The sequence below is a fragment of the Eubacterium album genome (assembly GCF_025336545.1).
Lineage (GTDB): Bacteria > Bacillota > Clostridia > Lachnospirales > Lachnospiraceae > Eubacterium_U > Eubacterium_U album.
In genome coordinates this window covers 173015-229543 of record NZ_JAODBU010000006.1, presented here as the reverse complement: position 1 = coordinate 229543, position 56529 = coordinate 173015, and the positions used below count along the sequence as shown (strand labels likewise).

Sequence of the window (56529 nt, the reverse complement as noted above, 5' to 3'; positions counted from 1 at the left end):
CCAGATAAAAAAGCAGGTCATATTCATGTCTGGTAAGTTCCACAACCTTACCATCTTTGATTACGCTCCGCTGAAGCTGGTCTATTTCCAAACCTTGGAATGTCAACTTTTCAGAATTTGTAATCTCCATAACTTCTAACGTACTTTCGCAGGCTAGAACTGATTTAATTTTATTCAGGATTCCCTCTTCGGAATCAGAAATGGTAAGAATCATCACTTTCCCATAACATCACCTGCTTTTCTTAGCATTTAGCTTTCACTCCTCATTAACAATGTTTATCGATTGGTTACATAGATATATGCATCTTCCAAAGTTACGTCACAAGCTATACATCCACTTTCTGACGGCATATTCTCCCCTAACAGTCTTAATCTAATTCCTTCCTCCGTATACTGCTTACTGGAAATATGATATTTTCTTTCTAATTCTCTTGCAAGGCTTTCGTCCTCTGTACAGCATTCCCATACATGCCCTCTTGCCTTATTCAATAATTCCCTCATTGTTCCTGTATAAAGGAATCTACCTTTTTTCATAACCGCAAGCTGATTACAGGTTGCCATCAGATCCTCCACCACATGCGTTGAAAATAATACGGTGCGTTCTTCTGCAAAATCTACCAGTAAATTACGGATACGGATGCGTTCCTCCGGATCGAGCCCTGTTGTTGGTTCATCCACAATTAAAAAATCCGGCTCATGGAGTAATGCCTGCACTAATCCAACTCTTCGCTTCATTCCACCTGAAAGCTGCCGCATTTTCTTTTTCTGATGGTCTGCAAGACTGGTCTTCTCCAGATAGTAATCAATCCTTTTCTTGCTTTCTCTTTTCTCAATTCCAGCCAGATCTCCCATATACTCCAGACATTCTCGAACAGTCAAAGACGGATACAGATCAATTTCCTGTGGCAGATACCCAATCTTTTTCTGTATCTTTTCGTAATTTGCTTCGCAATATAGCGTACCATCTAACAGAACTTTTCCACTTGTGGGTGCAAGCACCGTTGTAAGCACCCGCATCAACGTTGTTTTTCCTGCACCATTTTCACCTAACAGACCAAATATCCCATGTGGGATTTCCAGATCCACATGATCTACCGCTGTCACTCCATTTTTAAATGTTACTGTTAAATCGTCTATTCTTATACTCATAATCTTACCCTCTCTTCTTTAATATCTTAGGAACAAATGCAAGCATCATCCCCGCAAATACCACGCACAGCACCTTCCCGCCAAGCCATCTCCACTCTGTCAGCTTACCGAAATCACAAGTTCCGTAGGAAAATGGTCCCCAGTTTTTCAAAAACTGAGTTGCCTTTCCGGAAATAGAGAAAAAACAGAAAAGCAGCACGACACCCATACCAATCCATCTGTTTCGAACCAGATTGCTGACAGTTACGGAAAGCACACTCCAAAACAAAACAGTTCCGGGAATCGCAATACAATAAATTCCAAACAAGGCACCGCCATCTAATTCTTCTGTCAGATTCACCGGTTTCTGCCAATAAAAGAGTCCATATGCCAACAAACTGATTCCAATCAGATAAGCTACCTGCACAAATAGTCTTTTATAAACTACCCCTGCCTGCTTTTTTAGATTATAAAGGCAGAATACTTCCGAGCGTTTGCTCTGCACTTCCACCAGATAAGTATCTGCACAGAAAACGACTGCCAGAAGCGAAACAGCTCTTTCCACTGCCCCTCCGATTTCGTTTGCGTATACAACAGGCTGGATTGCACTCAATATCACAACAAAAGCGATTGAATATGCAATTTTATAATATGGCATACATATTTTTACTTCTTTCTTCAATGTACTCTCCTCCTTTTCCACATCCACACCGCTATAAACATGAGCAGTATGGATGCTGCCACAAGAAGCAGTTGATTGAGATATACCCGATATGGCAATCCCGTTTCAAAAAAATTCCCCGGAAATCTAACCATAATAGAGAATGGTCTTGCATGACACTGTCCTTTGCTGTCCCATGTCAGCATATTAGAATAAATGATATAAAGAACCAGCGCCGGAACCGCTGGAAGCGGATTCTTAAACAGCAGCGCTGTAACCGCATACACACAGCAGATCATCAGGATGTTCGGCAGGACATACAGGATCGAATTCTGAACAAAATCCAGTATATTCATAGCAAATCCTGATTTTACTGCCGTGGCATAACACAAAATGATAAATACGATATTCATAATGACCAGTGCCGTCGTCATGATGAGAAATCCACTGCTTATTTTCCCGGCAATATATTGAAAAGCCGTCATCGGTTTGGTGTGCAGCAATTCATAAGTATTTTTCCTCATATCCTGGAAAAATAAAAACGCCAGCAGAACCGTTGCAAAGAATGCCATATGCAGGCTTGCAAAATCTGTAAATTTTCTTCCGAAATAATAGGAGAATGGATGTTTCTCAAGATTTTCTCTGATATACCGATTGACTTCCTCCGGGCTTCCCTGATACCATGAAACGTCCTCATACACATAATTGGCACCATTAAAGTGGTATTCCGTTTTCAGATACTGACACGCCTCCGTAATCTCCATCTGTTTCATCTCAGATATCACTGCCTCCGCCTCTGCTTCCGACATGCCAAACCCATTCTCTGTGTCTTGAAGTATCTTTACAATCTCTTTCTCCCACAGTTCTCTCTCCTTATCCGGTGTTGCCGGAATACATCCCTCCATAACATCCCCATCGGAAGCCATTTTTACCTTCCTGAAGGTTTCATCCGGCTTCACGTAATGAATGGACAGATAAGGTGCAAGTGTCTGGTACATACTGATTAAAACAACAATCAAACCGGTCCAAAATATCGGATTTTTAAGATAATTTTTCAGATTCCTTTTTATGATCGCTTTCATAAGTCATCCCGCCTTTCTTTTTTCTACAAACAGCATAGCCTACAAATCACAACAAAAAAACAACAGCCATTTAGGTGTGTCCAGTTAAGAAAACATTCTAAGGCGAGAGAGAAACGGTATAGCTTCGGCTATGCCGTTTCTTTCATTTTTGCCTGCTATCAAATACTTTGGACATTTCCAAAATCCCGATACCTTTGTAGTAGATATCTACCTCTTGTCTGCGGTTGATTTTGCTATGGGGATCGGTCGCTGCGTGAATGACGATCTTCTCAACGAACTCATGCAGGATACGAGGTGTCAGCTCCGGGATATCGGTGTACTGGCGGACAACGGACAGAAACCTGTCAACATTGGCACTTTTGCCTTCTACTTCTTCGATTTCCTCACGGAGTATTGCAGCCTGTGTCTGCAAACCAGCCTGTTCCGCTTCATAATCGGTGGACAGCTTGTGAAAACGCTCGTCTGTCAGCTTACCACTGATGTTGTCCTCATACAACCGCTTGAAGATCATATCCAGTTCTGTAATACGCTTCTCACCTTCCGACAGCAGCTTGCGCTTTTTGGCAAGACCTTTATTGCGTTCCTTTACATCCATATCCATGACCATTTGAACGAAGCGGTTTTCATAGCTTCTTGCGAAGGACACGATCTCCCGCAGATTTTGAAGGATCAGTTCCTCCAGGATAACCGTTCGGATAGAATGTGGTGTGCTGCACACCTGTTTTCCTTTGCGATACCCAGAGCAAATGTAGTATTCCTGATCCTTTCGGAAGCCGGTTGCCCTGCATTGATATAGGATCGAGCCACAATCAGCACAGTACATCATGCCGGAGAACATTCCCATTTCGCCCATCTTTGTCGGACGGCGCCGTGATTGCCGCGCCTGCTTTACCGCCTCGGCAATGGCTTCTGTCCAGATGGGTTCATGGGTATTCTCAAAGATGACCCATTCACTTTCGGGATTTTTGATTGTCTTTTTGCTCTTGTAGGACTTCTTTGTGGTCTTGAAATTCACCGTATGTCCCAGGTATTCACGCCAGCGATCCATAATTCCTGCTATCGTGGTATTGTCCCAATTATAAAGGTCGCCCTGATTTTTAACATTACAGGTGATACCCTTACTTTCATAGTAAGCTGAGGGCGTAAGAATTTTTCGTTCCCGCAGCTTTCGTGCTATCTGGGACGGTCCAAACCCATCCATAACATACAACCCAATCTCATATACCACATCGGCAGCCTCACGGTCGGGTATCCAACGCTTGCTGTCATCCGGATCCTTCATGTACCCATAGGGCGCATTGGTGGTCAAATGTTCCCCGGCGTTTCCCTTGACCTTCATAACAGCACGGATTTTTTTGCTGGTATCCTTCGCATACCACTCATTGATGATATTGCGGAAGGGAGTAAACTCATTGTCGCCTTGGGTGCTGTCCACCCCATCGTTTACGGCAATAAAGTGAACATCATGCTCCGGGAACATGATTTCGGTATACATACCCACCTGCAGGTAATCACGGCCGAAGCGAGACATATCCTTGATGATAACCCGTTTGACAATTCCCGCCTCCACATCTGCAATCATTTCCTGGAAACCAGGCCGATTGAAGGTCGTTCCTGAAATGCCATCGTCAATGTAAAAGCGGAAGTTTGTGTACCCGTGTTCAAGAGCATATTTTTGTAAAATTTTCTTTTGGTTGATGATACTGTTGCTGTCGCCCTGCAATTCATCGTCACGCGATAAACGGCAGTACAAAGCGGTAACAGCTTCTACGCTCATAGCGTTGTAAGGGAATTGAAGCGCGGCAGCGGTGTTTGACTGATGAAACATAATAACCTCCAATCTGGCAGTCAAACACGGTATGAAGTTCTATCTTCATTCTACCGCGCTTTGTTGGGTTTGTCTGCCTATGGAGGCTAAATTGCAGCGGCTTTTTTTCGGACATCATCCTTGATAAGCCGCTCTATCTTAGAAACTACACCGTCTTTTGTCTGTTCCAGGAAGAACGAATTGACGGTGAAAGTCGTATTTCCGATTTTCTTTTCGCTCCGCACTGGCGGGGCATATTTGTTTTCAAAGATTCTATCTTCTTGCATAGGTTAACCCCTTTCATTATTTGCAAGTTGATAAGCAATAAAAGAGGCAAAACGGACGGCTGCTGGCACAGCTCCACGGGAGTCTAACCCCGGCCCATGCTGATGGGTGCGGCGCACAATGCTTTGTGGGCGTTCAATGCGCGAGTATCTTTAACCCTGCCCGTGTGTCATCGCCCACAAGCTGCCACGCTCGCTTTGCGGTCTGGTGCTGTTCGCTCGCCCGTTACAGTGGTCCCGTCCTGCGGACTTGAAACGAGGTCATGGCGCACCGACCGTATGGCTCGGCACAAACAGGAATGTATCCGTTTGTCTTATGCTGCACCGCTGGCCTCCCAACGGGCTTTCTTTGTCAAGGTGCGGGGCACCGCGCGGAAAGGGGAACACGCAACGCCCCATTCCCGGATCAGTTCAGGTCAAAATCCAGGATGGCGATAATCAGCTTCGTTTCCAGCCTGCGGCGCAATTCTTCATCCACATAGGAATAAGGGCAGCCATGGACGTCATAGCTTGTCCTGGTGGAAAGCGCTGCTATGTAGCCGGAATAGTGGCGGATCACCGTGTTTACCGCGTCCGGCTCTCCCCGGACAGCGGCGGCGATGATAGGGTAAGGAAGCAGGGCCGCCCGTGTGCTTGCAGATTTAACCATCTACATCACCTCCCATCAGCTCCTTTAGCAGCCGATAGGCTTTCTGCCTGCGGGCGTTGACCGTCCGGCGTGCCATGTTCATACGCTCGGCGATCTCGCGGTCTGCCATGTCCAGGAAGAAGTACATCAGGAGGATGTCCCTTCCATCCTGGGGCAGCGCGTTCAGCGCCTCGGCCAGCCGGTCATCCTCGATCAGGATCACATCTCCCCCGACAGGGAAGAAAGTGTATTCCCAGGGATACCGGTCATAGGACGCAAGCTGCTCCATCGAATCCTCCGGCAGCTCGCTGAAAGCGACTTCGCGCGACTGCCTGCGGCTGATCTCCCGATAACCGTTGTAGGCCTCGCACTTCAACACTTTCTTGCAGAAGCTGTCAAAGGCGTGCTGCTTGTGTTCGTAGTGGCGGTCAGGTGTCATTGTCTCACCTCCCTTCTTGCCGGGAGGCAGGTCATTACTTCCCCTTTCGCCCACTACTCGTCTGCCGGAGGCACCTTTTGGCTGGTTCCCCTGGAAAAATTTCAAAAAAATATTTTTGCTGCTCATTGTATGTGCTCCTTTCGTTTCGTTCGGGTTGACAGGACCGGATCAAAACGGAAGGGGCGGGGAGCGGCACCGGGGTAACAAAAAAGCGCCCGGACAGCACAAAGCTATTCGAGCGCAAAAAGTACGATATTCAGTTAAAAAGCAACGATTTTCGCATCCATCGTTAGACTGTACCCACTGGACAGCCTGGATTTTTTTGACGGTTGCGAAAATACAGTCAGAATTTGTCGGCGGTCAGATCGCATCATGGCAGCTCCCTCCTGTAAGCCGCCGTATCTGCCAGCGCCAGCGCGTCATCTCTTTTGAGGGCAAAAAGAACGGCGGCCTTGAAATGTCCTTCAAAACCGCCGATGGGGAATCAAACCTTAAAATAGGCGCACGAAATTATCTGCCCCGGTCAACGGTTTTTTTCTTTCCCCGGACGGGGCAGATAACTTATTATGCAGAGCGGAGCCGGTGTGCGCTAATCGGTTTCCCGCATTTTTTCCTTTAACTTCTGAAAGGATGTATCACTGATTACATGTTCTATCCGGCAAGCGTCCTGCTCCGCCGTTTCTCTGTCTACGCCAGCAGCCACAAGCTGCTCCGTAAAGAATTGATGGCGTTCATAGATTTTCTCTGCCACCTCCCGGCCTATATCGGTCAGGTGGAGAAATCCATCCTCGTCCATTGTCAGAAAGCCGCCATCCCGCAGAACGCCCACCGCATGACTGATACTCGGCTTTGAAAAGCCCATGTGCCGGGCAAGATCAATGGAGCGGACCATGCCCTGCTTCTTTTGAAAAATCAGCACAGCCTCCAGATAATCCTCCCCGGACGCATGAATCTTCATATAGTACCTCTTTTCTGCTTATTGTTGAATCCTCCAGCCCTCAGCCTGTTCCCGAATCCTGATAAAGTCCTGATAAGTTCCCCTCTGTTTCAATAGTTCCTTATGGGTTCCTTTCTGTACGACGGTTCCGCCATCAATGACAAGAATCTGATCCGCATTTTCAATCGTCGCCAGTCTATGGGCAATCGTTATGATCGTTTTCCCATGTGTCAGCGCGGAAATAGCCTCTTGAATCAAATGCTCGTTCTCCGGGTCAATGCTGGCCGTGGCCTCGTCCAGAATCACAATCGGCGCGTCTTTCAGCATGGCTCTGGCAATCGAAATTCGCTGCTTTTCACCGCCGGAAAGAGAAGAGCCGCCCTCACCGATTACGGTATCATATCCATCTGGCAAGGCCATGATAAAATCGTGGCAGCGGGCTTTTTTCGCGGCGGCGATTATCTGTTCCTCCGAAGCATCCGGGCTACCGAATTTAATATTGTTGCGGATCGTATCCCGGAACAGATATACATTCTGGAATACCATACTGATATTTTTTAGTAAGCTGTCACAGGTAAATTCACGAATGTCTGTTCCTCCAAAAGTGATTTTTCCGGCGTCAACATCATAAAAGCGAGCAATCAGGCTGCACAGGGTAGATTTGCCGCTCCCGGAAGGACCTACAATCGCTGTTGTTGTATTCTGTGGGATTGTGAAATTCACATCATGCAACACAGTCCGTTTATCGTAACCAAAGGATACATCCTGGAAAGTAATATCATACGAGGCCGGTGTAATATCTTTTCCGTCCTGGTCGATATACTCCGCATTTTCCAAAGATTCCAGCTTATTCATAGCAGAATCTATAAGGCCCAGCATGTGCGCCGCGTCGTTGATGTTTTCCACACTTCCAAAGATTACGAAAGAAAACAGAACGAACATCAGAAAATAAGCAAGGCTCATTTGTCCGTTAAGTGTCTGCCATGCACAGATAAACACAATCCCCATAGATGCCAGTTTTAAGGAGAACAGGTGCAGGCAGTTAAATGGCGTATAGCCCTTTTCTACTTTGATATGAATATTTTTCAAATCTTTATTTGCCTTGCGAAAACTCTCGATAGAAGCCCCTTCCTGTCCAAACGACTTAACGATGGACAGCCCGCGGATATATTCAATCGCAGAGCCAGACATATCCTCCATGGCCTGGTGCGTAATAGCAGCGGTCTTTTCACTGTGCCTGCTGATACCATGTAAAGCTAATGCGGAAAAGGCAACACCGACAACAGAAACCACTGCCGCGGCTGGACTCAGGAAAAGGAAGCACAGGAGAATTGCAATAAACTTTGCATATCCGTTGATGATGATGTCAACCATCTTCATTCCCTGTAATTCGAGTGTGGATAGCTCTGTAGTAACACCTGTCAGAATATCGCCCACGCTGTTTTTGGAAAAATATCCCAGAGGAACCCTTTTTAGCACATCGCCCAAATGGATTCGCTGTCCTGCGGCCACTTCATAACCAATGCTTTCCTGCAATACCGCCCGCAGATAAGAGAGTAGAAAGTTAAGCGCAATCGAGCCAACAATAATCCAAAGTGTCTGCCAGATCAGGGCGGATTCTATTGTGCTGCCTGTCCAATAAGCCGCGATTGTTTTATCAAGAGCATAAGCAGCAGCCATTGTAGGGATCGCCGTAGACAGGCTGCTGAAAAAGGAAAAAACAGAGCCAAGGTAGAGGCGTCCCTTATATTTCCCCGCCCATTGAATGATCCGTTTCATAGACTTAAACATGAGCGGCCACCTCCTTCTTTTCACTCACAGACCAATTCTTCGCCCCGATGTGCGCTTTCCACATATCCGCATAAAGCGGACACCGCTTCAACAATTCTTCCTGCTTTCCGCAATCCACAATCCGGCCTTTTTTCAACACGACAATCTGATCTGCGTTCTGAATGGTGGAAAGGCGGTGGGCGATCACAAGAAGAGTTTTACCCTTTGATAACGCCATGATAGATTTCTGAATTTTATCTTCGTTCTGCGGGTCAGTAAATGCTGTCGCTTCATCCAAAATAACAATCGGGGCATTTTTTAGGATCGCCCTCGCAATCGCAATTCGCTGTTTTTCGCCGCCGGACAGCCTCTTTCCGGCATCACCGGCAGGGGTATCATATCCTTTGTCCAAACGCACAATAAATTCATCACAGCAGGCCGCTTTCGCCGCCGCATATACTTCTTCATCTGTGGCGTTTGGATTTCCAAGACGGATGTTTTCTTTCAGGGAGCAATTAAACAGGAAGTTATCCTGCGTCACAAAACTGACCAGTTCGGAAAGCTGGCGTATAGACAACTCTTTGATATTCTTCCCCCCAATGGTAATGCTGCCGCCTGTCACGTCCCAAAACCTTGCAATCAGACGGGCAATCGTTGATTTACCGCCGCCAGACGGTCCTACAAGTGCCGTAAAACTTCCCTCTGGCAATTCCAGGTTCACATCATGCAACACTTCATTTTGCTCGGAACCGTCATAGGAAAAGGTTACATGCTTCAACGCAATATCATTGTGAGGAATAGATACGATTTTCCCTGAATCCGGCAGTACAGGCAGGTTCAAAAGTTCATTTGCCGCCTCTACTGCATATTCCATAGACTTTGCTTCGTTAATGAAAGTGGTTGCTTTCATCAACGGTCCAACAATGCTGAGGGAAAGGATAATCCCCATTGCAAGCTCCGCAGGGGAGATACTTCCATTCTGCACCAGCAAAAGGCCGACAGGAAGAACCCCCAGGAGCGTTGTGGGCATAATCGCCATCATAAGGTTCATCGATTTCCATGTACTCTTAAACCATGCCAAGGTAAACTCTTTGAACGACTGGACAGCATTAACAAATTTTTCATAGGAGCTTGTGCTTTGGTTAAAGGCCTTTACAACCTCGATACCTTCCACATACTCGATAATAATACTGTTGACGTGGTTATTTGCCTCCATATAAGCGGCGTACTGGCTGTTATAGTTCCTCATAAGGAAAAACATAGGAATCATGGCCAGCACCGGAGCAATCAGAACCGCCAATCCCATGCGCCAGTCAATGACCATCATCCAGGTAAAAATTGCAACAGGGAGTAGGAGGTTAGAAGTCAATTCCGGGATCATGTGTGCCAAAGGCGGCTCTAAATCCTCCACCTTATCCATGATGATATTTTTCAGATAGCCGATTCGCCGCCCCATCACTTCGCCGAGAGGCGCTTTCATCAGCCGGTCTGCAATTTTAAGCCGGATTCCTTCCAAAATGGTATAGGCTGAAATATGCGCCAGGATCGTAGAGATTCCATGGCAGGCAACCCGCAGCAGGTAGCCCGCTGCTCCAACCAGACACCAAATCAGAATGCCATTCAGGGTCACATTCTGATTGATAAATGCCAGCAGGATTTCATATACAGCCCAAAAAGGAATAAACCCTCCTGCAACGCTCAGAATGGCGCAGAATACCGAAAGAGCCATTTTCCCCTTGCATGGTGCGGCGAAGGAAAACAGAATTTTCACCCAATTATCTTTTTGCTGCTTCATTACAATCACCTTCCTTCTTTTTAGTCAGCAAAGAAAAAAGGATGGGTAGTCTTTGCTAACCATCCTTATTGTAGCAGTATTCAATTCTTCTTTCCTCTCCAAAACGGCATTTATGCACCGTTTAGAAAAAAGATTTTCGATATTCCATCGGCGTCTGCCCTATCACCTGCCGGAAAGCTGTTGCAAATTTACTGGGGCTTTCATATCCCACAGCTCCGGCAATTTCCGCAATCCCTTTTTTGGAATCCTGCCGGAGCATTGTGGCAGCAACGTTCATCCGATAACGGCGAAGATAGGAATACATGGAATCTCCGTATATTTCCTTAAAGCAGGTTTTCATCCCCGTCAACGAAATCTGGAATCGTTCAGCTAATTCATCCATCGTGTAATGCTCCTGCAAATTTGCCGTAATAAGATCATGGATCGCTTTGATTTTTTCTACCTGACCTTTATAGAAATAAGGGCGATCTTCTTTGGAATCAGAAAACTGCAAAGCGTCCAGATATAAAAGCAGCTCCAGGGCTTTTACTTTATAGTAGTCACTTTTGATCTGCTGCGGGACAAAGTAAAGCTCTGAAAAAATATGTTCAATTCCTGGCTCATTATGAATCACAAACGGTTTCTTGTCATTGCAATACTTTTTTTGAAGCTCGTACAAATCAACAGAAAATCCGCCAAAAAAGTCTTTCAGCGCCGGCACAGCAATGTCCAGATCAAATCCCAGGGTCATCCCATGATAGTGGCAGAGTGGAAAGCAGAACCGTCCCGAATGGGAACGCCGGTCATCCACACGCATCTCATTCTCTTGCAAATAGCTATACGCATGATTGTCAATCTCGCTTTCGATCCGTCCCTCCCTGCAATGGTCTATATAGAGAAGCGAACTGTCCGTACTACTCTGAAAGTAGGAGGTACATTCTTTCAGGTGCATATCGCTATACATCACAAAAGCGCCATCAAAAATTTTGTGGGCTGTCATGGTTCCCTCGCCGCTCTCGTCAAAAAGCTGCAGGACAACGCAATCCTCAGTTTCAATGACATTTTTAACATTTGAGCCGCAGTTTATTTTACCATCAAACAGTTTGATTTCCGCCGCCTCCTTCCATCATAAAGAAATTAAATAACCGTTCCCGTCCTTCCGTATCCTGGAGGAAATAGCTTTCCTCCAATCTGCCGTTTTCCAGATGGATCACATAATTGCAGCACCTGAGTATAAATTCAGGATCATGGGTCACAATCACAATGGTTTTTCCTGAATCGGCAAGTCCTTTGACCGAATCGGCCACCTGCCTCATATGAAAGAGATCAAGGCCGCTGGTAGGTTCGTCAAATAGTATAACCGGACGTTCAGAGGCAATCGCAGAAGCAATCGCCACACGTTGTTTTTGCCCTCCCGAAAGCCCCATCGGATGGCAGGCTTTGTACGGGAGCAAATCCATTTCTGTCAAGATAGCCTCTGCCTTTGCCACATTTTCAGGCGATTCATCGGAATCTTTCCCCGGCATACTTAACAGGACTTCCTCTAAAACGCTCTCCGTAAAAAGCTGATGATTTACATCCTGCATGACCATATAGCATAGCTTCAGCCGCTGTTTGCTTGAATAGGAAGTACCATCTTTTTCGAGGATACCTTTACATCTTTTTTCCAATCCGCATAAGCAACGAGATAGTGTCGTTTTTCCGGCTCCATTGTGCCCGATGACCGCCGTTACATTTCCGGCAGGAAGCTCTATATTTTCCAGAGAAAGCGTTTCCGGCTGTTTCTTGTATGCGAAATGGAAGTGGTTCAGTTTCCATATCCCCTGCCCTGAATGTAGACTGGCAGGCTCAATGTCTGCAAACTCACCCAGGCCAAGAGGCCGTAATCCCATTTTAGCTTTTTCCGCCGCCGGAATCAACTGAAATTCCGGCAAAGTATAATCCCCTTGTATTTCCCCGTCGCTTAAATATATGATCCTGTCTGCCAGATCATAAAGATAGTAGAGCCGGTGCTCCGCAATAATAATTGTTTTGCCCTGTGACTTCAATATTTTTAACAGTTTCCGAAAATCAGCGATGGAATAGGCGTCAAGGTTGGAAGATGGCTCGTCCAAAACAAATACATCCGGTTCCACAGCGGCGGCAGATCCACAGGCGATTTTTTGCTTTTCCCCACCGGAAAGGGAGAAAACACTTCTGTCCAGCAGATTTGTAAGGTTCAACTGCTCTGAGACCAGCTTTACCCGCTTTCGGATTTCTGCTTCTTCCAATCCATGGTTTTCACATCCAAAGGCAATTTCGCTGGTCGTATCCACATTAAAAAATTGAGAACGTGGATTCTGAAAAACAGAACCCACTTTTTTTGATATATCAAACAGGGAAAGCCCGCTCATATCTTCTCCATCAAGCATGACAGTGCCTTCCAGCTTTCCATCGTAATAATGAGGAATCAGTCCGTTAAACAGCCGTGTCAGTGTGGTTTTACCGCAGCCCGATGTTCCGCAGAGCAGTACAAAATCCCCGTCGTTAATAGACAGGTCAATATTTCTTAATGTTCCGTGTCCTTTCCTGTCCCCAATGTCAGTTTCATTTGGAGGGTAGGAAAAAGAAACTTTTTTACATTCGATCATAGGCCTACCTCCCTGTAATCATCGTGACAATAGGAATTGCAAAAGCCACCACACATAGCAGCAGGAAAAAAACATCCTGCACATGAAAGCCGATTTCGCAGATGTTTGTCCTCTTGACCGGACCGCCCAATCCTCTTGTCAGGGCTGCCGCATTTAATTCTTCCCCGATCTTGACGGAACACATGATAACAGGGACAAGCCTGTATTCCAGCATTGCACTGGCTTTGCCCCCGCCAAAACGGATTCCTCTCATTTTCATAGCGTCCCCTATGGCATTATATTCTTCTACAACAGTAGGGAAAAATCGGAATATCACGGACATAGGAATGATGATCTGCTCCGGTAAATGCAGCTTCTTCATGGCGGCAACAAACTCGCTGACCGTCGTTGTCCTGACCGTGATGTATCCCATCATAATCCCCGGCACAAACCGCATAAAGAAACCGCAGATTGCAACAACAAGAAAGTTAGGAAGGCCGGACAGGTGGGGGAGCGCCCATAGTTGCAATATATAGCTGCCGCCATATAAAACAAAATAGATAACCGATCCCTTCCACGATTTTTCCGTGAGCAGCAGGATCAATGGAACAGCAGCCAAAATAGGAGCAAACTGTTTAGAAGCAGCCCCACCTCCGCCGCTCAAGACAAAGAGGGCAATCGTGATAAGCAATGCCAACTTTGTCCGAGGGTCTAACGACAGGCCGGTTTCCTTTTTTTTGCTTGCTAACAATTCACGGCGCATTATGCAATACCCGCACGCTTAAAGTGCTTTTTGAAAATTTTCTGGCCGATCACACCGCCGATCACGCCGCAAACGAATCCGGCAATCAAAAGAAGGGGGAGCGTATATGCCGAGATATAGCTCATAATGGAATCTGCATACTCTTGTCCATAACCGCTGATTAGCTGCTGATAGTAGCTGTCCCGTGTTGCAACAATGGGGATGTAGTTTCCGATGATCCACATAGAAAAAACACCATGCGATATGATTCCTTTTTTTGCACTCTTATAATCGCCGGATTTCAAAACAAGATCAGCCAGGACACCGAACACGGCACCGGTAATAATGCTCCAATACCCCATGCCGGTCAGCAACATTAAAATACCGCAGATCAGTCCTGTCAGCGATACCATTCCAAACTTCTGGACTTTAGAATAATACAGCATCATTACGATTCCGCCAATCAGCGGAACCAGCACGATCAGAAGCGGAAGAAAAATAGGGATAAATCCCAGCATGGCAATCGCCATCATCACCACAAAATAGATCGCAGTGAAGATTCCAACATTGATAAGGTCTTTTCCTTGTAGTTTATTCATTATTTGGTCCTCCTGTTTGCTTTTGTGTTAGCACCAACTAACCGCATTTCAGTATAGCAGATATGTCGGTATGTTTCTTCTCCAAAAAGGCATTTTCGCTCCAAATAGACAATTACTTTACTCTTGCTATCTTTGCGGGGAATGATTGTCTGCGTGTGAGCGTGAACATAGAACTATCCCACATTGAAAAGCGGCGGTTCTTGCATAATTTGAAATGGAAACAGCCAAAATCACCGCTTCAAATTGTAGTATTAGTAGAGGGAGAAATAGAAGGTAGGGTAACGATAGCAAGCACAGCAAGCGAGTACCCGCTTGCGAATTTTGAGATTTTCAGGTCCCTTACCCGAAAATTCAAAATTGCTTGTTGGGATAGTCCCAAACCCTTATGAGGAACGGAGGCGGCGCATGGCAAACCGAAAGCGAAATATTCAAATAAAATTCTATGTCACGGAGGACGAAAAACGGCTCATAGACGAAAAAATGAGCCAGTTACCCACACGCAGATATGGCGCTTACCTCCGCAAGATGGCGATTGACGGATATATCATCTATACGGACACCGCAGATATCAAGGCATTTACCAAAGAACTTTCCGCCATTGGTCGGAATATCAACCAGATTGCCAAGCGGATCAACGCCGGAGGTCCTGCGTATCAGGCCGACATGGACGAGATACGGGAAAGGCTGGATGAGATATGGCAGTTACAAAGACACATCCTATCAAGTCAACGCTGAAAGCCGCCATTGACTATATCTGTAACCCGGAAAAGACGGACGGAAAGCTGCTTGTTTCTTCCTATGGCTGTGCCGCCGAAACTGCGGATATCGAATTTTCCTGGACCCGCCGCCATGCCATCGACAAGGGAACGAACCTGGGCCGTCACCTGATCCAAGCCTTTCAGCCTGGGGAGGTTACGCCGGAACAGGCCCATGAGATCGGCATGGAGCTTGCAAAAGAAATCCTGGGCGGCAAGTATGAATTTGTACTTACCACCCATATAGACAAAGATCATGTTCATAACCACCTGATTTTCAATGCGGTCAGCTTTGCGGATCACAAGCACTATCATTCCAACAAGCGGAGTTATCACTATATCCGCCGCACTTCGGACCGGCTTTGCAAGGAACACGGTCTGTCTGTCATCATCCCCGGACAGGACAAGGGCAAGAGCTATATTGAACATCAGGCTGCGCAGAACGGCACCAGCTATAAGGCAAAGCTGAAAGCGGCCATCGACCGACTCCTGCCAGTCTGTTCCGATTTAGAAGAACTGGTTCATCGCCTGCAGAGAGAAGGCTATGAGATCAAGCGGGGCAAATATATCTCCGCCAGAGCGCCGGATCAGGAACGATTCACCCGTCTGAAAACCCTGGGTGTGGACTACACCGAAGAAGCCCTTGCCGCCCGGATTGCCGGACGTTCCAGACCTTCCCACCAGCCGAAACCGCAGAACGGAAAGATCAGCCTGCTCATTGATATTCAGAACAACATCAAGGCGCAGCAGAGCGCAGGCTTTACCCATTGGGCGAAGCTGAACAATCTGAAACAGGCCGCCAAGACCATGAATTTCCTGACCGAGCACAGGATAAGCAACTATGGAGAACTGGAAAGTAAACTGGCCGCATTATCCGCACGGAGAGATACCGCTCATGCAGAGATCAAGCGGGTAGAAAGCAGAAGCACCGAACTTGCCCTTGTGATGAAGCACGCCGGAACTTACCGTCAGCTAAAACCGCTCTATGACCGATACCGCAAATCAAATGACAAAGAAAAGTTTCTGCGGGGGCATGAGAGCGAGATCATCCTTTTTGAAGCAGCCGCCAGAGAATTGAAACGGCTGGGGGCTGTGCCGCTGCCGACAACGGAAAGCATGAAAACGGAGCTTGCTAATCTCAACGCAGAAAAGGAACGGCTCCTTACGGAGTACAAAACCGCAAGAACCGAAGCCCAGGAATACGATACCGTCAAGCAGAATGTGGATGCGCTGCTGGCCGTTCCAAAGGAACAGGAACAACAGCGGCGGCATGAGCTGGAATAATTTTCTCTGAAAGACACTGGGCGCAGCTCCCGGCATCCTGTATAATGGAACTGCGGAAGGAGGTTTTACCGATGACAAGAAGCGAAGCAATCAAAGCATTTTTCTTCAAAAGTGTACTGCCCGTAATCGTGGTGCTGATCCTGTATTGTATCTTCAAATCCGCCTGCATGAAGAACGGAGAGCTTGACTATGTATGGCTCTGGATACTCTGCGGGCTGCCGTTTGGTCTCCATCGGATATGCCTCTGGATCGTGCCGGGCGGCGGCTCCCTGGGTGGAGGGATCGCCTTGTTTGCATTGAACTTTATTATCGGTGGTGTGATCGGTGGTTTCGTTCTGGCATGGCGGTTGATTGTGGCGGTATGGTATGTGCCGCTGACGGTGTACCGGCTGATCGTTGGATGATTTTCTTGCGTCATGGAAATATGGAAAACTGCCGCTCGTGCTGATGGAAAAGCCATTCACAACCTGATGGAAAAAGACAAGCCTTTTCCCACAGGTCTGCAAACAGCTTTCCCACAGCCTCGCAATTCTGGCAGTTTACGCACATTCCCACAACGCCTACTACGGCGGCTATCCATCCTTTCCTATTCAATCCTAATGAGAAAATACAATGAAAATTCCTTTTCAACGGAGGTACAATTTGTACCCCTGTTCAAACAACAGAACCGTGTTAAAGTAATTTGATGATAGCAAAAAGAAAAAGCGGGAGTACAGCCAATCGGATGAACCGAAAAGCTGTGCTCCCGTTTTGTGTATCAGAAAGTGTTTGGAATCGAGCCATTTTCTCTATGTGCCAGCAAGCAGACCGACACATGAGAAATCATAAAGGCTCCCTTTGAAAATATGGATACAGGGAATTATTCTGCGTTTTTCGCCCCCTTATCCTCACAGATTTTAGACCGTTTGGAACTGTAATGCGGACAAGCGACCAGACATACCCGGAAACTCTGCTTGCAGCCATGAACACATTTTTTGCAGATATGGTTATACTGCCGCCTGCCGTTCTCGCCCAGGAAGAACGCCCATTCCAGCCGCCACTTCTTGCTTCGGCTCATAGGCAGTCATGCTCCGGCACATCACGACCGGGCTTCTTTCCCTCCGGGGGTTTGTGCTCGGCACACTCCCGTTTGGCGTCCTCCAACCGCTCACGGATGGAAGGCTTCTCCGGCGTTGTCCGCTCTGCATACTCCTGGGCTTTTTCCAATTCTTCGCCGCGTCTGCCGTTGTTGATAACGCCGTCGATCATGCCGTAGTCATCCTCCAGCGTCATTTCAGCGGTGCGGAGGGGATTGTCCTGCTCCGGCTGCTCCGCTGCCACGGCAAAGGCCCGCGTACCGTTGCCCATGATAAGGTATTTTCCATCGTCAGACTGATGGTGAAACCCATATCCTGCCGCCTCCATCTGCTCCCGGCTCATGGCCGTCACACAAAAGCTGCCTCTCGGCGTGCTGATCCGCTCCTGCGTTGCCATCTGATCCGGCGTGGGGATCGTGACCTCCGCTGCCCGTTCCGGCTGCAAAAATTCCGGCACCTGGGAGAAGCCGAAACGGTCACAGTAATGAGCGGTATCCTTCCCGTCCTGATGCAGCACCACAATATCGGACACAGACAGGGAGTGTCCCTTGAAGTCTGCCGGGTGGTCGATGTTAAAGCGGGTATAGATGCTTTCCAAACTGTCCTGCTCTGTCAGCGGGGCGGTATAGACCAGTTCATAGTTCTCCGGCTTTACGGAAAGCCCGTTGTTGCGGATGGCATCCAGCGGTTCAAAGCGGTAATCCCGTGTGGCGTCCCCCGGTTTCAGTTGGTAGATGGAAAAGGTATCTCTCGGAACGGCCTGCGCCTGCTCCGCAATGTCGGCGGGCGTCTGCACATAGGCGGCTATCTCCGCCGCATACTCCCGTTCTGCCTTTTCTGCAAAAGCCAGCATTTCGTCAATACGGGACTTGTCCGGATTCTCCAACGCTGCCTTGATCTCGGCGGGGTCAAAGTCCAAAAATTCCTCATAGCCCGTAGCATCCTTGAATTTTTCAATCTCCGAAGGAAGATAGTCCTCCTGCGTTTGCCCCAGCGCCGCCAGCTTTTCGTCCAGAGTGGAAATGCGTCCGGCCATCAGATTTTCATACAGTTCTTCCTTTGCGGCGTGTGCCTCCGGGTGCTCCGCCGCATACTGCGGATCGTTCTGACGGAAAAACTCGTCCATGTCAAAGGCGACATCCATAGCCCACTCGGATTTTTCTTCTTCGGGAAGGTCATCCTGGAAAGTCATTACCCGGTACTCGTCGGGGATACTGCCGCGCTCACCGTCGTAATACTCATGGAAACTGTCACCCGTATCACGCACATAACCCTGATCCGTGAAGGTGCCGTTTTCTTCCAACGCCACGTCCCGTCCGTAGGCTTCATAATCAATGTAGTTCTGCAGGTGGGCGGGAACCTGAGTGACTTCCAGTTCCTCAATGTAATAACGCCCCAGGTCGTCATAGTCCTCGATATTGGGGTAAATCTCATAACAATCCAGATTCTCGGTGAGGTTAATGATCTCTTGCAGGCTGCTGGTATAGTCACCGATTTCCATAGCTGCCTGGAACTTCGCATAGTCGCTCTGATCCATTTCATCCAACTTGGAGGCCAGATAGTTTAGCTCGTCCAGATTTTCGTATTCGCCCAGCTTACTGTAAAGACCGTCCACATAGCAGTCATAGTCCGTGATGAACCATTCCTCATAGGGCTGGCCGAAGTCATCCTTCTGGCCGATCCCGATCCGCTTAAACACTTCCTTCAATTCCTCGGCGGTGGTGGGAAACTTCACCCACTCGCCCACAAGTTCGCCCTCATTGTACTTCCCAAGATTGGTGATAAAGGCGGCAAAGGGATAATCCTTGTCGTGATCGTAATATGGCATATCAGCACCTCCTTACAGTTCCGGTGCAGACTTTTCCTTGTAAGGCTGCACCTTGCATTTCTCCGCACATTCCTTCTTGCCCTGTTCCAGCCGTTCCCGGATGGAAGGCTTTTTCTCCGGCTCCGCAGGGCGTTCATGCTCCCACTCGTCGCCGGAGAGAGAAATATATCCGTGTTCCGTAAAATGGCCCTGTTCCTCCTGCATGGCGTACTTGCCAAACGGAACAGGGTCGATTGCTTTCAGAAGTTCCGGGGGCAGCAGCATATCCATGTGCTGTGCCAGATACCGCCACCCCAGATCGTTCAGATCGTGGATATTGGGCTCAAATACGAAATAGTCGATGTTGGCCGCAAACTCCTTGAACTGCTCCGGCGCTGTCAGCTTGAAGGGCGAGGTCTGCACCGCCGCCAGCACCTCCCGGTCCTCCGGGGAGAGGGCAGCCACCGCCGCCCTCACTTCGGGTAAATGTTCCAAAATCTTATTTTCTGCCATCAGCACCAACCTTTCTTTTCGGAAATTCCAGCTTGAAATTGATGTACTTGCCGCCCGTGTCGTCCAGGATCACCGTGGCGTCATAAGTAGCCTGTTTCTTTTCAGACCACATTCCCTTGACATTGGCGCGGCCCTTTTTCAGAAGGTCCGTTGCCATCTTCTTTGTCAGTTCCTTCTTGCGGCTCGTCCAGAAGCGGTCATTTTTCCAAAGGACAAAACCGCAGGATCGATCCGAACATGCAAAGTTTTTCTTGCCCTCATAAACCGGCTGGCCACAGCGGGGACAGGTACCGATCACTTCCTTCTCCGGGGCAAACAGCTTTTTGCCATCCTCGGAAATGCAGGAATAGGTAGAAACGATCTCTTGAACCATCGTGCGGATACCGTCCATGAAAGCATCCGGGTCAGCATCACCCTTTGCGATCTCTGTCAATTTCTGTTCCCATTCCGCTGTCAGCATGGGAGAGGTCAGCGGCTCCGGCAGGACCGTGACAAGGTTGATACCGGCTTTTGTGGGGATCAGGCTCTTGCCCTTGCGTTCCACAAATCCGGATGCCACCAGCTTTTCGATGATTGCCGCCCTGGTCGCAGGCGTGCCAAGACCTTTTCGCTCCGCCTCATCGGGAATATGGCCCAGGCCACCATCTCTTGCCCCTTTGGGGCAATTCACCTTGTCATCCTTGCCTGCGTTCTCCATAGCGGACAGGAGGGTATCTTCTGTGTAGGGCTTCGGCGGCTGGGTAAAATGCTCGGTAACAGCAACCTCCGCACCGCCAAAAGTCTGCCCTTTGGTGAAGTCCGGGAGCGTGCCGCCGTCCCCATCCGCAGGCTTTTCTTTCTGGAAAGCACGGAAAATGCGGTCGATCTCCCGCCAGCCTTCGGAGAGGATGCGCTTGCCCTTTGCGGTGAAGGAATGGCCGCAGCAGTCAAATGTGGCCGTGACCGCCTCATATACATACGGCTCTGCCGATGCACACAGCAGCTTGCAGCAGACCAACAGCAGAAGGTTTCGTTCACCAACGGGGAGCAATTTCAAATCCGCTTTTTCAATCTCCATAGTCGGGATGATAGCATGGTGGTCAGATACCTCCTTGTCGGAGATCATGACCTCCACCAGCGGGAAGAAGTTGCTGATCCCGTCAAAGGGCGGCAGCTTTACCGCCAGATGGATGACGCAGGAGGCTGTTTCCGCCATGTCGGAGGTCAGATAGCGGCTGTCCGTGCGGGGATAGGTCAGCACCTTCTTTTCGTAGAGGCTCTGGGCGTAGTCAAGGGTCTGCTTCGCCGTATATCCAAACAGGCGGTTTGCCTCACGCTGCAAGGTGGTAAGGTCATAGAGCTTCGGCGGCTGCTCTATCTTCTGCTCACGGGTAACAGAGGTACAGGTGACGGCTGCGTCCTTGCACATTGCCGCCGCCTGCTCCGCCGCTGCCGAATCGGTGAACTTCTCCGATACTGCTTCGGCTCCGTCCAGCATCAGGCGCAGCAGATGATATTTCTCTTTGTGGAACAGCGTGATCTTCGCGTCACGCTCCGCCAGCATTGCCAGTGTGGGGGTCTGAACACGGCCTACATTCAGGGTGCGGTGATAGAGGACGGAGAAAAGGCGGGTGGCATTGATCCCCACCAGCCAATCCGCTTTCTGGCGGCAGAGGGCGGATTGATACAGGGCTTCATAATCGGCGCCGGGGCGCAGGTCAGAAAAGCCCTCTCGGATAGCGCTGTCCTCCATCGAGGAAATCCAAAGGCGAAGGACCGGCTTGCGGCATCCGGTCATTTCATACACCAGTCGGAAAATCAGTTCACCTTCACGCCCGGCGTCACAGGCATTGACGATGGTATCCACGTCGGAGCGGTCCATCAGGGTGCGGAGATTTTCAAAGGCGTCCTCTTTGCCGGGTGCCAGCACATAGCGGAACGGCTCCGGCAGAATGGGAAGATCGTCATAGCGCCATTTCTTGAAACGCTCGTCATAGCCGCCCGCATCCATCGGGGATACCAGGTGCCCAACGCACCAGGATACAAGAAGGCCGCTGCCCTCATAAAAGCCATCGGCCCTGGATGAAGCACCCAGGGCCGATGCGATAGATTTTGCCACACTCGGTTTTTCCGCAATAATCAGTTTACTCATTCTTTTCCTCCGTTTCCTCGTCCTCGGTCAGATATTCTTCTTCATCCTCCAGGTCGAAATCATCCAGATCAGCGGGAACTTTCTTGCCCTGCTTCGGTTTCAGCACCAGGAAATAGACTGCCGCGCCGCCTCCGGCTGCAAGGATCAGCAGCACCGCCAGGATCGCCCCGGTATTGCTTTTCTTTTCGGGTTCCGGATTCTCCGGCTCGGTGGGCTCCGCAGCTTTCTGTTCTGTGCCAACACATTCACTAAGGTTTTTTACGCAGACCGGGCAAGCGGTATTGACCGCTCCGGCCTGGCACTTCTCCGTACAGGTGCAGACAATAGGCGTTTCCGCCTTTTCTCCGTCCTCCGTGAGTGCCATGAGGTCGGCTTCATCCACCTGGTTCAGAAAATGCACGGTTTCCTCGCCCTCGGCGTCACGGTCGATAATGAGATAGAACACATTGCCGTTCTTCGTTTCCACTGTGATAAACTGTTTGCCACTGGTGGTAGGGCTGCCGATATCGTCGATCAGCGAAAGGTTCCCGTCCGGCGTCAGGGCGGCACCGCCATTCAGACCGCCGCCCAGCATCCCCAGCAGATTTTCCAGCGTTTCCGCGTCCAGAGAGAAAGAACCTTCCTCGGAACTATCTCCATCGTCACTTACCGTCATGTAGCCGGAATAGACATAACCGACTTTCTCCGGCAGGATGACCTTCAGCCAGTCGCCGTCCGTGCCGATCACCTTCACGGTCGTTCCGTTGGGAAGCTGGGTGAAGGCGGTGTAGTCCATTCCCGCGCCCGTGCGGACATTCAAATTGCCGCCGCCCGTGGTGACGGTGCCGGTCTGCCCGGAGTCATTTTCGCCGGAACTGAACTGGATACCATCCTCGGTGACGGATACCGTGACCTGGCTGCCTGCCAGAGCGGAAAGCAGATCAGAGACATCCCCAGCCGTTTCCTGTTCAGCCACGGACTCCGTGGTTTCCTCGCCGCCGCTGGCAAAGGCGGTGACAGAAAAAGCGGCAGTGCTGAGCACCACCGCCAAAAGAGCCGATACCATTTTTGTCATAAAGTTATGCTTCATCCTCGTATCCCTCCGTTTCCTCATTCTCGGTGTTGCCCTCCTGCAGCATACCTTCCGGCAGGGAGATCATACCGCTGGCATAGGCTTTCAGGAAGGCAGTCAGTTCCTTGTTGTCCATCTTCACGGCTTTCACCATGCGGACGATTTCCAGATTTTCTTCCTCCGCAAGCTGAGCCTCCAGCGCACGAAGGCGTTTCTGCTGCTCCGTGATCTTTTCTTTGGTTTTCGCAATGTCATTGCGGATCTTCTGTGTCGTTGCCATAAATCAAATTACCTCCATATCGTTTTTTAGTTGTAGGGCGGTCGCCCGAAAGCGTAAAAGTGGGATTGCCAGTAGCTTGTGTTGATATCTGCATATTGGATGGGGTCGCCGCAATGCAGCATTTTTCCACCGCCCACATAGATACCCACATGGGAAACGCCCGGTGTATCATAAGTACCGACGAAAAAGATCAGGTCGCCGGGTCTTGCGTTGGCAGAGGATACCGGGGTGGAAATGTTGTAGAGTCCTTGGGCTCCCAGCCTGCCCGTATTGCAGACGCCGCTTTGCGTCAGCACCCAGGACACGAAGCCGGAGCAATCAAAAGAAGTGTTTGGATTGCTGCCGCCCCAGACATAAGGATAGCCGATGTACTTCTCTGCCTCCGTAATAAGCGCCGCAAAAGTTTCATCTTCCAGTGCGGAAGGCGGAATATCATAGGTGGTGGGTGGTTTGGTGTACTTATCTACATAGCCGGAGCCAGGAAACAAATCTTCCCGGTTTCCCAGCGTTGCCATATAAACCGCATACAGGGAAAGTGTTTCTTCGTCCATGATGTAGACCGGCACATGGGAAAGGTCGAAGTTTTCCAGCTTCACATTGCAGATATAGTAGTTATATGGTACTTCCACGTCATAGTCGTTTCCTTCGCTGTCTGTCCGTGTCTCCGTCCGATAGCGTACCTCCACCTCCACGGTCTGCGTCAAAATGTACTGCTTTTCAAAGAGCATTTGCAGCTCCGCCTGAACCTCGTCGATGGTGAACACCCCTTCATGAAATGCCGTGAGAATGGAGATCAGCACATAAGGGTCATGCTCGATCTCGTCCAGGTCGAAACGGTATTCGTCATATCCTGGGTGCAGAGCTTCATAGTGATCCAGTTCATATTGAAGTTTCTGCTCCAGTTCGCAGTAGGCCGCCTCCGCAGCCAGCATATCCGCATCCTCGGAGAGATAAGAGGAAGTAAATACACCACCCACGCCAGAGCCCGCCATCATGGAACAGGAAGAAACTCCGCCAAACAGCAGAGCAACACAGGCGCCAATGCCGATCACCAGCAGCACCGTCCGGCTATGGTGCTTGATGTAGAGGAATGTTTCCTTGAAGGCGTCCTTTGCTTTCTGCGCCGCACTTTTCGCCGTGGCCGCTGTGTTCTTTGCGGTTTTCTCTGCCTGCCGCAGCTCCTTTGCGTAGTTCCGCTTGATCCGCTGTTTCTGCAGAAAACGAGATACCGGGTTAGAAGCTGCCAATGCAGGATCATCATGCAGTGCCTTTTGGTAAAGGTAGTCGGCGTTTGCCTTAAAAGAAGCCTGTTCTGCCTTCGCCGCGTCACGCCAGGGCTTTGTGCGGTGATGGTGGACGGCGGCACGGACTTTGCCTTTTCCGTAGGCAAGCCCGCGTTCCGTCAGCACCTCGCCCTTGTGTCCAGCCTCAACACCCACATTTTCCTGTTCCACCTCATGCACCTTCGCATGGGCGGCGTGGGCGATCTCATGGACCGGCCGGGAAAGCGGATTGTGCCGCAATCGTCCGTTGGGGCGTTTCTCCACTTCTTCAAAGTGAAGCTGCATTTTGCCTTTTCCGGCGGTCTCGTCAAAAACACGCTCGGTACGGAGAACTTTCTTTGTGGGGATAGCGGCCTTTGCCGCGTCCAGCCTATCCGCCGCACGGTCGGAACGGTCGATGTACTTTCCAAGTGCGGGATCGGCACGTTCTTCCTCGGTAAATTGCAGACGGGAGGACGGGCGCTGCCTTGCGGCAGAACCATCCCGCACCGCCTGGGTGTTAGCTTTTTCCGCCTTTCGTGCGCTTTTCTTCTCATGGTGCTCCGCCGCACGCAGGGCAAGGTCGGCCGCAGCACCAGCGGATTCTTCCGAAGAAGCGGACAGTTCCGTTTCCGGCTCCCGGCTGCTGATATGTTCCACCTCGCCCGTGGCAAGGTTTTCCGATACCGCGCCGTCGCGGGTCATTTTCTGCGTGATCTTATCGGTCGCTTTCAGTTCCCTCATAGGCAGTCACCTTCCTTTCCATAGGGGCAGAGATCGCCGCAGGTACCGTTCTCGATCATGGCGATATAGCGGAAAATGGGATACGCCTGGGGCGGGCAGACCGCATTTCCCAAAGTTTTCAGCCTCAGTGCCCGGTCATCCATGCGCTCAGTCATGCGGGGGACTCCTTCCGGCTCGGCGGCCCAAAGGATACGTCCGTCCATCCTTTCGGGAAGCCCATGAGCCATTCCACCCAATCCGGGTTCAGCGCCGCCGTTTCGGACACCGGCTGTTCCTGGGAGATGATCTGTGCCGACAGGTTCCCATCCTTCTTCGCCGGATCGAAGGCCGACGGCTTCAAGGTCGAGCGGAAACCGTCCGACGCCACCGGAGTCAGATAGAATACTGCTGCCGACAGGCTGAGGCTCCAGATCGCCCCGTTTCGGTTCCTCTTGCGAAATATTCCATTGTCCGACAGGAACACATCCAGGCTTGCCGCGTCCCTGGCGGTGTTGTTGTCGGAGGCAAGGGGTGTGGGAAACATCAGCCGCGACGATAAAAGTTCGCTGGCGCTCATGCCATGCGCCGACACCGCAAGCCGGAAATACGAATGGGAGAACAGCGTATCCCGCTTTTGCCAGGTCAAAGATCGTTTTGTCGAGCCCCATATTGATGAAGCCAGCAACATTTTCCCCAAGCACCCAACGGGGCCGCAGCTCGGTAATAACGCGGCACATTTCCGGCCACAGGTAGCGTTCATCCGCAAAGCCCTTCCGTTTTCCGGCGGTGGAGAAGGGCTGACAAGGAAAGCCGCCTGAGATAACGGTAACTGTTTCAAGTCCTGTTTTTTCAAAAAACGCCTCCTTCGTAAAAGTAGTGATATCCCGGAACCTGGGAACATCCGGCCATCGTGCGGAGAGGACGGAGTGCGGAAAATCCGCCCACTCACACTGGCAGACGGTTTCAAACCCGGCAGCCTCCGCCGCCAGGTCCAGACCGCCAATGCCGGAAAACAAGCTCACATGGGTCAGTTTATTCATGGAGCATCCGCTCCCGGATGGATTTCTCCATTGTATCGTAGGCCCAGGGCGTATCATCCGTGGGTAGCCCCCAGCGCCTGCAAAGGCGTTTCATCCTGCGCTCATAGCCGGACACGCTTTTCTGGATTTTCAAAAGTGCCTTTTCGTCCGCAGCCTCCGCCAGTCTGCGGGTCAAACTGAAATGATAACAATAGAGATCATACAAATCACCGATCAGAAGCCGAAAACTTCCGCTGCCGATCACATATTTTTCATCATTCATGCACCGTGCCTCCTTTCCCGGTTTCACCAAGTTTTGTCGTCATAATGCTGTAAAGCTCATTATCCTGCGGAAAGTGGTCCACAAATGGCAAAATCACATTGCCGAAGAAGATCAGCCCCTCGCCGGGGCCTGCGTTACTGATATGCGCCGCCTGCTGGGTGGAGATATTCAGCCGCTCACAGAGGATTTTCCGATCCCCGCTGGCCTGATTGAGAAGATAGATGAAGTCGCTGTTTTCAAAAATGTTCTCGATCTCCGGGGAGGCAAGCAGGTCCTTGATGTTCTGGGTGATTCCCGTTGGGATGCCGCCCCATTTGCGAAAGCGTTTCCAAATCTCCACACTCCAGGCGCCAACCTCGCCGCGCAGCAGAAGGGGGAACTCGTCCACATAGTACCGGGTGGACTTGCCCTCGCTTCGATTCACCGTGACGCGGTTCCATACCTGATCCTGAATGACCAGCATCCCAAGATTTTTGAGTTGCTTGCCAAGCTCCTTAATGTCAAAGCAGACAAGGCGGTTGTTGATATCCACATTGGTTCGGTGGTTAAAAACATTCAGACTGCCATGCACATACAGCTCTAATGCCGCCGCGATCCGCTGTGCTTCCGGCTCTGGCTGCCGCCTGATCTCGTCATAGAGGTCGCCAAGGACAGGCACATTTTCCGGCTTCGGGTCGGCAAGATAGGGGCGGTACACCACGCGCACAGCCCGGTCAATGACCGTTTTCTCCACCGGCTCCAAGCCGTTGCGTCCGCCTGCTGCCAGTTCGCAGAATGAGAGAATGAAGTCGCTCTTTAGGGCAAGTGGGTTATCGTCCTCGGAGTAGTTCAGGCTCATATCCATGGGGTTCACATACTGGCTGCTTGTGGGAGAAATCTTGATGACCTGCCCGCCCAGGCGGTGGACCAGCGGAAAGTATTCCGCCTCCGGGTCGCAAATGATGATATCGTCCTTTGTCACCAAAAACACATTGAGGATTTCACGCTTTGCCGAGAAGGACTTGCCGCTGCCCGGCGTACCAAGAATCAAACCGTTGGGCGTTTTGAGCTGCTTGCGGTCTGCAAGGATCATGTTGCCGGAAGTAGCGTTCAGACCGTAATACAGCGCCTCGCCGCTCTGGAAAAGTTCCTGAGAGATAAAAGGAACAAAAATTGCCACGGCAGAAGTGGTCAGACCGCGTTCGATCCTGATTTGGTTGACGCCCAGCGGCAGCGCCGACACAAGCCCCTGCTCCTGCTGAAAGTCCAGCCGCACCAGATGACAGTTGTGCTTCTGCGCCACAGAGGAAGCCCGGAAGATATCGTTCTCCAGCTTTTGCTTTGTGTCCGCCACATTGACTACCAGGAAGGTCATCAGGAACATTCGCTCATTCCGGCTTTGCAGATCACGGAGGATGTTCTTTGCTTCACCTGCATAGGTGGCAATGTCGGTGGGGATGATGTCCATATCGAACCCTTCCCGCGCCGCCCGCTTCTGAGCGTCGATCTTCATACTGTCCAGATCGGTGATCTTGCGCTTGACAGTTTTGATGGCTTCATTCTGATCCATGCTGCGGATATGGACGCTGACAAAAATGCTGCTGTCCGTGTCAAGCAGATCGGCAAGCACCCGGTCATTGAGTTCCGGGGCTGTGATTTGCAAAAAGCTGACCGCGCCGACTTTGCTGCCCATCTGAAACCGCCGTGCTTCGCCAAACCGAAAAGAGGACGGCGCAATGAAATCCTTGACCGACAGGCCGGAGGGCGCCAGCCACTCCCACGCAAAGGAAAACGGGTCTCCGTCTGGGTGAAGGACACCGTGCAGCACCGCCAGCCACTCCTTGCCATCCAGCACCTTTGCCAGTGCGCCCATGGCCTTAAAGTAATTCAGGGCATCCAGCATGATCCGGGAAAAACGGGCTTTTGCCTCCTTGCTGTTCTTTGCTTCAATGGTCAGCACCAGGAATTTTGTCTTGACCATGCCGTTGTTGCGGTGTTCCAACTGCCCGCGGAGCATATCCGTGTAGAGGGCGCGTACCGTGTCGAACTTGTCCTCCTGCGCCGCGATCTCAATTCGTTTGCGAAAATCCGCTTTGTTCACCTTGCGGCAAACAAGGGATAATTCCATGCCGATAGAAGCGTCATGGGCGTTATACATATCGCAGAGGGCTTCAAAAATCGCCGTCTGGTCATCTGGCTTTGCAAGCTGGTAATTCACATCCTCAAATTCCAGGCAACGGCTCCATGTTGTATCATCCAACCGGCACAAGCCGTCCGGGTACATCTGACGGAAGGGAATGGTGTCCTGCGCCGAGTGAGGTTTCCCATCACCTCTGGCGGTTTCCAGGATACGGCTGATCTCACGCTTTTCCGCGGCGGTGAGCTTTACCGTAGGTTTTGCCGTCTGCCGTGCCTGCGGCTCTGGCTTTCGCTTTCTGAACAATGGCTTTCACCTCCTTTTCCGCCTGGGCCTGCCGCTCCAGGGCTGCGTAGAAATTGTTTGTCTGGTAAGGCCGCTCCTTCGTCCGCAGGAACATACAGCGGATGACCTGTCCGGCCACCACCTCCAGGGGTTGACCATGCCGCTCATACATGGCAAGCAGAAAGAACGGGAGCATGACGATAATCATGCAGAACGCGGCGGCACTGTTGCTGGCCGTGCGTCTGAGCAAAAAGAAAAGCGGTACTCCGATGAGTGCCGCCGATCCGAAACATATAAGCTGCCGTTTGGTAAGCCCAAACAGCACTTTGGATTTTACTTTCGTCAAATCCTTTGGAATGGTTACATACGCCAATTTATCAAGCCTCCTTAATGCGCTCCGAACAGGCTCTTAGAGAGGCTGCCGGTCTTGAACAGGGCGAAGCACAGCAGGACCGTGTAGCCCATGCAGGCCCATATCGCGCCTGAGATATTTCCGTCCGTGGCGATACTCTGTACCAAAACAGAGTAGATTCCCACGCACACCATGATAAGAAATGCCTGGAATGCCAATGCAAACAGGGATTTCAAATAGTTCTGTCCTGTATGGCTCCAATCCCGGTTCGTCATGGTGGCAAGTGGAATTGGTCCAACGGAAGTCGTCAAATACACCTCGATCATGCGGCCGTAGATGACAAGCATGATACAGATGGAAAGGGCGTTCATGGTAAGCCCCACGAAAAGGGACTGAAACCACAGCCCGAACAGTTCTCCTGTGCCCAGGGCTTCAAGCTGCGCCTCCATATCCGTGATAACGCTGCTGATATCAATAGAGGTATTTCCGATGATGACGCCTGCGCTGCTGTTCACAACGCTTTGCCCTACATCGAAGATACCCATGACGATATTCCATGTGTTCGTCACAATGAGAACGGCACAGAAGGTCTTGAAAATCCACTTGAAGAACATCCAGGTATCTACATCGTGCAGATTGTTTTTCTCTGTCACAAGCTGGATCAGCTCATAACACATTACGAATGTCAGGATAACCCCGGCGATTGGAACGATCACCGTTTCAGAGAGGTTTCGGATTATAGAAAAGACGCCGCTGTTCCATGCCAGCGGCGTCTGGCCCACTTCACCGGCGATCTCGCCTACTTTGGTATTGACCGTATCGAACATGCCCGACAGGTTTCCCGTGATTCCCTCGATGAGCAGCCCTCGGAGCCATTCATCGAGTTTGTCGAGTATGCCGCCCATAAGCGATCACCGCCGGACGATCAACCGAACAGGCCGGAGAGCAGAGGTACAAGAGTGATGCCGATGAGGGCGACACCGCCGCCAGCCATCAACTGTTTCATACCCTGGCTTTTGGAAGCAGGGTTGTCCTGGCCGTAACCTTCCAGAAGGTTGATAACGCCCCAGATACCAAGACCTGCGCCCAGGGCCACTACGAGAGTCTGCAAAACACCAACTGCACTGTTGAAAAATGCCATAAAATAATCCTCCTAAAAAATGTTTTTGATTTGGGTTTAAGTAGTTGCGTCAATCTCGTACACATCGAAGGTATCCGTGGGCTTTACCACGGCACGCTGCTTCTTCATGTACCGTTCCATGTCAAAGACATTTTTAGGGTCGGCGTCGGCCGTGTATCTGTAATTCGGGTGCCGGGTGAGGTCGTACTTGTCCGAAAGGAACGGGCGCACGCCCCGCAGCATGAAGATACACTTGCCGCCGTCCATCACTGCCAATTCGTCCTGGGTCATCAACTCCTTTCCTAATTTCTGATAACTGAGGCCGTGGGAAACCTGGCTGCCCCGGTTTTCGGACTGGTTATAGAGATCAATGGTCTCTTTCCCCAGCAGTTCCGAAATTTCCTTGAGCGTGGATTTCTCCTTGCCTCCCAAAAACAAGGTGCTGTCACAGTTACCGACGATGGTATCCGCCGCATCCTTGTAGATGGTCTTTAGCTGACTCTGCGACTGCAAAATAATAGAAGCCGATATTTCACGGCTTCGGATGGTGGCAATCAGCTTATCGAAGTTCGGTATCTGGCCGATGTTGGCAAACTCGTCCAGGATCAGACGGACATGGACGGGCAGCCGCCCGCCGTAGAAGTCATCCGCCTTGTCGCAGAGCAGATTGAAAAGCTGACTATACATGAGGGCGGCCACAAAATTGAAGGTGCTGTCCGTATCGGAGAGGATCACAAACAGCGCCGTCTTTTGGTCACCCAGGGTATCCAGTTCCAGTTCGTCATATTCCATCAGGTCCCGCAGCTCCTTGATATCAAAGGGAGCAAGCCGGGCACCGCAGGAAATGAGGATGGATTTTAAGGTCTTGCCCGCCGCCATCTTGAATTTGCGGTACTGCTTGACGGCAAAGTGGTCCGGCTCCCGTTCCTCCAACTGAGAAAAGAGCAGGTCCACCGGGCTTTGATAAGTTTCGTCATCCTCTCTGGCTTCACTGGCATTGATAAGGTCCAGAAGTGTGATGAAGTTCTTTTCTTCCTCCGTGGCCTCATACCAGATGTAGCCGATCAGCGCGGAATAATAGAGGCGTTCTGCTTTGACCCAGAAATCTTCCGAAGATTTTTCGCCTTCGCCCTTCGTGTTCATAATCAGGGCGTTCACCAGCTTTAAGATATCTTTCTCTGATCGGATATAAGCCAGCGGATTGTATTTCATGGATTTTCGGAAGTTTATCAGGTTGAGGCACTTGATACGGTATTTCTTCCGTTCCAGGAAAGCGCCGATCTCCGGCAGCAAGGTTCCTTTCGGATCAGTGCAGACATAGGACGAATGAGCTTGCAGCAGCGACGGCTTACAGAAGAACCGCGTCTTGCCGCTGCCGGAACCGCCGATCGCCAGAATGTTTTTATTTCTGGCATACTTCGGCTGCTTTGGACGGCTCGCCATCGTAATCCTTTCTGTCTGCGTCATGGGGATGTTTTGGAAAAAGTCCTTGTCCATGTAGGGGGCGATATCCGCCGCCGTACCCCAGCGGGCAGAACCATACTCGATTCCGTGGCGGTATTTCTTGGCGTTTTTGCCTTTCAGGTAGACCGCCATGCGAAGGACCACCGCACCGGCTATACCGATCAGAAGGTCCGTTGGCTGGAAACTGAGCCACGGGGAGGAAAGCGCTGCCGTGAAGCCGTCCCCGATAGAAAGCAGCTTGCCGGAGAGGTCAGCACCGGGCGCAAGCCGGAAAGCCTGTGCCAGCTTATCGAAGGGATACACGAACAGGAGATACGGAAGGTTCAGCAAAAACATTTTTTTCATGTTCATCTCTGCACGCTCCGATCTTTGACCTTTACTTTCTCCCGGTCAATGGTGCGGTGTTCCGCTTTCTCCGCCGCTTGTTCCTTCGCCTGGGTCAGCCGTTCCCGGATGGAGGGCTTTTCCTCACGGCTCATTTTCCGGCTGGCAAACTCCTGAAACGCCGCTGTGATGGCATCCGCGTCCCTGCTTTTGAAAAAGACCAGGTAACGGGGCTGTTCTGCGGCGGTGTCCTTCTTCAATGCAAAATCCACATGGTATTTCTTCGCCACACGGGAGAAAGCCTTGATATTCTTGTCGCTGATCTCGATATTAGCAAGACCGGCGTTCTGACCGGCAAGCTGTTTGAGGGTCTGCTTTCCACGGTAGATTTTCGGCTTCTGGCTTTTCTGGATTTCTTCCAGAAACTTTTTGACCGCCTTTTCAAAGACCTGCTCACTTAGCTTGGCTCCGTCAACAATGAGTGTCACGGCACCCCGCGTTACTTCCTCCTGCATTTAGCCTCGCCCCCTTTGCCCGTCCCCGTACATATCGTGCTGCACCAGGGAAGAATAATAGCTGTTGATGGTGGTCGGGGCGTTATACAGCGCCGCCAGAAGGTATTTCTTGATATTGCGGACATAGGTGGTGTTGTCCTTCATGCAGTCCATGACATACTGAACATGGGAACTGTCCAGCTTCATAAACCGGGACTTTACCACCTCCGCCGGATAATCGTCTCCGGCAATGCGAATGACTTTGCGGGCAGAACACACGGTATCCACGATCAGGTCAACAATCTCGTCAAGCTGCTCACGGTCGATGTGGCTGTCCTGCACCAGATAGCTGTACTCGATGTTATCCAAAATCACTTCACGATAACATTCTCTGGCTCCCATCCGATCCGTTCCCATCCTTGCCTCTGCGGGGGTAGGGGGATTTGATTGGATAGGATTTGATATCTCCGTACTTGATAAATCAGTCTTTGTTTGATTAGTATTTAATTGTGCGGGGTTTTCCGTACACGGTTCCGCCGTATCCGGGATACCCATATCCGGGTTTTCCGTATATGGCTTTGCCGTACCCGGTAAAGGCGTACCTGGGCTTGACGGCGGCTCGCACTGAGGCATTTCGTAAATCACATACTCGGTATCCGTGATCTTGCCTTTTTCATCCCGAAGCTGTGTGCGCCGGATATACCCGTGGGTTTCCAGCTCCTTCAATGCCGCACCGATGCTGTCCACACCTTCCCGGCAGATCGCCGCAAGACCTCTGGTGGTGTAATTCCACTCGTCAGGGAGCGACAACATCATGGACAGCAGCCCTTTGGATTTCAGGGTCAGCGTTCGATCTTTCAAGTGATGGTTCGACATGACCGTATAATCACGGGTCTTTTCAATACGAAAAACAGCCATCTTCGCACCTCCTTCCTGTGAAAATAAAAAGTGTTGATTTTGAGCGGTTTACCCGTCTGTATGCCTCCATAGCCTCCTGCATGGGAAAACATCCACGCCCCATTCAGAACGCAAGCCACAGAGGAAGAAACAGAAGATATCCCACTGATTTTGATACAGTTTTCAGTCGGCTACCTCTCACGGTCTTTATGGTCATAGTGGAGATCGCCGGAAAGTACCTTCGCATGGCTGCGGATTTTGATGTGCCCCTTTTCCTGATTTTCCAAAGCCTTGCTGTATCCGGCGTCGGTCAGGAACAGACGCATTTTCTCACCCTTCCAGCCAACAGGCGAGTCATGGGTAAGAACATCAAAGACAATCATGTGTCTGGTCGCCGGGTCGAAACGCTCCAAAGCCATAATGTCATGGCCGGATAACTTCTGCGCCCCGGATCGTTGCCTGGCTTCTGCCAGCATTTCCCCGATGGTGCGGACTTTCTCCGGCAGACGGTATTCGGCCTGCACCTTGCGGATCAAATCCATGCACTCCTGATCCGACAGTGGGCGGAGCTTGTCCAGAAGGCCTTCCGCCGTTTCTTTCGTTGCCGGGTTCGGCGCATAGCGCCATGTCATGTAAATCTCATTCAGGGCGGCGTTCTGATTGGTACTTTCAATCTGAAACACCATCCTCATTTCTGCTTCTGTCAGTTTCATTGCCAGCCTCCTTCAAAAATGGGTATAAAAAAAAGCCATAGGTTTTCAATGCCTATGGCTTGTGGGTATAGGAAAAGGGCGCTGATACTTGCATATCAACGCCCTTTGAGCCTGTCAGTATTTGATTGTTTCGACTTCGCACCGTGTTTGCACCATAAAAAACATTGATTTTACTGACTTTTTCAATGTTTTCTTATCTGGTGCTACCATTATTTCTGCTGTTGTTTTTCTGATACATAATTTTTAAACACTGCCTCAATTTCCGCACCACCATCTGCTGCATTTTTTATCAGCAGTTTCCCGCCATGCCGTTCGCAGTAGATACGGCTGATATACATACCCATTCCAAAATGCTTTAAATCATCCTGCGAATTTTCATGATAAAACGCCTGTGTCACCGTATCGATATTTTCCTGAAATCCCGTTCCGTCATCACCGATACTCATTTTCAGATCCTGCGCCGTCACTGTCAGCTTCAGCCCGACTTTCTGACTGGCATAGCGGAATGCATTGGACAACAGATTATCCGCTACTTCCATGATGATTTCCGCATCTGCGACCAGAGTTTCCGACTCTCCCACTGCCGTTACCGTGAAGTCCTTTTCTGATTTTTCTTCCATGACTTCTGCCAGCGTTTTTATCTGGCTGATCAACTGCCGGATATCCACCACGGAACAGTTTAATTCCCGTTCTTCCAGTTTCGTCATCTTCCGCATACCATCAATAAAATGGTTCATCCGTTCAATCTGAAGCATACCGCCCCTTAACATCTCCATCATTTTCTCTTGATCAAGCATATCTTCCGGAACAAATTCCAAAAGCATTTCCTGATATCCCCGCATGATTGCAAGCGGCGAGCGGATATCATGGGCAATCGCTGCACGCAGTACCCGCTCATCTTCGATCATCTGCCAAAGTCTACGGTTATTTTCTTCCAACTGCCCACGCATCCTTTCAAATTCCCTGCACAGCATCCCCATCTCGTCCTCGTTCTCATAAGCCATATGAAAATCCAGATCTTCCTCCGCAATCATCTGTGATGCCATCTTCAGTTCCTGAATCGGTCTCTTTAATTTATTTTTGTAAAACAGGCTGACCGCAATTCCACATCCGGCAAAAGAAAAAAGCAATACTCCGTACGTCTGAAGGAAATCACAGGTTTCTGAAATATGCCAGTCCATTCTGCTCATTTTACTCTGATTCGGTCTCGGTACCACTACCTCAAAATTTTCATTGCGGTCATTCATTGCCTGATAATACTCGTCCTGATCCACGTACTTCCACCAGACCTCCTCCTGTATCTGCCCGGCAATCTCAATAATTGACACAGAAAGAAAAAAAGTGACAATCAAGCTGAGTATCGTATATAAAACCATTGTCTTTTTCAAGGATAAATTTCTTATCTTTTCCATCGATACCCCATCCCCCATACTGTCTCAATGTATTCTGTCTGCGTATATTCCGCCAGTTTCTTTCTCACTCTCCGGATCAGTTCCGTAACAACACGGCTGTCACCTTCCGCATCATAACCACACACCTTTTCGTATATCCGCTCCCTGTCAAAAACCTGTCCTGGATTCATGGACAAAAACTCAATGATTGCATATTCCAGCTTCGTAAGCTCCAAATCATTTTCACCGATCTGAACCCTCTTTGCTCCATAATCAATACTGAGGTCTCCGTGGAATCTGTATTCAGACTTCCCTTTATGACGCTCCTCACGCTTCAAATGTGCAATAATACGAGCATCCAGTTCTTTCAGACTAAACGGCTTCAGTATATAGTCATCCCCACCGGATAAAAGCCCGTTTACCCTGTCCTGCTCCTCCACTTTTGCCGTCAGGAAGATAATGGGACAAGTTACTTTGCCCCGGATACGTCTGCATACTTCTAATCCGTCTATTTTAGGCATATTGATGTCCAGCAAGATAATATCCGGTTTCTTATGGATTTTTTCCAAAGCATCTGTGCCATCTTCTGCCATCATTACATCATATCGTTTGATTTCAAAATAGTTCTTTAACATCTTTAATAATTCGATGTCATCATCCACGATCAAAATTCTATATGCCACTTTTATCACCTCGTTTTATCAGTATACAACGAAAAAAACAATAAATAAACAACAAGAGAAACACTTCGAGCCGCCCATTGCCGGACGGCTCCTTTTATGCCCGAAAGCGATATCCAACACCACGTATCGTTTCTATGTAGTGCGGTGTTTCCGGATTTTCTTCTATTTTCTTTCTCAAGTTCTTAATCAGACCGTAAATTCGGTTATTCACTTCTGACTCCGCTTCCTCATAGATATGCTGATAGATCTGTTCTTTCGTGAATACCCGATTAGGAGATAACGCAAGATATAGAAGCAGATCATATTCATGTCGGGTAAGCCCCACTGTCTTATCTTCTCTGATTACACAACGCTGAAGCTGGTCTATTTCCAGACTTGGGAATCTCAACTTTTGAATGTTTACATTATCCATAAACTCTACTGTGTTTTCACAGACTAGAACCGATTTAATCTTATTCAGAATTTCTTCCTCGGAATCAGAAAACGTAAGAATCATTACTTTCCCATGGTATCACCTGCTTTTCAACCCTTCCTGATCTTTTTCAAATATCCGGAAATAGTTTATAAACATATCCCGAACGAGTTCACGTGATGTCATTTAATTTCTCTTTTATATAAAGAGGCACAATTACGCAATTTATCAGTAGCCCTCTTTTTTATCCGGATCATAAAATTTCTGCAGTAACAGCCGAAAGTTTCAATAGCTTTATCAGACGTTCGTAATACTATTTCTTCTTTAACCCATATCGACTATAACCTATATATATTAAAGGCAACAGTACAATAAATAATAAGATGTACAGAAACATCAATAACGAAATCTGACGAAATACAAACGAACCAATCTGAAAAAGAATCGGCGTCCTCACTGCATTAAAAATATTAGTCAATACAGTTGGCAGCAAATTGAAAAAAGCATCAAATGCCGGTAATACTCTTGCGATAAACGGCATCATACAAAGCAGGAAAAACGGGATACAAATCGCCAGATTCGGTGTATGCATCTTAACTGTCACCAGCATAGTCAACGCAGCACAAAACATTGTCACGATATACCCGCCCACAAGTATCAGCAAATAATATTCTCCATATGTCATAACATAAATACTGTATGGATCATCAATCTGATACGGCGTGAAAAATCCGCTTGTTCCCATTACTGCAAATGAGATAAGAGACAATACCCCCACTCCGATCCAATAGGTAACCGTTGACACAAGTATTCCCGCAAAAATCTTGCTTTTTATTGCCTTCGTTCTTCCATATTTAGTGGCAAAAAAAACATCCTCTGTTCCCGGGCGGAACTCTCCGGAAAATATACCAGCTACCAAAAAACCTATGATCACTGCCATTAACAGTACATAAGTTTGTGCGTACATTGTCATCGTAGTCCAGGAATCTTTTGCTTCGAACATAAAAGGTATTTCTATCTTTTTATAAACGCTTTCCAGATAACTTCTCTTTTCAGGTGTAGTACCATACTCTTCCACTATTTTCTTCATATTGTCCTGATAGATTGTATAGATATTCTGTAGCTGTTCATCTGAAAGCTGATATACTACACTTTCATTCCATTCTGAATCTGGAGTCATTATGCCAATTACAAAACTATAAATATCATAATATGACTGTACTGTTTTTCCATATTCTGTATTTGGTATTTCATCCGGATATTTGGCAGATATCGTCTTGTAATCATTTATTACTTCGGAAATTTTCTCCGCTGTAAGTTCCCCTTTCCATTGATTGATATTTTCAGCCAGAAGCCGTCCCGATTCAATCCCAGTGTGATTTTGCCCCTCTTCATCCACATAGCGCATACTTCCGATTGCCATACCGGAATAAATAATCGTCACCACAAGCACTGCCGCAAGCAAAACCTGATTAACCCGCTTAGAAAAAATCTTTTTCAACTCATATTTGAACATCATCTTTATCACCTGCCTTTTCTCCAAAATACAGAAGAAATGCATCCTCCAGTGTTGTCTCCACCTGTACTGCATTCCTTGCCGGCGGCGTCTTTGAAAGGACTCTTAGTTCCACTCCGTCGGCAACTGTCCTTACATTTCCAGTCAGATATTTCTTCATATAATTATTCAGTTCCCTTTTAGGAACAGTACAATTCCATACTGACATATCCATAGACAAAATAATCTCATCCGATGTTCCTGTATAGAAAAATTTTCCTTCTTTCATCAATATGATTTCATTTGCCACGTATTCGACATCTGACACAATGTGGGTAGACAGCAGGACAAGGCGGTCTTCCGACAATTCACTGACCAGATTTCGGAACCGGATTCTCTCATTCGGATCAAGACCGGCGGTTGGCTCATCCAATACTAATATCCGCGGATCATTCAACATCGCCTGAGCAATTCCGACTCTCCGGATCATTCCCCCTGATAAAGTGCGCATCTTTTTTTTTCGCTTTTCAGCCATCCCGACCTGCTCTAGCAGTTTTAAAGCCCTTTTCTTTGCCACGATGGGACGGAGTCCTTTGATGGATGCAATATACATCATGTAGTCATACACTGAAAGATCCGGATAAAACCCGTAATTCTGCGGCAGATAACCGAGTATCCCTCTATAAGATGCTCCCAAACTGAAGATATCCTTTCCATTCCACAAGATTTCTCCGCTTGTCGGATTTATCGCTGTACACAGCATCCGCATCAAAGTGGTTTTCCCCGCTCCGTTTACTCCCAATAACCCATATACACCTTTCTCCATAGAATGTGTTACGTGATCTACTGCATGTACATCTCCATAAGCTTTTGTTACATTTTTAAATTGCAGTTCCACTCGACTTCACCTCCCAGTTTATTTCGCAGTTACATTGCGATTTGTGAACACAAAAGATCAGATAACCAAACGATATGATCAGCAAGCCAACCCAGATCGGTACCGAAATTTTCTGATAAATAGAATCTGTGGACACAATCAGCGTCCAAATCAGTATGCAGGATATACTTAGAAAAACAGCAATATGCTCCATATCATTCCATTTGCTATACAATAGTCGGAAACAGATACAACAGGAAACATTAAGCGGCACTAGAAAATCTATGATGATCCGGTATGCCGAAATCTGTAGTGTATAAACTGAAATACTGAAAAAAGCTGTAATCATAACCAGATCCACTGCTGCAAATAGCAATGTCCTTGCAGCACAGATCTGGCGCAGTGAATAGAATGCCGTTTTTTCGATCTCGACTGCAGAAAATCTCCGGTTCTTCCAGATTTCAGGTACGATCATCACAGAAAACATCACCGACATAGCCCCCAGTGTCCGCTCTGTATTTGCTCCTCCATCTGAGTCCGCTAGCAGAATCCAAAGCAGAAACAGGATTCCTCCCTGCAGGGCCCACCATCTTTTCTTGATAAATTTGAACTGCTCAAATAAAAATTCGAAATATGACGCCCGTCTGTTATCCTGACGGCTCACAATGTCTGAACACCGTTCCATTACTGTGCAAACTGCCGTTTCCTGTATATATTCCTTCTGTATCAAGGATTTATACTCCTTGATTTTTCTCTGATACTGCTTCAATCTCTTCCCTCCTCCAACTGTTTTGACAGTAATTCTTTTGCTTTCGAAACACGATATTTTACAAGTGATAATTTTATATGTAATAAATCAGAAATTTCTTTTTGTTTTAACCCCTGAAAGAAAAACAAGATTGCCGTCTCTTTTATTTCTTCCGGAAGCAGATCCAACGCCCGTTCTACATCAAGCCGGATTTCTATTTCTGTCAGATTATCCTTTTCTATATCCGGCAACTGATCCAATAATATTTCCTTCTTTTTTTTATAGTAGTTTTTAATGATATTTCCCGCTATGCTGTATAGATAGCTCTTCGCCTTTCCTATTTCAGCTCCGCTCATCAGCGCTCCGAAAAACCTCACAAAAGTTTCTTGTACCATATCTTCTGCACATTCTTGATTGTGGATGTGCAGAAAGCAATATTGATAGATAAAAGAATAATATTTTTCAACAAACTGATTACCTGCATGGTTGTTGCCGTTTCTGATTTTCTGTAGTAATAAGAAGTCAGAAGTCATCTCATTCCTCCTTCCTCATTTGCCCCCTATATTTTACCCTCCTATATACTAAGACACCTAACAAGCATAAAAAGTTAGTTAAAGATAAATTATTTTTTAATTTTTATTTTAGAGTCTCGATATACTCCTCCAGACACAATCCTTTTTTCTGCATTTCCATGGCATCATCCACCCCTACATACCTATAATGCCAGGGTTCATTGTTCACTCCTGTAATTTCTATCTTATTATCAGGATACCTTTTAATAAAACCATATTTATATGCATTATTGGCAAGCCATGTATAAACAGCATCCGAAGAACACTTGGACGTATCCGCATTGATATCAACGGCTATCCCAAGTTCATGCTCACTTGTTCCAGGTTCGGCAACATATTCTTTCGCAAGTTTTTTTGCCTCCCCACGTGAATAGCCTTCATCCTGATACTGCTGAATTCTCTCATTCATAATATCTTTCTGATCCTGAGTTGTCCTGTACCCTTCCCTTACAAATAATTCAAGTCCCTCAGCTCTGGCATCATCAAACATCTGCTGAAGCTGAGGATAGATTCTCGAATCCACTTTTTCTCCGTTTGATAATTCTGTGAGTTCTACCTCATAATTACGGGGAACACAATAATCGTCATTTACAAGAATCAAGTTCCATCCAAAAGAAGTATCAGCTTCCCTTCTAAATAGATTGAAACTGTTAATCATCGGAATTTCACCCTGAATCGCCATATACGAAACAGCCCGCAAAAGCACAAATCCCAATATAAACACTAAAGCAACCACAGCGATTTGCTTCAAAAGTCTCTTTCGCCTGGTATACCGTTTATAACTTCTCATGTTTATCACCTTCAATCTGCTTTCAAATTTAATAATCTATATTTTATGACAATTCAGCATATAGAAAAGTTAGTTATTCGTGAAAATTATTTTTAAATTTAGAACTTGCATAACCACTACGATGTAAAAACAGTTTAGAGGCATTTATGACAGAGATTGATTTTATCTGGTTTTCGACTTTCTCCACGAAAGTGGCAAAAAATACCTGGCTACGAATTCCTTCGCTTAGGGCAAATCTGAAATCCTGAACGCTTTTATTCCTGTAGCCGACAAATTTGTCATCAACATAAGGCAAAAGCTTCATTGAGGAATCTATTTCATTTGACATATACTACATCTAGTGTTATACTGTTCTTATATCAATTATTTGTGTCAATCCGGAAAGGATTTATCACACGCAGTTTAGGTTTGAAACGTAGTCAGGAGTTTTCCTATGCCCAACAAGCAGCAGGGACTTCTGGCTTTTTTTATTTTGCAGGAAACTGCATCTATTTTGAGAATGAACATAAGCGTCATTCTCTTTTTTTATGCCTGAACGCAGGGAAAGGAGGATTACGGAAACAAATGATTCCGGAACTGGCACGCCACAAAAGAAAGGAGACTCTATGTCAGTCAAAAGAATTAAGAATCTTGTAAAACAACTCAATGAATACCGTCATGCCTACTACAATCAGGATGCCCCTCTGGTATCTGATGCCGAGTATGACCGACTCTTTGACGAACTGAAGGAACTGGAGGAACAGACTGGTTTCATCCTGTCAAATTCTCCGACACAGACGGTTGGATATTATCCGGTCAGTGAACTTGCCAAAGTCACCCATCCGATTCCACTGCTCTCGCTTGAGAAAACAAAACTGATTTCAGAGCTTTTAGATTTCATGAAAGGACAGGAAGTTCTCTTTATGCTGAAACTGGACGGTTTGACTACCAAACTCATTTACGAAGATGGCAGACTGATTCAGGCTTCTACCCGTGGAGATGGTGAAGTGGGGGAAGATATTACACACAATATCCCGGCATTTTTAAATGTACCGCTTACCATTCCACACAAAGAACGTCTGGTCATTACCGGTGAGTCTTTTATACCAACCAATGATTTTGAACGTCTGAAAGATACTCTGCGTGATGGAAATGGAAAACCTTATAAAAACGGACGTAATTTTGCTTCCGGATCAGTACGAAGTCTTGATCCGAAGAACTGTATCGGACGTTGTGTTCGCTTTCTTCCGTTCAATGTATTAGAAGGAATGGAGGATGTTCCCTTCCCGGACAGCAGAGCCTGCAAATTAGAAGGTTTAACACACCTGGGCTTTGGTTACTGCCCGTTTTTCTCAATTTCAGGAACCGGACTTTCAAAAGAATATGCGGAGAAATTCATTCAGGAATTGGTATCCACAGCAGCAAATTTACATCTTCCTATCGATGGCATTGTCATGATTTTTGACAGTCTCAGCTACTCCAAAAGCTGCGGAAAAACCGGACACCACTATAAGGACGGCCTCGCCTATAAGTTTGAGGATGATACCTACGAAACTTTCTTGCGTGAAATTGAATGGACACCGACCAGATTCGGAGAGATTGCTCCGGTCGGCATCTTCGATACCGTGGAGATTGACGGCTGTGATGTTTCCAGAGCTTCCCTTCATAATCTGACCTTTATCAAAAATCTGGAGCTTGTACCCGGATGCCGGATTCTTGTTTCCAAACGAAACATGATCATCCCACATATAGAGGATAATCTGGATCGTGGAAGGTATACCGACATCACGCCTCCGGTCTGCCCTTGCTGTGGTTCCAAAACCAGAACCTACAGCCGTAAGACCAGCGACGGTCGCACCGTAGAAACTCTGCATTGTGATAATCCGCAGTGCGACAGCCAGATCACAAGAAGGTTTGTCCATTTTGCCAGCAAGAAGGCAATGAACATCGAAGGACTGTCAGAAGCCACTTTAGAAAAATTCCTGAATCTGGGCTATCTGCACTCTTTTCAGGACATCTATCATCTGGAGGAACACCGGGAAGATATTGTGGCACTGGACGGATATGGTGAGAAATCTTTCGACCGCTTGTGGGAATCCATCAACGCCAGCCGGAGGACCAGCTTTGTCCGCTATCTGGTTTCCATGGATATTCCTATGATCGGCAGAACCAAAAGCCGGATTCTGGACACCGTATTTTCCGGAAATTTAACTGCATTTGAACAGGCGGCTGTCGGAGATTACGACTTCACTCAGTTAGAGGATTTTGGCGAAATCTTAAATCACAACATCCATTCCTGGTTTGCAGATGAAGCAAATCTTGATTTATGGAAAAACTTACAGAACGAATTCACATTTGAACAAAGAAAGGAAGAGACCATTATGACAAAAGAAAACAAATTTACAGGATGTACCATCGTAGCAACAGGGAAACTGGAGCATTTTACCAGAGACGGTATCAACGATAAGATTCTGGAGCTTGGTGCCAAACCTGGCAGCTCTGTAACAAAGAAAACCGATTACCTGATCTGCGGGGAAAAAGCCGGCAGCAAACTGGCAAAAGCCCAGAGCCTTGGTATTCCAATTCTTACAGAAGCTGAATTTTTGGAGATGATTGCATAACCATCTCTGCAATAGATGAGAATTATTTTGAGGTGTGGCTGAAAGGCCGCACCTCTTTTACAAAGGAGGAATTTATAATGAATCAAACAAATACAAGCAAGCGCATACCTACACAGATCAATGAATTTCGGGGAGATTATGCTTTTCTAAGCAATTTCTATCCGGCACCGGTCTCTTACATGGGACAAACCTATGCAAATAATGAAGCTGCTTTTCAAGCGCAGAAAACACTCTCTGCGAGAGAGCAACGCAAATTCTGTATTTTTCGGATGCATAATCCTTCTGATGCAAAGAAACTCGGCAGAGATCTTACATTACGCCCGGACTGGGAAAAAGTGAAAGTCCGGCTCATGTATGAAATCTGCATGTGCAAATTCATGCAGAACCCGGAACTCCGGGATAAACTTCTTGCAACCGGAGAGTCCACACTTATTGAAGGAAACAACTGGGGTGACTATTTCTGGGGCAAAGTCAATAACTGCGGAGAAAACCAGTTAGGAATCATCCTGATGGATGTACGTGCGAAGCTGCAGTGGAATGCAGAAACAGCGCCCAATAATATACCTCAATGTCTGCAATAAAGGAAAGGATGGTCTAATAGAATGAATGAAAATGCAAAAACAAAATTAGTGCTTGAGTATACTGGCATGGATGATTTTTCCTGTCCGGTATATAAGGACCAATTCGGAAAGTTGTGGAAGGATATTGACCTTGGCAAAGAGCCTGAACCGAATCTTTATTCTTTATCTTTTAACCATATTGATGGAGAACCTTCCCATCCCATACAGCAGGAGTACACATTTCATCCGGCTCCGTATCAAAGAAGTTCCTATGAATTCGAGTACCGGATGTTAAGTAAATTACAGTCTGACTGTGAATACTATCTGGGCTACGGAAATCGCAGTCCGTCTATCCTATGCAATCATAGCGTTCAAAACCATATTGCCCGTATGAAAGAATTATGGAATGGTTTTCCCACAGATCAGAAACCGGAATGGCTGACCTGGGAACAGCTTCTTCAGTACGAAAAAGTAATGACAGAAACCGGAATACCCGTGAAGAACTGCTCAGACTAGACAATTCATCATTTATCAGAAATTACCCTCTATATTATCCATTCATATTTTGATATAATAGGAACAGTTGAAAGAAAGGAGCATTTCCCATGTATCTGAAAAGAAAAGTTTACGATCAGCTTCTGGATTGGAAAAACGATACCGTCCACAGCACCTTGGAAGTGAATGGTGCCAGACAGGTCGGAAAAACATATATTATCAATAAATTTGCGGATGAGAACTTCAGGCACAAGATCTACATTAACCTGTTTGATTTGTCCGGCAAACAATTTATGGAATGTTACAAAAAAGCCACAGACTGGACTCCCGGTACAAAACGACCGGAGCAGCCGCTTCACGATGCTTTTAAACTCTTCGATCCGGATTTTGAAGATACCAACGATACAGTCATCATTATTGATGAAATTCAGGAATCCTCAGAGATATTCAACCGTATCCGAGAATTTACCCGCTATTTTCAAGCGCATTTCATTGTAACTGGAAGTTATCTGGGACGTGTACTGGAACCGGAATTCAAATTCTCCAGTGGAGATATTACCAGTATCCGTATTTATACCCTTTCCTTTAAAGAGTTTTTGGAAGCATTGGATGACCAGCTTTTTCAGAAATATCTATCACTTCCACTGGATCATGCAGATGACACCGTACCGGAACTATATGACGAATTAAAGAATGTTTACGACATCTATAGACAGATTGGCGGCTATCCAAAGGTTGTGGAAACATACCTTAACACAAAAGACGTGGAAGCAGCTCAAAAAGAGCTTGTTAGAATCATCCGCATTTTCTTAAACGAATCTATGCGGTACTTTGATGACATCACAGATATTAGTGTTTTTACCAACATCTTTTTAAGCATCTGCCGTATTCTGCTTCGTGAAAAGAAAGGATTAGATGAGGACAGTATAAGTGAAGAACTGCAAAAGCTCGTTACAAAGAATTACTCCAGTAATCTTTCTAAAGCAACCTGCTATCGTGCTATCAACTGGCTTTATCATTCTGGAATCATCGGTTTCTGTGGCAAAATCACAGAACTGGACATCCTGAATTTCAAACCGGGAAGCCGCTGCTTCTTCATGGATCTTGGAGTTGCATATTATTATCTCTCCAGAACTGGTGCTACTGTATCAACTATGGATGGCTCATTGAACGAAAACTATGTTTACATTAACTTGTCCAAACGCCAGGAATTCCCGGAAGAAATTATCTTTGAGACACCGGCTTTTGCTACTTATAAAGGTGGTGAAATTGATTTTGTAGCTCAGACATTGAAAACTCACATCCGCTATCTGATTGAAGTTAAAGCCGGTAAGGGAACTGCATCTACTGCCTTGAAGGCATTGGAACAGGGGAAGGCCCACAAACTATTGTATTTAAAAGGTGATACCAAAGGCGGAACCGCTGGGAATGTACAAACACTTCCCCTATACCTGCTGGAGCAATATCATTTTTAATCTATAAAAGACTTCGAGCCGCCCATCCGGACGGCTCTTTTCATCTATATTCTTGTATATTTATTTTACTAACAGCGCATCATTCTTTGAAAGAAGATATATACAGTATTGATTCATACTGATGCCTTCTTTTTTTGAGTGTTCCGCCAGATCCCGGTGTAAGCTGCGTGGCATCCTTATTTTAAACTGTCCCGAATACTCTTCCAGGCTTCCCGGTTCGTGAATCTCAATCCCTTCTTCCAGTGCAGCTTCTAACCATGCTTTTTTTGCATCCGCTGCATTTTCAACTGCCCTTTCTATCGTCTCTCCACAGGTGATGCATCCCGGCAGTTCCGGATAAGAAACCACAAATCCACCTTCATCCTTATCTTCCACAATTTCCATGCGATAGGACATTGCCAAATAATCATTCAGTGTCTTCATCGTTTTTCGCCTCACTTTCTACAATCTGCTTTACCATTTCAACATAAATTTTCTTGATTGGTTCGTGTTTCGGTATTGTTATCGGCTGGCATCCCGCTTTACGGAATGTATAATGGCTGCTCCCACTTCTCGGAGCATTTATCTCATATCCATAACTTTCTAATACTTTTCTTAGTTCATCAAAACGAAGGTCTTTCGATAATGAGCAAATTCTTGTCAATAGTTTATCCCATTTCGACATCTTTAATGCCTCCTATCTATAGTATATGTGGTGTCATATGTGGTGTCAATCTGTTTTTCATCTTTCTTGGTCAAATAAGGCTGCAGCTCTTTCTTAGCAGCCGTCACAAATTCTTCTTTTCTCGAACTTACCATATAAATCTTCCAGAGCATCAGATTCAGCTTTTCCGCATCCACTGCTTTGCATTTCTTTTTAATCATGCGGATAAACGGATAGATTACCGTATCCGATAACTTGTTCCCAGCAATCAACATCGTTCCATCCGTTCCATATACCTCATACAGACATTCCAAAATACTCCCCAAATCTGTCACCAATCGGAATGCCGGCTTTTCATATTTCTTTTTAGCTTCCATCATATGCTCCTCCTACATTCGAACCGTCAGTCCACTGAGACTCGTCTTAGGAAGCCCTACCAGATACCAGTCTTCATCCATTTCAATCCGAACCGGAATCCATGCATCCTTTACCTTCACATCAAAACATTCTCCGCAATGAAGACCTCCATAATAAGATTCAATCCCAAACCGGATATCAAATCTTCCCATTGATGGATCATAAATTAAAGTACCTATTCTCTTTTCACTCATATTTCTTTCCTCCTGAAATTCTTTGGTCTATATAAGTAATAGGACTTTAATTTGCAGAATTTGAAAGTTCCGGGTATTTTTCATAAAAAGTTTTTCGATAGCGATAAAAAGTTGAGTGCGTCATTCCCAAATTTTTACGAAGCTGTGTAGGTGTCGTTTCTCCAGAAACTACGCTTTGAAAGTTCTCATCAAAAGTTTCCTGCTTCATCACACTTGGTCTTCCATAATCATCCCATTCGCCCCGCAATTTCTTCGCTTCTATCCCTTCCCGCTGTCGCTTCTCCTTTTTCTCCAGCTCTGCCTGCGCCATAGAAGCATAAAGCTCCAGCATCATGTTATTGATTGTTTCCAGCATCATCCTTGCCATCGCATTATCCATCACAGATAAATCCATAAGCGTAGTCGGCAGTTCCAGAACCATAAGCCGCACTCCCATGTTCTTAATCCGCTGGATCTGTTGCATGGTGTCATACTTGTTTCTTCCCAGTCTGTCCAATTCTGTAACAATCAAAATATCTCCCGGCCGCAGGACATCCTCCACTAAAACGGTATATCTCGGACGATTAAAATTCTTCCCTGTCTCCTGATCCGTAAAAATATTCGTAAGTGCCATCTCATGCTCGTTACAGTACCGCTCAATTTCCTGTATGCCACGGTCAAGATGCTGCTCCTTTGTACTGGTACGGTGATATCCATATATCTGCATCCACATTTCTCCTTTCCATGTCCCAAAATATCCACACTTTTATTGGTATATTTCAAAACTGTGTGTGTAACCTTTTTGAAATATAATCCCTCTTTCCGGAACGTACTTCTAAAATGTATACATTTTGGGATATGTTTCTTTTCTATTTCTGTACGTACCAGAGCCGAAAAGTGCAACAAATATGACAAAAAACTCCCAGAGGATGTTACTCCCCTGAGAGTGGTTGAAACTTATAGCCCACACCTCGGACGGTGCGGATGTAATTCCAGTTCCGTGAATCTACTTTTAACTTTTTACGAAGCTGGCTAATGCAGCACATAACCGCATTAGCACAGTCAATCGGTTCTTCCTTCCAGACATTACGATAAATCTCCTCGTGAGAGAATACCCAGCCAGGATGTTCTGTTAGATATTTTAGTACCGTAAATTCTTTCAGACTCAATTCAATCTTTTGATCATTCATAAAAACAGTATGACAGCGAATATCTATCTGTAGGTTTTTGTCTTTGTAATGCAATTTACTTTCCTCCTAATCTGTTTCACCTTATCACAGCTAATCTAAAATGCTATTATTAGACTGCCAAAACTCAAATTCAAAACCAGAGCAATGCTTTACCTGCAAATAGTCTGGTAATAGACCAGTAGAATCGCAATAGCTGCAAGAGCCAGAAACGGCAAACACATAATTACCGGGGCAGAGTGAAGTGATAAATAAGAACCACTGATTTTTTAGCATTTCAGCCGGATATACAAGCCATCCCCATAGATTGGTGACCGTTACTGTTAAAATTACAGCACTGCCTATATATGTGGCAGCTCCTTTCCGGGTAAAGTTAAAGTCGCAGACCTTTACGACCTACGGCTTAATAGTACGAAAAGACATTAACTTTTCTGTAAAAGAATTTGATGTACTTTATATGCTATATTCTAATCCAGGGATGGCTTTTACTAAACAACAGATTTATGAAGCAGTTTGGCATGAAAAAGCAAATGGTTATTTCCACGCCGTGGAAAACACTATTTTTCAAATACGCAAGAAGATAAAAAAGTATTCCAGCGACAAGAATTACATAAAAACAGTAGTTGGATATGGGTATAAATTTGAAGTTTAATCTGCAGGATATAAGGAGCACCGGGTTTGAGGGAGATTCCCCACTAAGAAAATTTCTATGTTCTGGCTACAAAGCCGGAACATAGGTCGGCATCCATCCCTGTTTCTTCCCAATCCTGCAGACCTAATAAGAAATCAGCTAGTGACTTCTTCATCAAAAGTCTTTTTTTAGAGAAATAATCCATTTTTCAATAGCATCCGCCAAAACTATCTGCTGTTGCAATACTGCCATACCAGTCTTAGGGATTTCCGGATCATTCTCTTTCTCTCGAAGATTTTCCTCCAGATAAGTTTTTAATATTTCAATATTTTCCTCAATACTGGCAATACATGATTGTTGACTTTCAGGCGGTAACTTATCCAAATTTACAATTACTGCATTAAAATCTAAAAAAAAGTGAATGGGTTTAGAGGCTGTTTCCATCATAAGCTTTACAAATTCTTTTTCGCCTTCATCTGTTAATGAATAAACTGCTTTTTCAGGCATCTTACCTTCTTTCACAATTTCTCCTTTAATGAAGCCTTTTTCCTCCAACTGAATTGCTTTTTTGTAAATGGATGGTGTACTGATTTTTACCCATTTTGATATATTACGATATTCCACTAATTTTTGAATATCATAGGCTCCCATCGGTTCCTTTTTCAATATTCCTAACACAATTAAATCTATTGTAGCCATAGTTCACCCACTTTCTATATCCACGAAAGCTATAAAATACTTACGGTTATATATACTGTAATTTATAGTATTTGATTTTATACCTCTTGTCAAGGAAATTGCAGGATACACGCTTGACAACTACTATAAATTATAGTAGTATTCTCTCACGTAGTATACTATAATTTATACTACTATAATTTATATTCTTAATTGAAAGGAGTATTTGAAATGAACAAGAATAACAACAAAATGGATTTATTAGGAAATGCACCTGTTCCCCAAGCACTAATGGCTCTTGGTATACCGATAATGATTGGTATGCTTATTAACGCTCTCTACAATTTGGTGGATGCTTATTTCATAGGAGGACTTGGCGAGAGTCAAATGGGTGCAATTTCCATTGCGTTTCCTTTAGGACAAGTAGTTGTTGGTTTAGGTCTGATGTTTGGCAATGGTGCCGCCTCCTACTTATCAAGACTTTTAGGGCGAGGAGATAGGGAAGCTGCAAGTAAAGTCGCCAGTACTGCATTATACAGCAGTGTTTGTATTGGCGCAGTTATTATTATCGGAACTGCAATTTTTTTGAAACCTATTTTAACCATGTTAGGTGCAACAGACACGATTATGCCATACGCCCTTTCTTATGGAAGAATCTATGTTATTTCATGTATTTTCAATGTATTTAATGTAACGATGAACAATATCGTTGCAAGTGAAGGCGCCGCAAAAACAACTATGTGTGCATTATTATTAGGAGCTGTATTGAATATTGGTTTAGATCCTATTTTCATCTATACTCTCGACATGGGGGTTGCTGGTGCGGCAATCGCTACAGCAATTTCTCAAATGGCTTCTACTCTTGTATATTTAATTTATGCATTACAGAAAAAAAGCGCTTTTACATTTTCCATTAAGGAATTTTGTCCTTCTAAGCAGATCATAACTGAAATTCTGAAAATCGGTATACCCACATTGACTTTCCAGCTTCTTACAAGCCTTTCTATCGCATTCATAAACCGGGAAGCTAATATCTATGGAGATGCTGTTATCGCCGGAATGGGCGCTGTTACAAGAATCACTTCAATGGGAACTCTGGTTGTGTTCGGCTTCTTAAAAGGTTTCCAACCAATTGCCGGCTTTAGCTATGGTGCCAAAAAGTTTGATCGGCTCAGGGAAGCAATTAAAACTTCTATCTTATGGTCAACAATATTTTGTGTAGTTGTGGGATTGACAATAGCCCTATTTTCCACACAGATTATTTCGCAATTTACAGAAGGCAATACAGAGATGATTTCTGTAGGTCAAAAATCGCTAATGGCAAATGGATTTTCCTTCTTCGTATTTGGATTTTACACAGTGTATTCTTCTCTGTTTCTTGCACTTGGAAAAGGCACCGCCGGATTCGTTCTTGGGGCTTGCCGACAAGGTATTTGCTTTGTTCCGATCATTCTGTTGCTCCCATCATTCTGGGGCATAAATGGAATACTATATGCACAACCGATTGCCGATGTAATTTCTGCTATTGTTACTGTGTTTATGGCTCTACATCTTCATAAAGAACTGGCAACAACAAAAGAGCATTAAAGCATCAGGCAACATAATAGATCAACACCGTCTGCCGCTTCGAACTGAGGCAATATCACCCTTCAAAAAACAATCACTCCCAGAGGATGTTACTCCCCTGAGAGTGATTGCAGCCTTTGTTTAAGATAACTTACTCAATTATCTGGAATCTCTGGATACACTGAAGCAATGTACTTACCAGTTCCTGATACAGATCTTCATCAAATCTGCCATTCACAATCGCATTCTTAATTAAAAGCGGCTTATATATCTCTAAAATCTTCAGTACCGCATCTGCATTTCCTTCTTTTGCCTTTAAAAGTAATCGTTCAAAATTCATTAGTTTTCACCTCCCATCACCTTGCGGATCTTCCGGATTGCATAATAATAAATACCCTTGCATCGCTCCTCTGATAACCCGTTTAGCCTGCTCATTTCCTCAAAAGTACGTTCTTCAAACACATGCTGGTAAATCAGCTTCCGTTCTTCATCCCGCAGCGTATGAAGCGCTTTCATCAGTCTTTCATCTGACATCTTATTCCATTCTGGATATTTCCCCTGTGCCTCCTGCAATAAAAGCTGCTCCCTCGTTTGGTTCTCCAGCAATTCTTCGATTACAATTCTTGCCTCCATCTGTCCAATATCCTCCAACAGTTCTTCTGCATCAGCCATCTGGATTTTCTTCTCCAGATAATCATGTCGTTTTCCACGGACAAACTGTATCAGATATGCTGTAAAGTGATTTTGTATCTTTGATCCTGTATATGTTTTTTTGTTCATTTGTTTTATCCTCCGAAATTTTTTATCACGTTCCAAAAAATTCCGAGGATGGCGGTGAGCGGCAACAAAACGTGACACTGCCTTCATTTTTTCGAAAAAAAGAAAGGCTGGACCACTCTATTCGTAGTCCAGCCGATACTTCTCTTTCTATGTAATTGTGTAGGATATGCGATGATAGTATCTCATATACTGCATATTCTAACTTCTCTCCGACACATTGTATGGATAAGATTTTTTTAACAGATTCAGTTCCTCTTTGGCTTTTATCTTATGCTGTCCATTCATGTCTGTCGTACTTACTTCCATGTTTCTCTATTTGTGCATGTGTTATCCTGCTTATCATAACGCACTTTAACGCATTTCGTATAGTGTTAATCTACGATAAAATATATGCATTAAGTGAGGTGATATAGATGGTGAAAAAATTATTGGGAGATGCAGTCAGGGAAGAACGTCTCCGCCGCAATCTTTCGCAAAACAGCCTTGCGGAACAGGCAAAGATTTCTTTACGGACTGTCTCTGATATTGAAAACTATATTGGCAATCCACAGTTGGAAACACTTTATGCCTTGGCAACTTACTTACATATTTCCATAGATGCTATATTTTCTAACCAGAAAACGAACCCGGATTCTACCATGCAGCAAATCATGGCAGAACTAAATTCCTGCCCGGAGGAGCAGAAACAGCTTGCCCTTTCTACACTGCGTGGACTTCTGGATGGATTCAAGAACCTAAGTTAAGGCTCTCCCGTATCCTTCATCATCTACACATTATACAAAGACAATCTGTGAGTAATCTGTGAATAGTCTGTGAGTTTTCTGTCTATTCCCATTCTGATACAAAGAACAGGAGAGTACACTGCCATAAGCATGTGTATCTCTCCTGCTTTTTTATGCCCTGCGAAATGCACTGATAGCATCCACTACATTCTGTCTCATAGTCTGATCCATCCGCAGCGGTTCTTCTTCCATCAAATCAACTTCTGTGGGCATTTCTCTATTTATCTTAGAAACGTCCTGCCCTTCCAATACCTTTCTTACTTCTTCCCGGATGATTTGCTGCATCATTGGCCGGAGCATATCCGGTTCCATGCTTATACTGCCATTACCTGTCTCATCCGTTCTTCCCGTATATGCCAGAATTGCCGCAACGATCAGTTTTGCTTTTTTCTCTGTCGTATTCAGAAGTTCTGTCACATACACGTGATCTGGATCCGACTTATCAAAACCAATAGTGAATACAAACGGATTTTTCTTTCCCATAAAATCACACTCCAGCCTGTGTCATGCGATACAAAAGATCATATCCATCGGCATTTGCTTTCATATCCCGGATAAAGGTATGTTTTCCCAACCGGTCTGCCTGCTCCAGAAATCGTTCCAGAAGCACTGCTCCGCCGCCGATAAACACCGTATAAGTAGATTTTGTATCAATGCCCCGCTCTCGGATGCTGTTCAGAAGATCGGTAACAAAATTCTGAACCATGGTTTCTACTGCCTGTACAACAGCTTCCTCATAATACTGCGTTTTTCCCTTGATGATACTGTCGATATCTGCCTCCTCCAGAAGCATGTCATATTCACTGCTAATACTGGAAATGATATCGTTATACATGGTAATCACACCTTTTTCCAGAGAATCACAATAATCCATATCCGGTCTGCCACTTCTCATCAGAAGATAATCAGAAGTAAATCCGCCAATATCAATCCCTACGACTTTCGGAATCTCACGGATTTCCATCATCCTCGTCATCATGGCTGCATAATCCTGCGGAAACGCCATTACATTCTGTATACAGAGGTGATAGACTTTATCGTTGAAGCACAGTTCCTGCACCTTCCCGTCCCCTTTGAAATAGCGTTCATATCTCTCACAAAGCTCTGCAAAATGCTTCGGCGGAAGCCCAATCGGAAGTTCCACCTGAATGACATCCTCCGGCTGGATCTGGCTTTTCTGCTCCAGCTCCATTGCAATGGCAAATAAGGTCAGAATCCAGAATCGGTTCCGGCTGTCCTGCGTCTTGTCCCTCTGGTACGGAATCCGCTTCTCACTAAGGGTATAATACTTTCCCTGATATTTCAGATACTTCTCTCCCCTGGCAGGCTTTTTATCCTGTTCCGTCAGTCCTGTGGTAAAGATAAAATGACAGGTTTTCATGTTCCGGTTCCCGTGATCCACGGCTACTCTTAATTTTTTAATCATAATGATTTCACTCCTTTGTATTTGATACTTATTCTGTACGTAGGAGGTACCTAGAGTGCAACTCTTTATAATCCATTTTCTTATTTTACCAATCAAAAAATTCAAAAAACAAAGGGACTGTGAAAAAAGAATAGTCCCCCAAAAAAGAAAGACCAAGAGTTTATAATGAACTCAAGGTCTTTCTTTCTGTTATAATTAACTTGCAATGAAAATTAATAACATAATCTATTCTAACCCAAAACAGGCAGTTTTGCCAATGCTAATTCAAGATTATTTGGACATCTGTGATCCAGTGCTGACTTTTGATAGATTTATGGGAGAAATCGAACTGGAGAAATATCTGAAAAATATTCCTCAACATGATACAGGAAGACTCAGATATGACCCGGTCAGCATGCTGAAAACAGTTTTGTTTGGATTTATGGCGAATGGCTATATATCATTGCGTGAACTGGAGGATCAGTGTAAAATCAATCTCCGCTTCATGTATCTTATGGATCATCAAGCACCTTCTTACCGTACTTTCGGTTACTTCATCAACGAAGTACTTGCTGATTCCATTGAAGAAATATTTCAAGATATAAACAAAAAAATCTTCGAGACAGAGCATGTGGATCTTCAACATCTATACATTGATGGATCCAAGTTTGAAGCAAATGCGAATAAATACTCCTGGGTATGGAAAAAAGCAACCGAAAAATCCAGATACCGTCTCTTTGGTAAGATCACTACACTCTTTGAAGAAATCAATGAGGAACTTTCATGTACAGGTATGAAACTTTGTATCAATAGTGAGTACGCACCAAAGTATCTGAAGGAAGCTGCTGAACAGTATGCAGAAGTCTGGCAGATTAATGAAGCAATGTTTGTTCATGGTAGGGGACATCGCAAAACTACACAGCAACGTCATTATGAGAAACTCAAAGAGTATGCTGCTAAGTTGGAAGAATACGTGGAAAAAATCAAAATCTGTGGAGAAGATCGCAACAGCTACTCAAAAACAGATCATTCGGCCACTTTTATGCGAATCAAGACAGACTATATGGGAAATGACCAGTTGCTTCCAGCTTATAATGTACAGGTCGGTGTTGCAGATGAATACATTGCTGTTGTTGATGTAAATCAGTATCGCTCAGATATGGATTGTTTTATTCCATTAATGAACAAGTTTTATATTACATATGGCTTCTATCCGAAGTACCCCGTAGCAGATGCCGGATATGGTTCTTACAACAATTACATCTTCTGTGAACAGCAAGGAATAGAAAAATATATGAAGTTTCCCATGTTCAAGAAAGAGACTACTAACAAGAAGTATCATGAAGATCCATTTCGTGCAGTAAATTTTCCAATCGGGGAAGACGGAATCATGCGTTGCCCAAACGGGAAAAACTTTTATCTTCAGTATCGAAAAAACGTAAAAGGGAACAAGTATGGGCGACAGGAAGAAGTGTATCAGTGTGAAGACTGCTCCGGCTGTCCATACGCAGAACAATGTAAAAAGACAGACAAAAACCGTACTGTTCGGATCAACCGCGAACTTACAGCGATGCATCAGGAAGTGATAGAAAATCTCGAAAGTATCCAGGGAGCGCTTCTAAGGATGAACAGATCCATTCAGGCAGAAGGTACCTTTGGTATCATGAAAAACGACCGGTGGTACAAAAGAATTGTCCGAAGAGGAATAAAATCTGTATTGCTTGAGGTATTTCTCGTTTCTATCGGACACAATCTTTATA

Annotated in this window: 62 protein-coding genes (2 of these 62 only partly in view); 11 read left to right on the top strand and 51 right to left on the bottom strand. The window is 46.4% G+C overall.

Going from position 1 to position 56529, the window contains the following annotated elements; translation table 11 throughout:
* The 15 genes from N5B56_RS07050 to N5B56_RS06980 all read right to left on the bottom strand — a co-directional run.
* Window positions 1-214, bottom strand: the 5' portion of a protein-coding gene (locus N5B56_RS07050) for a winged helix-turn-helix domain-containing protein (protein WP_005333454.1). The gene continues 188 nt to the left of window position 1, outside the view; the window shows 214 of its 402 coding nt (coding positions 1-214); the start codon lies at window positions 212-214; the stop codon falls past the left edge of the window.
* A 62-nt stretch (window positions 215-276) separates the two neighbouring features.
* Window positions 277-1149, bottom strand: coding sequence for an ABC transporter ATP-binding protein (locus N5B56_RS07045; RefSeq protein ID WP_005333452.1), 873 nt, complete (start codon window positions 1147-1149; stop codon window positions 277-279).
* A 4-nt stretch (window positions 1150-1153) separates the two neighbouring features.
* Entirely contained in the window at window positions 1154-1810 is a 657-nt protein-coding gene (locus N5B56_RS07040; RefSeq protein ID WP_243026131.1) for a hypothetical protein, read from the bottom strand.
* A complete protein-coding gene (locus tag N5B56_RS07035) occupies window positions 1807-2871 on the bottom strand; it encodes an ABC transporter permease (RefSeq protein WP_008373936.1) in 1065 nt (354 codons plus the stop codon). The genes N5B56_RS07040 and N5B56_RS07035 overlap by 4 nt, the downstream gene beginning before the upstream one ends.
* Before the next feature lie 142 nt (window positions 2872-3013).
* Entirely contained in the window at window positions 3014-4699 is a 1686-nt protein-coding gene (locus tag N5B56_RS07030) for a recombinase family protein (protein ID WP_238053473.1), read from the bottom strand.
* 86 nt (window positions 4700-4785) lie between these two features.
* Complete coding sequence (locus N5B56_RS07025) at window positions 4786-4965, bottom strand: transposon-encoded TnpW family protein (RefSeq protein ID WP_238053472.1); 180 nt, start codon at window positions 4963-4965, stop codon at window positions 4786-4788.
* Window positions 4966-5368: 403 nt separating this feature from the next.
* Complete coding sequence (locus N5B56_RS07020; RefSeq protein ID WP_118285717.1) at window positions 5369-5611, bottom strand: helix-turn-helix domain-containing protein; 243 nt, start codon at window positions 5609-5611, stop codon at window positions 5369-5371.
* Window positions 5604-6155, bottom strand: a complete 552-nt coding sequence (locus tag N5B56_RS07015) for an RNA polymerase sigma factor (protein ID WP_121587091.1) — start codon at window positions 6153-6155, stop codon at window positions 5604-5606. Before N5B56_RS07015 ends, N5B56_RS07020 begins: the two co-directional genes overlap by 8 nt.
* A gap of 463 nt (window positions 6156-6618) precedes the next feature.
* Window positions 6619-6987, bottom strand: coding sequence for a metal-dependent transcriptional regulator (locus N5B56_RS07010; protein WP_238053471.1), 369 nt, complete (start codon window positions 6985-6987; stop codon window positions 6619-6621).
* Window positions 6988-7005: 18 nt separating this feature from the next.
* A complete protein-coding gene (locus N5B56_RS07005; protein ID WP_118199772.1) occupies window positions 7006-8757 on the bottom strand; it encodes an ABC transporter ATP-binding protein in 1752 nt (583 codons plus the stop codon).
* Entirely contained in the window at window positions 8750-10531 is a 1782-nt protein-coding gene (locus N5B56_RS07000; RefSeq protein ID WP_238053470.1) for an ABC transporter ATP-binding protein, read from the bottom strand. The genes N5B56_RS07005 and N5B56_RS07000 overlap by 8 nt, the downstream gene beginning before the upstream one ends.
* A gap of 121 nt (window positions 10532-10652) precedes the next feature.
* Entirely contained in the window at window positions 10653-11510 is an 858-nt protein-coding gene (locus tag N5B56_RS06995; RefSeq protein WP_173735524.1) for a helix-turn-helix domain-containing protein, read from the bottom strand.
* A gap of 94 nt (window positions 11511-11604) precedes the next feature.
* Window positions 11605-13140, bottom strand: coding sequence for an ABC transporter ATP-binding protein (locus tag N5B56_RS06990; protein ID WP_015518826.1), 1536 nt, complete (start codon window positions 13138-13140; stop codon window positions 11605-11607).
* Between the two features lie 4 nt (window positions 13141-13144).
* Window positions 13145-13882 carry an energy-coupling factor transporter transmembrane component T gene (locus N5B56_RS06985; protein ID WP_015537389.1) on the bottom strand — a complete coding sequence of 246 codons (738 nt, stop codon included), beginning with the start codon at window positions 13880-13882 and terminating at the stop codon, window positions 13145-13147.
* Window positions 13882-14460 (bottom strand): MptD family putative ECF transporter S component, encoded by a 579-nt coding sequence (locus tag N5B56_RS06980; protein ID WP_008728410.1) that lies wholly within the window; start codon window positions 14458-14460, stop codon window positions 13882-13884. Before N5B56_RS06980 ends, N5B56_RS06985 begins: the two co-directional genes overlap by 1 nt.
* Before the next feature lie 405 nt (window positions 14461-14865).
* Between N5B56_RS06980 and N5B56_RS06975 the strand changes: the two genes are divergently transcribed.
* The 3 genes from N5B56_RS06975 to N5B56_RS06965 all read left to right on the top strand — a co-directional run bounded on the left by N5B56_RS06975 (window position 14866) and on the right by N5B56_RS06965 (window position 16903).
* Window positions 14866-15195 carry a MobC family plasmid mobilization relaxosome protein gene (locus N5B56_RS06975; RefSeq protein WP_021632164.1) on the top strand — a complete coding sequence of 110 codons (330 nt, stop codon included), beginning with the start codon at window positions 14866-14868 and terminating at the stop codon, window positions 15193-15195.
* Complete coding sequence (locus N5B56_RS06970; protein WP_260978642.1) at window positions 15156-16499, top strand: relaxase/mobilization nuclease domain-containing protein; 1344 nt, start codon at window positions 15156-15158, stop codon at window positions 16497-16499. Before N5B56_RS06975 ends, N5B56_RS06970 begins: the two co-directional genes overlap by 40 nt.
* A 71-nt stretch (window positions 16500-16570) precedes the next feature.
* Entirely contained in the window at window positions 16571-16903 is a 333-nt protein-coding gene (locus N5B56_RS06965) for a DUF6050 family protein (protein ID WP_260978641.1), read from the top strand.
* 649 nt (window positions 16904-17552) lie between these two features.
* Here the strand turns inward: N5B56_RS06965 and N5B56_RS06955 are convergent.
* From N5B56_RS06955 to N5B56_RS06835, 25 genes are all read right to left on the bottom strand, one after another.
* Window positions 17553-19403 carry an antirestriction protein ArdA gene (locus N5B56_RS06955; RefSeq protein ID WP_260978640.1) on the bottom strand — a complete coding sequence of 617 codons (1851 nt, stop codon included), beginning with the start codon at window positions 19401-19403 and terminating at the stop codon, window positions 17553-17555.
* A 12-nt stretch (window positions 19404-19415) separates the two neighbouring features.
* The gene (locus tag N5B56_RS06950) at window positions 19416-19895 is read right to left on the bottom strand and encodes a hypothetical protein (RefSeq protein ID WP_260978639.1); all 480 of its coding nucleotides are present in this window, start codon (window positions 19893-19895) and stop codon (window positions 19416-19418) included.
* On the bottom strand, window positions 19882-22026 hold the full coding sequence (locus tag N5B56_RS06945; protein ID WP_260978638.1) for a type IA DNA topoisomerase: 2145 nt from the start codon (window positions 22024-22026) through the stop codon (window positions 19882-19884). Before N5B56_RS06945 ends, N5B56_RS06950 begins: the two co-directional genes overlap by 14 nt.
* Window positions 22019-23095 (bottom strand): CD1107 family mobile element protein, encoded by a 1077-nt coding sequence (locus tag N5B56_RS06940; protein ID WP_260978637.1) that lies wholly within the window; start codon window positions 23093-23095, stop codon window positions 22019-22021. The genes N5B56_RS06945 and N5B56_RS06940 overlap by 8 nt, the downstream gene beginning before the upstream one ends.
* Window positions 23085-23357 carry a DUF4315 family protein gene (locus N5B56_RS06935; protein WP_025653854.1) on the bottom strand — a complete coding sequence of 91 codons (273 nt, stop codon included), beginning with the start codon at window positions 23355-23357 and terminating at the stop codon, window positions 23085-23087. Before N5B56_RS06935 ends, N5B56_RS06940 begins: the two co-directional genes overlap by 11 nt.
* A gap of 26 nt (window positions 23358-23383) precedes the next feature.
* On the bottom strand, window positions 23384-25363 hold the full coding sequence (locus N5B56_RS06930) for a C40 family peptidase (RefSeq protein WP_260978636.1): 1980 nt from the start codon (window positions 25361-25363) through the stop codon (window positions 23384-23386).
* Window positions 25360-26382, bottom strand: a complete 1023-nt coding sequence (locus N5B56_RS06925; protein WP_260978635.1) for a DNA cytosine methyltransferase — start codon at window positions 26380-26382, stop codon at window positions 25360-25362. The genes N5B56_RS06930 and N5B56_RS06925 overlap by 4 nt, the downstream gene beginning before the upstream one ends.
* The gene (locus N5B56_RS06920) at window positions 26375-26644 is read right to left on the bottom strand and encodes a hypothetical protein (protein WP_118199935.1); all 270 of its coding nucleotides are present in this window, start codon (window positions 26642-26644) and stop codon (window positions 26375-26377) included. Before N5B56_RS06920 ends, N5B56_RS06925 begins: the two co-directional genes overlap by 8 nt.
* Window positions 26637-29066: a VirB4-like conjugal transfer ATPase, CD1110 family gene (locus tag N5B56_RS06915; protein WP_346432194.1), complete on the bottom strand. Its 2430-nt coding sequence runs from the start codon at window positions 29064-29066 to the stop codon at window positions 26637-26639. The genes N5B56_RS06920 and N5B56_RS06915 overlap by 8 nt, the downstream gene beginning before the upstream one ends.
* Window positions 28984-29418 carry a PrgI family protein gene (locus tag N5B56_RS06910; RefSeq protein WP_260978634.1) on the bottom strand — a complete coding sequence of 145 codons (435 nt, stop codon included), beginning with the start codon at window positions 29416-29418 and terminating at the stop codon, window positions 28984-28986. The genes N5B56_RS06915 and N5B56_RS06910 overlap by 83 nt, the downstream gene beginning before the upstream one ends.
* A gap of 14 nt (window positions 29419-29432) precedes the next feature.
* Window positions 29433-30302: a VirB6/TrbL-like conjugal transfer protein, CD1112 family gene (locus N5B56_RS06905; protein WP_260978633.1), complete on the bottom strand. Its 870-nt coding sequence runs from the start codon at window positions 30300-30302 to the stop codon at window positions 29433-29435.
* A 20-nt stretch (window positions 30303-30322) separates the two neighbouring features.
* The gene (locus N5B56_RS06900; RefSeq protein WP_071143480.1) at window positions 30323-30538 is read right to left on the bottom strand and encodes a Maff2 family mobile element protein; all 216 of its coding nucleotides are present in this window, start codon (window positions 30536-30538) and stop codon (window positions 30323-30325) included.
* A 36-nt stretch (window positions 30539-30574) separates the two neighbouring features.
* Window positions 30575-32332: a VirD4-like conjugal transfer protein, CD1115 family gene (locus N5B56_RS06895; RefSeq protein WP_260978632.1), complete on the bottom strand. Its 1758-nt coding sequence runs from the start codon at window positions 32330-32332 to the stop codon at window positions 30575-30577.
* Window positions 32329-32820: a PcfB family protein gene (locus N5B56_RS06890; RefSeq protein ID WP_260978631.1), complete on the bottom strand. Its 492-nt coding sequence runs from the start codon at window positions 32818-32820 to the stop codon at window positions 32329-32331. The genes N5B56_RS06895 and N5B56_RS06890 overlap by 4 nt, the downstream gene beginning before the upstream one ends.
* On the bottom strand, window positions 32821-33717 hold the full coding sequence (locus tag N5B56_RS06885; protein WP_178046091.1) for a DUF6017 domain-containing protein: 897 nt from the start codon (window positions 33715-33717) through the stop codon (window positions 32821-32823).
* 170 nt (window positions 33718-33887) lie between these two features.
* Window positions 33888-34202, bottom strand: coding sequence for a DUF5720 family protein (locus N5B56_RS13525; RefSeq protein ID WP_370807607.1), 315 nt, complete (start codon window positions 34200-34202; stop codon window positions 33888-33890).
* A 416-nt stretch (window positions 34203-34618) separates the two neighbouring features.
* Window positions 34619-35821, bottom strand: coding sequence for a HAMP domain-containing sensor histidine kinase (locus N5B56_RS06875; RefSeq protein WP_117470418.1), 1203 nt, complete (start codon window positions 35819-35821; stop codon window positions 34619-34621).
* Window positions 35809-36483, bottom strand: coding sequence for a response regulator transcription factor (locus tag N5B56_RS06870; RefSeq protein WP_023921570.1), 675 nt, complete (start codon window positions 36481-36483; stop codon window positions 35809-35811). Before N5B56_RS06870 ends, N5B56_RS06875 begins: the two co-directional genes overlap by 13 nt.
* 94 nt (window positions 36484-36577) lie before the next feature.
* Complete coding sequence (locus N5B56_RS06865) at window positions 36578-36979, bottom strand: winged helix-turn-helix domain-containing protein (RefSeq protein ID WP_008373942.1); 402 nt, start codon at window positions 36977-36979, stop codon at window positions 36578-36580.
* A gap of 229 nt (window positions 36980-37208) precedes the next feature.
* Window positions 37209-38423: a hypothetical protein gene (locus N5B56_RS06860; protein ID WP_330425610.1), complete on the bottom strand. Its 1215-nt coding sequence runs from the start codon at window positions 38421-38423 to the stop codon at window positions 37209-37211.
* Entirely contained in the window at window positions 38398-39288 is an 891-nt protein-coding gene (locus N5B56_RS06855) for an ABC transporter ATP-binding protein (RefSeq protein WP_008373946.1), read from the bottom strand. Before N5B56_RS06855 ends, N5B56_RS06860 begins: the two co-directional genes overlap by 26 nt.
* Complete coding sequence (locus tag N5B56_RS06850) at window positions 39272-40036, bottom strand: hypothetical protein (RefSeq protein WP_117470419.1); 765 nt, start codon at window positions 40034-40036, stop codon at window positions 39272-39274. Before N5B56_RS06850 ends, N5B56_RS06855 begins: the two co-directional genes overlap by 17 nt.
* Window positions 40033-40548, bottom strand: a complete 516-nt coding sequence (locus N5B56_RS06845) for an RNA polymerase sigma factor (protein ID WP_117470420.1) — start codon at window positions 40546-40548, stop codon at window positions 40033-40035. Before N5B56_RS06845 ends, N5B56_RS06850 begins: the two co-directional genes overlap by 4 nt.
* A 103-nt stretch (window positions 40549-40651) precedes the next feature.
* Complete coding sequence (locus N5B56_RS06840; RefSeq protein WP_313958658.1) at window positions 40652-41377, bottom strand: M15 family metallopeptidase; 726 nt, start codon at window positions 41375-41377, stop codon at window positions 40652-40654.
* Window positions 41378-41450: 73 nt separating this feature from the next.
* A complete protein-coding gene (locus N5B56_RS06835; RefSeq protein WP_005333435.1) occupies window positions 41451-41705 on the bottom strand; it encodes a hypothetical protein in 255 nt (84 codons plus the stop codon).
* A gap of 277 nt (window positions 41706-41982) precedes the next feature.
* On the opposite strand from N5B56_RS06835, the gene ligA reads away from it, so the two are divergent.
* The 4 genes from ligA (at window position 41983) to N5B56_RS06815 (ending at window position 46507) form a co-directional block, all read left to right on the top strand.
* Window positions 41983-43977, top strand: coding sequence for an NAD-dependent DNA ligase LigA (gene ligA / locus N5B56_RS06830; protein ID WP_040015507.1), 1995 nt, complete (start codon window positions 41983-41985; stop codon window positions 43975-43977).
* 77 nt (window positions 43978-44054) lie between these two features.
* On the top strand, window positions 44055-44558 hold the full coding sequence (gene ybiA / locus N5B56_RS06825; protein ID WP_023921566.1) for a riboflavin biosynthesis intermediates N-glycosidase: 504 nt from the start codon (window positions 44055-44057) through the stop codon (window positions 44556-44558).
* 21 nt (window positions 44559-44579) lie between these two features.
* A complete protein-coding gene (locus N5B56_RS06820; protein WP_005333427.1) occupies window positions 44580-45053 on the top strand; it encodes an LPD11 domain-containing protein in 474 nt (157 codons plus the stop codon).
* Between the two features lie 89 nt (window positions 45054-45142).
* Complete coding sequence (locus N5B56_RS06815; protein WP_117470422.1) at window positions 45143-46507, top strand: ATP-binding protein; 1365 nt, start codon at window positions 45143-45145, stop codon at window positions 46505-46507.
* Between the two features lie 60 nt (window positions 46508-46567).
* Here the strand turns inward: N5B56_RS06815 and N5B56_RS06810 are convergent, their stop codons facing one another.
* From N5B56_RS06810 to N5B56_RS06785, 6 genes are all read right to left on the bottom strand, one after another.
* Window positions 46568-46930 carry a type II toxin-antitoxin system HicB family antitoxin gene (locus tag N5B56_RS06810; RefSeq protein ID WP_005333424.1) on the bottom strand — a complete coding sequence of 121 codons (363 nt, stop codon included), beginning with the start codon at window positions 46928-46930 and terminating at the stop codon, window positions 46568-46570.
* Entirely contained in the window at window positions 46914-47171 is a 258-nt protein-coding gene (locus tag N5B56_RS06805; protein WP_005333422.1) for a type II toxin-antitoxin system HicA family toxin, read from the bottom strand. Before N5B56_RS06805 ends, N5B56_RS06810 begins: the two co-directional genes overlap by 17 nt.
* 2 nt (window positions 47172-47173) lie before the next feature.
* Window positions 47174-47530, bottom strand: coding sequence for a hypothetical protein (locus N5B56_RS06800; protein WP_005333420.1), 357 nt, complete (start codon window positions 47528-47530; stop codon window positions 47174-47176).
* A 9-nt stretch (window positions 47531-47539) separates the two neighbouring features.
* A complete protein-coding gene (locus N5B56_RS06795; RefSeq protein ID WP_005333419.1) occupies window positions 47540-47761 on the bottom strand; it encodes a DUF5348 domain-containing protein in 222 nt (73 codons plus the stop codon).
* A 46-nt stretch (window positions 47762-47807) separates the two neighbouring features.
* On the bottom strand, window positions 47808-48467 hold the full coding sequence (locus N5B56_RS06790; RefSeq protein ID WP_040015506.1) for a recombinase family protein: 660 nt from the start codon (window positions 48465-48467) through the stop codon (window positions 47808-47810).
* Window positions 48468-48672: 205 nt separating this feature from the next.
* On the bottom strand, window positions 48673-48984 hold the full coding sequence (locus tag N5B56_RS06785; protein WP_023921561.1) for a winged helix-turn-helix domain-containing protein: 312 nt from the start codon (window positions 48982-48984) through the stop codon (window positions 48673-48675).
* 253 nt (window positions 48985-49237) lie between these two features.
* Between N5B56_RS06785 and N5B56_RS06780 the strand changes: the two genes are divergently transcribed.
* Window positions 49238-49579, top strand: a complete 342-nt coding sequence (locus N5B56_RS06780) for a winged helix-turn-helix domain-containing protein (RefSeq protein WP_005333412.1) — start codon at window positions 49238-49240, stop codon at window positions 49577-49579.
* Between the two features lie 153 nt (window positions 49580-49732).
* Here the strand turns inward: N5B56_RS06780 and N5B56_RS06775 are convergent, their stop codons facing one another.
* Window positions 49733-50257, bottom strand: a complete 525-nt coding sequence (locus tag N5B56_RS06775; protein ID WP_005333410.1) for a PadR family transcriptional regulator — start codon at window positions 50255-50257, stop codon at window positions 49733-49735.
* A 210-nt stretch (window positions 50258-50467) separates the two neighbouring features.
* Between N5B56_RS06775 and N5B56_RS06770 the strand changes: the two genes are divergently transcribed.
* A complete protein-coding gene (locus N5B56_RS06770; protein WP_005333407.1) occupies window positions 50468-51823 on the top strand; it encodes an MATE family efflux transporter in 1356 nt (451 codons plus the stop codon).
* Window positions 51824-51953: 130 nt separating this feature from the next.
* Here N5B56_RS06770 and N5B56_RS06765 read toward each other — a convergent pair whose 3' ends face one another.
* Both N5B56_RS06765 and N5B56_RS06760 read right to left on the bottom strand, forming a co-directional pair.
* Entirely contained in the window at window positions 51954-52142 is a 189-nt protein-coding gene (locus N5B56_RS06765; protein WP_005333406.1) for a helix-turn-helix domain-containing protein, read from the bottom strand.
* Window positions 52142-52582, bottom strand: coding sequence for a sigma factor-like helix-turn-helix DNA-binding protein (locus tag N5B56_RS06760; RefSeq protein ID WP_023921559.1), 441 nt, complete (start codon window positions 52580-52582; stop codon window positions 52142-52144). The genes N5B56_RS06765 and N5B56_RS06760 overlap by 1 nt, the downstream gene beginning before the upstream one ends.
* A 413-nt stretch (window positions 52583-52995) precedes the next feature.
* On the opposite strand from N5B56_RS06760, the gene N5B56_RS06755 reads away from it, so the two are divergent.
* Window positions 52996-53325: a helix-turn-helix transcriptional regulator gene (locus tag N5B56_RS06755; protein WP_005333402.1), complete on the top strand. Its 330-nt coding sequence runs from the start codon at window positions 52996-52998 to the stop codon at window positions 53323-53325.
* 150 nt (window positions 53326-53475) lie between these two features.
* Here the strand turns inward: N5B56_RS06755 and N5B56_RS06750 are convergent, their stop codons facing one another.
* Together N5B56_RS06750 and N5B56_RS06745 are read right to left on the bottom strand one after the other, a co-directional pair.
* Entirely contained in the window at window positions 53476-53787 is a 312-nt protein-coding gene (locus N5B56_RS06750) for a hypothetical protein (protein WP_260978629.1), read from the bottom strand.
* Window positions 53788-53851: 64 nt separating this feature from the next.
* Window positions 53852-54790, bottom strand: coding sequence for a ParM/StbA family protein (locus tag N5B56_RS06745; RefSeq protein WP_260978628.1), 939 nt, complete (start codon window positions 54788-54790; stop codon window positions 53852-53854).
* Window positions 54791-54995: 205 nt separating this feature from the next.
* Between N5B56_RS06745 and N5B56_RS06740 the strand changes: the two genes are divergently transcribed.
* On the top strand, window positions 54996-56529 hold the 5' portion of the coding sequence (locus N5B56_RS06740) for an IS1182 family transposase (protein WP_260978627.1). 41 nt of this gene lie beyond the right edge of the window; the window shows 1534 of its 1575 coding nt (coding positions 1-1534); it begins with the start codon at window positions 54996-54998; its stop codon lies beyond the right edge, outside the window.

What these genes read in the sequence shown, in the direction of transcription:
- N5B56_RS06940 (WP_260978637.1), bottom strand. Translation starts at nt 23,095, where the DNA reads ATGAAGCATAACTTTATGACAAAAATGGTATCGGCTCTTTTGGCGGTG.
- N5B56_RS07015 (WP_121587091.1), bottom strand. Translation starts at nt 6,155, where the DNA reads ATGAGCAGCAAAAATATTTTTTTGAAATTTTTCCAGGGGAACCAGCCA.
- N5B56_RS06890 (WP_260978631.1), bottom strand. Translation starts at nt 32,820, where the DNA reads ATGCAGGAGGAAGTAACGCGGGGTGCCGTGACACTCATTGTTGACGGA.
- N5B56_RS07035 (WP_008373936.1), bottom strand. Translation starts at nt 2,871, where the DNA reads ATGAAAGCGATCATAAAAAGGAATCTGAAAAATTATCTTAAAAATCCG.
- N5B56_RS07000 (WP_238053470.1), bottom strand. Translation starts at nt 10,531, where the DNA reads ATGAAGCAGCAAAAAGATAATTGGGTGAAAATTCTGTTTTCCTTCGCC.
- N5B56_RS06985 (WP_015537389.1), bottom strand. Translation starts at nt 13,882, where the DNA reads ATGCGCCGTGAATTGTTAGCAAGCAAAAAAAAGGAAACCGGCCTGTCG.
- N5B56_RS06965 (WP_260978641.1), top strand. Translation starts at nt 16,571, where the DNA reads ATGACAAGAAGCGAAGCAATCAAAGCATTTTTCTTCAAAAGTGTACTG.
- N5B56_RS06900 (WP_071143480.1), bottom strand. Translation starts at nt 30,538, where the DNA reads ATGGCATTTTTCAACAGTGCAGTTGGTGTTTTGCAGACTCTCGTAGTG.
- N5B56_RS07045 (WP_005333452.1), bottom strand. Translation starts at nt 1,149, where the DNA reads ATGAGTATAAGAATAGACGATTTAACAGTAACATTTAAAAATGGAGTG.
- N5B56_RS06875 (WP_117470418.1), bottom strand. Translation starts at nt 35,821, where the DNA reads ATGGAAAAGATAAGAAATTTATCCTTGAAAAAGACAATGGTTTTATAT.
- N5B56_RS07020 (WP_118285717.1), bottom strand. Translation starts at nt 5,611, where the DNA reads ATGGTTAAATCTGCAAGCACACGGGCGGCCCTGCTTCCTTACCCTATC.
- N5B56_RS06935 (WP_025653854.1), bottom strand. Translation starts at nt 23,357, where the DNA reads ATGGCAACGACACAGAAGATCCGCAATGACATTGCGAAAACCAAAGAA.
- ligA (WP_040015507.1), top strand. Translation starts at nt 41,983, where the DNA reads ATGTCAGTCAAAAGAATTAAGAATCTTGTAAAACAACTCAATGAATAC.
- N5B56_RS07030 (WP_238053473.1), bottom strand. Translation starts at nt 4,699, where the DNA reads ATGTTTCATCAGTCAAACACCGCTGCCGCGCTTCAATTCCCTTACAAC.
- N5B56_RS06970 (WP_260978642.1), top strand. Translation starts at nt 15,156, where the DNA reads ATGGCAGTTACAAAGACACATCCTATCAAGTCAACGCTGAAAGCCGCC.
- N5B56_RS06945 (WP_260978638.1), bottom strand. Translation starts at nt 22,026, where the DNA reads ATGAGTAAACTGATTATTGCGGAAAAACCGAGTGTGGCAAAATCTATC.
- N5B56_RS06770 (WP_005333407.1), top strand. Translation starts at nt 50,468, where the DNA reads ATGAACAAGAATAACAACAAAATGGATTTATTAGGAAATGCACCTGTT.
- N5B56_RS07010 (WP_238053471.1), bottom strand. Translation starts at nt 6,987, where the DNA reads ATGAAGATTCATGCGTCCGGGGAGGATTATCTGGAGGCTGTGCTGATT.
- N5B56_RS06845 (WP_117470420.1), bottom strand. Translation starts at nt 40,548, where the DNA reads ATGACTTCTGACTTCTTATTACTACAGAAAATCAGAAACGGCAACAAC.
- N5B56_RS07025 (WP_238053472.1), bottom strand. Translation starts at nt 4,965, where the DNA reads ATGCAAGAAGATAGAATCTTTGAAAACAAATATGCCCCGCCAGTGCGG.
- N5B56_RS07005 (WP_118199772.1), bottom strand. Translation starts at nt 8,757, where the DNA reads ATGTTTAAGTCTATGAAACGGATCATTCAATGGGCGGGGAAATATAAG.
- N5B56_RS06930 (WP_260978636.1), bottom strand. Translation starts at nt 25,363, where the DNA reads ATGAGGGAACTGAAAGCGACCGATAAGATCACGCAGAAAATGACCCGC.
- N5B56_RS06895 (WP_260978632.1), bottom strand. Translation starts at nt 32,332, where the DNA reads ATGAACATGAAAAAAATGTTTTTGCTGAACCTTCCGTATCTCCTGTTC.
- ybiA (WP_023921566.1), top strand. Translation starts at nt 44,055, where the DNA reads ATGAATCAAACAAATACAAGCAAGCGCATACCTACACAGATCAATGAA.
- N5B56_RS06810 (WP_005333424.1), bottom strand. Translation starts at nt 46,930, where the DNA reads ATGAAGACACTGAATGATTATTTGGCAATGTCCTATCGCATGGAAATT.
- N5B56_RS06865 (WP_008373942.1), bottom strand. Translation starts at nt 36,979, where the DNA reads ATGATTCTTACGTTTTCTGATTCCGAGGAAGAAATTCTGAATAAGATT.
- N5B56_RS06955 (WP_260978640.1), bottom strand. Translation starts at nt 19,403, where the DNA reads ATGCCATATTACGATCACGACAAGGATTATCCCTTTGCCGCCTTTATC.
- N5B56_RS06745 (WP_260978628.1), bottom strand. Translation starts at nt 54,790, where the DNA reads ATGATTAAAAAATTAAGAGTAGCCGTGGATCACGGGAACCGGAACATG.
- N5B56_RS06820 (WP_005333427.1), top strand. Translation starts at nt 44,580, where the DNA reads ATGAATGAAAATGCAAAAACAAAATTAGTGCTTGAGTATACTGGCATG.
- N5B56_RS06975 (WP_021632164.1), top strand. Translation starts at nt 14,866, where the DNA reads ATGGCAAACCGAAAGCGAAATATTCAAATAAAATTCTATGTCACGGAG.
- N5B56_RS06950 (WP_260978639.1), bottom strand. Translation starts at nt 19,895, where the DNA reads ATGGCAGAAAATAAGATTTTGGAACATTTACCCGAAGTGAGGGCGGCG.
- N5B56_RS06980 (WP_008728410.1), bottom strand. Translation starts at nt 14,460, where the DNA reads ATGAATAAACTACAAGGAAAAGACCTTATCAATGTTGGAATCTTCACT.
- N5B56_RS06815 (WP_117470422.1), top strand. Translation starts at nt 45,143, where the DNA reads ATGTATCTGAAAAGAAAAGTTTACGATCAGCTTCTGGATTGGAAAAAC.
- N5B56_RS06995 (WP_173735524.1), bottom strand. Translation starts at nt 11,510, where the DNA reads ATGACAGCCCACAAAATTTTTGATGGCGCTTTTGTGATGTATAGCGAT.
- N5B56_RS06835 (WP_005333435.1), bottom strand. Translation starts at nt 41,705, where the DNA reads ATGTCAAATGAAATAGATTCCTCAATGAAGCTTTTGCCTTATGTTGAT.
- N5B56_RS06840 (WP_313958658.1), bottom strand. Translation starts at nt 41,377, where the DNA reads ATGAGAAGTTATAAACGGTATACCAGGCGAAAGAGACTTTTGAAGCAA.
- N5B56_RS06790 (WP_040015506.1), bottom strand. Translation starts at nt 48,467, where the DNA reads ATGCAGATATATGGATATCACCGTACCAGTACAAAGGAGCAGCATCTT.
- N5B56_RS06920 (WP_118199935.1), bottom strand. Translation starts at nt 26,644, where the DNA reads ATGAATGATGAAAAATATGTGATCGGCAGCGGAAGTTTTCGGCTTCTG.
- N5B56_RS06925 (WP_260978635.1), bottom strand. Translation starts at nt 26,382, where the DNA reads ATGAATAAACTGACCCATGTGAGCTTGTTTTCCGGCATTGGCGGTCTG.
- N5B56_RS06775 (WP_005333410.1), bottom strand. Translation starts at nt 50,257, where the DNA reads ATGGCTACAATAGATTTAATTGTGTTAGGAATATTGAAAAAGGAACCG.
- N5B56_RS06755 (WP_005333402.1), top strand. Translation starts at nt 52,996, where the DNA reads ATGGTGAAAAAATTATTGGGAGATGCAGTCAGGGAAGAACGTCTCCGC.
- N5B56_RS06905 (WP_260978633.1), bottom strand. Translation starts at nt 30,302, where the DNA reads ATGGGCGGCATACTCGACAAACTCGATGAATGGCTCCGAGGGCTGCTC.
- N5B56_RS06800 (WP_005333420.1), bottom strand. Translation starts at nt 47,530, where the DNA reads ATGATGGAAGCTAAAAAGAAATATGAAAAGCCGGCATTCCGATTGGTG.
- N5B56_RS06760 (WP_023921559.1), bottom strand. Translation starts at nt 52,582, where the DNA reads ATGAACAAAAAAACATATACAGGATCAAAGATACAAAATCACTTTACA.
- N5B56_RS06990 (WP_015518826.1), bottom strand. Translation starts at nt 13,140, where the DNA reads ATGATCGAATGTAAAAAAGTTTCTTTTTCCTACCCTCCAAATGAAACT.
- N5B56_RS06885 (WP_178046091.1), bottom strand. Translation starts at nt 33,717, where the DNA reads ATGGCTGTTTTTCGTATTGAAAAGACCCGTGATTATACGGTCATGTCG.
- N5B56_RS06805 (WP_005333422.1), bottom strand. Translation starts at nt 47,171, where the DNA reads ATGTCGAAATGGGATAAACTATTGACAAGAATTTGCTCATTATCGAAA.
- N5B56_RS06765 (WP_005333406.1), bottom strand. Translation starts at nt 52,142, where the DNA reads ATGAATTTTGAACGATTACTTTTAAAGGCAAAAGAAGGAAATGCAGAT.
- N5B56_RS06795 (WP_005333419.1), bottom strand. Translation starts at nt 47,761, where the DNA reads ATGAGTGAAAAGAGAATAGGTACTTTAATTTATGATCCATCAATGGGA.